General features: G+C 53.5%; 53 protein-coding genes, 1 tRNA gene and 6 pseudogenes (1 of these 60 running past the window's edge). 18 read left to right on the top strand and 42 right to left on the bottom strand.

The window, feature by feature from the left end; all coding sequences use genetic code 11:
• From JCM2850_RS18635 to JCM2850_RS10580, 7 genes and pseudogenes are all read right to left on the bottom strand, one after another.
• Positions 1-1376: pseudogene (locus tag JCM2850_RS18635) on the bottom strand (TonB-dependent siderophore receptor) (it extends 858 nt beyond the left edge of the window).
• A 319-nt stretch (positions 1377-1695) separates the two neighbouring features.
• Positions 1696-2409: a FecR domain-containing protein gene (locus JCM2850_RS18630; RefSeq protein ID WP_051525371.1), complete on the bottom strand. Its 714-nt coding sequence runs from the start codon at positions 2407-2409 to the stop codon at positions 1696-1698.
• Positions 2304-2684, bottom strand: a complete 381-nt coding sequence (locus tag JCM2850_RS22800) for a FecR/PupR family sigma factor regulator (RefSeq protein ID WP_234406203.1) — start codon at positions 2682-2684, stop codon at positions 2304-2306. The genes JCM2850_RS18630 and JCM2850_RS22800 overlap by 106 nt, the downstream gene beginning before the upstream one ends.
• Before the next feature lie 10 nt (positions 2685-2694).
• Entirely contained in the window at positions 2695-3240 is a 546-nt protein-coding gene (locus tag JCM2850_RS10595; RefSeq protein ID WP_051525370.1) for a sigma-70 family RNA polymerase sigma factor, read from the bottom strand.
• 69 nt (positions 3241-3309) lie between these two features.
• A complete protein-coding gene (locus JCM2850_RS10590) occupies positions 3310-6156 on the bottom strand; it encodes a bifunctional diguanylate cyclase/phosphodiesterase (RefSeq protein ID WP_081775030.1) in 2847 nt (948 codons plus the stop codon).
• An 86-nt stretch (positions 6157-6242) separates the two neighbouring features.
• A complete protein-coding gene (locus JCM2850_RS10585; RefSeq protein ID WP_025871745.1) occupies positions 6243-7646 on the bottom strand; it encodes an ATP-binding protein in 1404 nt (467 codons plus the stop codon).
• Positions 7546-8361, bottom strand: a complete 816-nt coding sequence (locus JCM2850_RS10580) for a response regulator (protein ID WP_025871743.1) — start codon at positions 8359-8361, stop codon at positions 7546-7548. Before JCM2850_RS10580 ends, JCM2850_RS10585 begins: the two co-directional genes overlap by 101 nt.
• Before the next feature lie 250 nt (positions 8362-8611).
• Between JCM2850_RS10580 and JCM2850_RS10575 the strand changes: the two genes are divergently transcribed.
• The 3 genes from JCM2850_RS10575 to JCM2850_RS10565 all read left to right on the top strand — a co-directional run bounded on the left by JCM2850_RS10575 (position 8612) and on the right by JCM2850_RS10565 (position 9800).
• Positions 8612-8944 (top strand): four-helix bundle copper-binding protein, encoded by a 333-nt coding sequence (locus tag JCM2850_RS10575; RefSeq protein ID WP_025871741.1) that lies wholly within the window; start codon positions 8612-8614, stop codon positions 8942-8944.
• A 46-nt stretch (positions 8945-8990) separates the two neighbouring features.
• On the top strand, positions 8991-9227 hold the full coding sequence (locus JCM2850_RS10570; protein ID WP_081775029.1) for a heavy-metal-associated domain-containing protein: 237 nt from the start codon (positions 8991-8993) through the stop codon (positions 9225-9227).
• A 324-nt stretch (positions 9228-9551) separates the two neighbouring features.
• Positions 9552-9800, top strand: coding sequence for a hypothetical protein (locus JCM2850_RS10565; RefSeq protein WP_025871737.1), 249 nt, complete (start codon positions 9552-9554; stop codon positions 9798-9800).
• A gap of 78 nt (positions 9801-9878) precedes the next feature.
• Here JCM2850_RS10565 and glmS read toward each other — a convergent pair whose 3' ends face one another.
• From glmS to mnmG, 15 genes and pseudogenes are all read right to left on the bottom strand, one after another.
• Positions 9879-11711: a glutamine--fructose-6-phosphate transaminase (isomerizing) gene (gene glmS / locus JCM2850_RS10560; protein ID WP_025871735.1), complete on the bottom strand. Its 1833-nt coding sequence runs from the start codon at positions 11709-11711 to the stop codon at positions 9879-9881.
• A gap of 1 nt (position 11712) precedes the next feature.
• Positions 11713-13074, bottom strand: a complete 1362-nt coding sequence (glmU, locus tag JCM2850_RS10555) for a bifunctional UDP-N-acetylglucosamine diphosphorylase/glucosamine-1-phosphate N-acetyltransferase GlmU (protein WP_025871733.1) — start codon at positions 13072-13074, stop codon at positions 11713-11715.
• 156 nt (positions 13075-13230) lie between these two features.
• A complete protein-coding gene (locus tag JCM2850_RS10550) occupies positions 13231-13656 on the bottom strand; it encodes a F0F1 ATP synthase subunit epsilon (RefSeq protein ID WP_025871732.1) in 426 nt (141 codons plus the stop codon).
• 75 nt (positions 13657-13731) lie between these two features.
• Positions 13732-15128 (bottom strand): annotated as a pseudogene (gene atpD / locus JCM2850_RS18625) (F0F1 ATP synthase subunit beta).
• A 62-nt stretch (positions 15129-15190) separates the two neighbouring features.
• A complete protein-coding gene (gene atpG / locus JCM2850_RS10540; RefSeq protein WP_025871730.1) occupies positions 15191-16066 on the bottom strand; it encodes a F0F1 ATP synthase subunit gamma in 876 nt (291 codons plus the stop codon).
• Between the two features lie 31 nt (positions 16067-16097).
• A complete protein-coding gene (gene atpA / locus JCM2850_RS10535) occupies positions 16098-17639 on the bottom strand; it encodes a F0F1 ATP synthase subunit alpha (protein ID WP_025871728.1) in 1542 nt (513 codons plus the stop codon).
• 9 nt (positions 17640-17648) lie between these two features.
• Positions 17649-18184 (bottom strand): annotated as a pseudogene (locus JCM2850_RS18620) (F0F1 ATP synthase subunit delta).
• Positions 18185-18203: 19 nt separating this feature from the next.
• Positions 18204-18674, bottom strand: a complete 471-nt coding sequence (locus JCM2850_RS10525; RefSeq protein ID WP_025871726.1) for a F0F1 ATP synthase subunit B — start codon at positions 18672-18674, stop codon at positions 18204-18206.
• Positions 18675-18741: 67 nt separating this feature from the next.
• On the bottom strand, positions 18742-19014 hold the full coding sequence (gene atpE / locus JCM2850_RS10520; protein WP_025871724.1) for a F0F1 ATP synthase subunit C: 273 nt from the start codon (positions 19012-19014) through the stop codon (positions 18742-18744).
• A gap of 42 nt (positions 19015-19056) precedes the next feature.
• Positions 19057-19863 carry a F0F1 ATP synthase subunit A gene (atpB, locus tag JCM2850_RS10515; protein WP_025871722.1) on the bottom strand — a complete coding sequence of 269 codons (807 nt, stop codon included), beginning with the start codon at positions 19861-19863 and terminating at the stop codon, positions 19057-19059.
• A gap of 11 nt (positions 19864-19874) precedes the next feature.
• The gene (locus tag JCM2850_RS10510) at positions 19875-20261 is read right to left on the bottom strand and encodes an ATP synthase subunit I (RefSeq protein WP_025871720.1); all 387 of its coding nucleotides are present in this window, start codon (positions 20259-20261) and stop codon (positions 19875-19877) included.
• Between the two features lie 115 nt (positions 20262-20376).
• Positions 20377-21231 carry a ParB/RepB/Spo0J family partition protein gene (locus JCM2850_RS10505; protein WP_025871719.1) on the bottom strand — a complete coding sequence of 285 codons (855 nt, stop codon included), beginning with the start codon at positions 21229-21231 and terminating at the stop codon, positions 20377-20379.
• An 8-nt stretch (positions 21232-21239) separates the two neighbouring features.
• A pseudogene (locus tag JCM2850_RS18615) lies at positions 21240-22027 on the bottom strand (ParA family protein).
• Between the two features lie 28 nt (positions 22028-22055).
• Entirely contained in the window at positions 22056-22682 is a 627-nt protein-coding gene (rsmG, locus tag JCM2850_RS10495; protein WP_025871717.1) for a 16S rRNA (guanine(527)-N(7))-methyltransferase RsmG, read from the bottom strand.
• Positions 22679-24573, bottom strand: a pseudogene (gene mnmG, locus JCM2850_RS18610) (tRNA uridine-5-carboxymethylaminomethyl(34) synthesis enzyme MnmG). The gene rsmG and the pseudogene mnmG overlap by 4 nt, the downstream one beginning before the upstream one ends.
• A gap of 303 nt (positions 24574-24876) precedes the next feature.
• On the opposite strand from mnmG, the gene JCM2850_RS18605 reads away from it, so the two are divergent.
• Positions 24877-25719, top strand: a complete 843-nt coding sequence (locus tag JCM2850_RS18605; RefSeq protein ID WP_088177755.1) for a choice-of-anchor A family protein — start codon at positions 24877-24879, stop codon at positions 25717-25719.
• A 41-nt stretch (positions 25720-25760) separates the two neighbouring features.
• Positions 25761-25898, top strand: coding sequence for an FxDxF family PEP-CTERM protein (locus JCM2850_RS23445; protein WP_088177754.1), 138 nt, complete (start codon positions 25761-25763; stop codon positions 25896-25898).
• An 81-nt stretch (positions 25899-25979) separates the two neighbouring features.
• On the opposite strand, the gene mnmE is transcribed toward JCM2850_RS23445, so the two are convergent.
• The 5 genes from mnmE to rpmH are packed head-to-tail and all read right to left on the bottom strand — an operon-like array spanning position 25980 to position 29841.
• A complete protein-coding gene (mnmE, locus tag JCM2850_RS10480; RefSeq protein WP_025871715.1) occupies positions 25980-27320 on the bottom strand; it encodes a tRNA uridine-5-carboxymethylaminomethyl(34) synthesis GTPase MnmE in 1341 nt (446 codons plus the stop codon).
• Positions 27307-28965, bottom strand: coding sequence for a membrane protein insertase YidC (gene yidC, locus JCM2850_RS10475; protein ID WP_025871713.1), 1659 nt, complete (start codon positions 28963-28965; stop codon positions 27307-27309). Before yidC ends, mnmE begins: the two co-directional genes overlap by 14 nt.
• 32 nt (positions 28966-28997) lie before the next feature.
• A complete protein-coding gene (yidD, locus tag JCM2850_RS21050; protein WP_081775028.1) occupies positions 28998-29216 on the bottom strand; it encodes a membrane protein insertion efficiency factor YidD in 219 nt (72 codons plus the stop codon).
• Positions 29213-29656 carry a ribonuclease P protein component gene (gene rnpA, locus JCM2850_RS18600; RefSeq protein ID WP_051525369.1) on the bottom strand — a complete coding sequence of 148 codons (444 nt, stop codon included), beginning with the start codon at positions 29654-29656 and terminating at the stop codon, positions 29213-29215. Before rnpA ends, yidD begins: the two co-directional genes overlap by 4 nt.
• Before the next feature lie 50 nt (positions 29657-29706).
• Complete coding sequence (rpmH, locus tag JCM2850_RS21045; protein WP_045751845.1) at positions 29707-29841, bottom strand: 50S ribosomal protein L34; 135 nt, start codon at positions 29839-29841, stop codon at positions 29707-29709.
• Positions 29842-30120: 279 nt separating this feature from the next.
• Between rpmH and dnaA the strand changes: the two are divergent.
• The 4 genes and pseudogenes from dnaA to JCM2850_RS20535 all read left to right on the top strand — a co-directional run bounded on the left by dnaA (position 30121) and on the right by JCM2850_RS20535 (position 36991).
• Positions 30121-31550: pseudogene (dnaA, locus tag JCM2850_RS18595) on the top strand (chromosomal replication initiator protein DnaA).
• Between the two features lie 266 nt (positions 31551-31816).
• Entirely contained in the window at positions 31817-32917 is a 1101-nt protein-coding gene (gene dnaN / locus JCM2850_RS10455; RefSeq protein ID WP_025871710.1) for a DNA polymerase III subunit beta, read from the top strand.
• 50 nt (positions 32918-32967) lie between these two features.
• Positions 32968-35364, top strand: a complete 2397-nt coding sequence (gene gyrB, locus JCM2850_RS10450) for a DNA topoisomerase (ATP-hydrolyzing) subunit B (RefSeq protein ID WP_025871708.1) — start codon at positions 32968-32970, stop codon at positions 35362-35364.
• A 226-nt stretch (positions 35365-35590) separates the two neighbouring features.
• A complete protein-coding gene (locus JCM2850_RS20535) occupies positions 35591-36991 on the top strand; it encodes a diguanylate cyclase domain-containing protein (RefSeq protein WP_159105156.1) in 1401 nt (466 codons plus the stop codon).
• Positions 36992-37066: 75 nt separating this feature from the next.
• Here the strand turns inward: JCM2850_RS20535 and JCM2850_RS20530 are convergent, their stop codons facing one another.
• The 4 genes from JCM2850_RS20530 to JCM2850_RS10425 form a co-directional block, all read right to left on the bottom strand.
• Positions 37067-37528, bottom strand: a complete 462-nt coding sequence (locus JCM2850_RS20530) for a hypothetical protein (protein ID WP_159105155.1) — start codon at positions 37526-37528, stop codon at positions 37067-37069.
• The gene (locus JCM2850_RS18585) at positions 37435-39297 is read right to left on the bottom strand and encodes a glycoside hydrolase family 2 protein (protein WP_051525367.1); all 1863 of its coding nucleotides are present in this window, start codon (positions 39295-39297) and stop codon (positions 37435-37437) included. The genes JCM2850_RS20530 and JCM2850_RS18585 overlap by 94 nt, the downstream gene beginning before the upstream one ends.
• 193 nt (positions 39298-39490) lie before the next feature.
• Positions 39491-39973: an SRPBCC family protein gene (locus tag JCM2850_RS10430; protein WP_025871704.1), complete on the bottom strand. Its 483-nt coding sequence runs from the start codon at positions 39971-39973 to the stop codon at positions 39491-39493.
• 251 nt (positions 39974-40224) lie between these two features.
• Positions 40225-40479 carry a DUF2798 domain-containing protein gene (locus JCM2850_RS10425; RefSeq protein WP_025871702.1) on the bottom strand — a complete coding sequence of 85 codons (255 nt, stop codon included), beginning with the start codon at positions 40477-40479 and terminating at the stop codon, positions 40225-40227.
• A 150-nt stretch (positions 40480-40629) separates the two neighbouring features.
• Between JCM2850_RS10425 and JCM2850_RS10420 the strand changes: the two genes are divergently transcribed.
• Positions 40630-41604 (top strand): LysR family transcriptional regulator, encoded by a 975-nt coding sequence (locus JCM2850_RS10420; RefSeq protein ID WP_025871701.1) that lies wholly within the window; start codon positions 40630-40632, stop codon positions 41602-41604.
• A 44-nt stretch (positions 41605-41648) separates the two neighbouring features.
• Here JCM2850_RS10420 and dinB read toward each other — a convergent pair whose 3' ends face one another.
• Positions 41649-42824 carry a DNA polymerase IV gene (gene dinB, locus JCM2850_RS10415; RefSeq protein ID WP_025871699.1) on the bottom strand — a complete coding sequence of 392 codons (1176 nt, stop codon included), beginning with the start codon at positions 42822-42824 and terminating at the stop codon, positions 41649-41651.
• Between the two features lie 241 nt (positions 42825-43065).
• On the opposite strand from dinB, the gene JCM2850_RS10410 reads away from it, so the two are divergent.
• Both JCM2850_RS10410 and JCM2850_RS10405 read left to right on the top strand, forming a co-directional pair.
• Positions 43066-43141: transfer RNA gene (locus JCM2850_RS10410), tRNA-Glu, on the top strand.
• Between the two features lie 50 nt (positions 43142-43191).
• Positions 43192-44112 carry an alpha/beta hydrolase family protein gene (locus JCM2850_RS10405; RefSeq protein WP_036265979.1) on the top strand — a complete coding sequence of 307 codons (921 nt, stop codon included), beginning with the start codon at positions 43192-43194 and terminating at the stop codon, positions 44110-44112.
• 81 nt (positions 44113-44193) lie between these two features.
• On the opposite strand, the gene JCM2850_RS10400 is transcribed toward JCM2850_RS10405, so the two are convergent.
• The 3 genes from JCM2850_RS10400 to JCM2850_RS21910 all read right to left on the bottom strand — a co-directional run bounded on the left by JCM2850_RS10400 (position 44194) and on the right by JCM2850_RS21910 (position 46108).
• Positions 44194-44502, bottom strand: a complete 309-nt coding sequence (locus JCM2850_RS10400) for a BON domain-containing protein (RefSeq protein ID WP_025871696.1) — start codon at positions 44500-44502, stop codon at positions 44194-44196.
• Positions 44503-44666: 164 nt separating this feature from the next.
• Positions 44667-45755 (bottom strand): MocR-like pyridoxine biosynthesis transcription factor PdxR, encoded by a 1089-nt coding sequence (pdxR, locus tag JCM2850_RS18580; RefSeq protein ID WP_234406201.1) that lies wholly within the window; start codon positions 45753-45755, stop codon positions 44667-44669.
• Entirely contained in the window at positions 45698-46108 is a 411-nt protein-coding gene (locus JCM2850_RS21910; protein ID WP_199898306.1) for a GntR family transcriptional regulator, read from the bottom strand. The genes pdxR and JCM2850_RS21910 overlap by 58 nt, the downstream gene beginning before the upstream one ends.
• An 85-nt stretch (positions 46109-46193) precedes the next feature.
• Between JCM2850_RS21910 and JCM2850_RS10390 the strand changes: the two genes are divergently transcribed.
• Complete coding sequence (locus JCM2850_RS10390) at positions 46194-46715, top strand: GNAT family N-acetyltransferase (RefSeq protein ID WP_159105154.1); 522 nt, start codon at positions 46194-46196, stop codon at positions 46713-46715.
• A gap of 103 nt (positions 46716-46818) precedes the next feature.
• Positions 46819-47493 (top strand): FMN-dependent NADH-azoreductase, encoded by a 675-nt coding sequence (locus JCM2850_RS10385; protein ID WP_025871692.1) that lies wholly within the window; start codon positions 46819-46821, stop codon positions 47491-47493.
• A 286-nt stretch (positions 47494-47779) separates the two neighbouring features.
• Here JCM2850_RS10385 and mqo read toward each other — a convergent pair whose 3' ends face one another.
• Genes mqo through msrB form a run of 3 tightly spaced genes read right to left on the bottom strand, consistent with a single transcriptional unit; the run spans position 47780 to position 50159 of the window.
• Entirely contained in the window at positions 47780-49333 is a 1554-nt protein-coding gene (mqo, locus tag JCM2850_RS10380; RefSeq protein ID WP_267879276.1) for a malate dehydrogenase (quinone), read from the bottom strand.
• Entirely contained in the window at positions 49334-49705 is a 372-nt protein-coding gene (locus tag JCM2850_RS10375) for a DUF4186 domain-containing protein (protein WP_025871687.1), read from the bottom strand.
• Between the two features lie 40 nt (positions 49706-49745).
• Positions 49746-50159: a peptide-methionine (R)-S-oxide reductase MsrB gene (gene msrB / locus JCM2850_RS10370; RefSeq protein WP_025871685.1), complete on the bottom strand. Its 414-nt coding sequence runs from the start codon at positions 50157-50159 to the stop codon at positions 49746-49748.
• Between the two features lie 73 nt (positions 50160-50232).
• On the opposite strand from msrB, the gene JCM2850_RS10365 reads away from it, so the two are divergent.
• Together JCM2850_RS10365 and JCM2850_RS20525 are read left to right on the top strand one after the other, a co-directional pair.
• Positions 50233-50598 carry a hypothetical protein gene (locus JCM2850_RS10365; protein WP_025871683.1) on the top strand — a complete coding sequence of 122 codons (366 nt, stop codon included), beginning with the start codon at positions 50233-50235 and terminating at the stop codon, positions 50596-50598.
• Positions 50588-51157, top strand: a complete 570-nt coding sequence (locus tag JCM2850_RS20525; protein ID WP_025871681.1) for a GNAT family N-acetyltransferase — start codon at positions 50588-50590, stop codon at positions 51155-51157. Before JCM2850_RS10365 ends, JCM2850_RS20525 begins: the two co-directional genes overlap by 11 nt.
• An 81-nt stretch (positions 51158-51238) precedes the next feature.
• Here JCM2850_RS20525 and JCM2850_RS10355 read toward each other — a convergent pair whose 3' ends face one another.
• Both JCM2850_RS10355 and JCM2850_RS21040 read right to left on the bottom strand, forming a co-directional pair.
• Positions 51239-51511, bottom strand: a complete 273-nt coding sequence (locus JCM2850_RS10355; protein ID WP_025871679.1) for an HU family DNA-binding protein — start codon at positions 51509-51511, stop codon at positions 51239-51241.
• A 232-nt stretch (positions 51512-51743) separates the two neighbouring features.
• Positions 51744-51890: a DUF3096 domain-containing protein gene (locus tag JCM2850_RS21040; RefSeq protein WP_081775024.1), complete on the bottom strand. Its 147-nt coding sequence runs from the start codon at positions 51888-51890 to the stop codon at positions 51744-51746.
• Positions 51891-52262: 372 nt separating this feature from the next.
• On the opposite strand from JCM2850_RS21040, the gene JCM2850_RS10345 reads away from it, so the two are divergent.
• Positions 52263-53555: a mechanosensitive ion channel family protein gene (locus JCM2850_RS10345; RefSeq protein ID WP_025871678.1), complete on the top strand. Its 1293-nt coding sequence runs from the start codon at positions 52263-52265 to the stop codon at positions 53553-53555.
• Here the strand turns inward: JCM2850_RS10345 and JCM2850_RS10340 are convergent.
• Positions 53552-54709 carry an HPP family protein gene (locus tag JCM2850_RS10340; RefSeq protein WP_025871676.1) on the bottom strand — a complete coding sequence of 386 codons (1158 nt, stop codon included), beginning with the start codon at positions 54707-54709 and terminating at the stop codon, positions 53552-53554. The genes JCM2850_RS10345 and JCM2850_RS10340 overlap by 4 nt on opposite strands.
• 188 nt (positions 54710-54897) lie before the next feature.
• On the opposite strand from JCM2850_RS10340, the gene JCM2850_RS10335 reads away from it, so the two are divergent.
• Positions 54898-55812 (top strand): LysR substrate-binding domain-containing protein, encoded by a 915-nt coding sequence (locus JCM2850_RS10335; RefSeq protein WP_025871675.1) that lies wholly within the window; start codon positions 54898-54900, stop codon positions 55810-55812.
• A 71-nt stretch (positions 55813-55883) separates the two neighbouring features.
• Here the strand turns inward: JCM2850_RS10335 and JCM2850_RS24350 are convergent, their stop codons facing one another.
• Positions 55884-55973 carry a hypothetical protein gene (locus tag JCM2850_RS24350; RefSeq protein WP_500778286.1) on the bottom strand — a complete coding sequence of 30 codons (90 nt, stop codon included), beginning with the start codon at positions 55971-55973 and terminating at the stop codon, positions 55884-55886.
• Between the last annotated feature and the right edge of the window lie 648 nt (positions 55974-56621).

Raw genomic sequence — 56621 nt, 5'->3', positions numbered from 1 at the left:
CCCAGTTGCCGTTCCATGAAATCATTATGGCCAGTCACCGGAATGTCAGGGTTTCTCACCGCACCATTCCAGTTGTAGTAATTGCTCACAGGAATGAAATCCCAGATGCGGTAGTTAGGTGCTTTGTAATCGGTGTATGAGTAATTCACGCCCACTACCAGCTCGTGCTCGCGCCCAGCAAAGGTGAATGGCCCCCTGGCAGAGATATCCACCGCATTCTGTACAGGCTTTGCCTGCCAGCGTCCACCCCACAAGGTCACGCCACTCCCGGTCACCGCATTGAGACTGCCAGAGCCCCCGGCACCTATCATGCTGTCGTAACGATTGCGTGAATGATTGAACTGGATTTTGCCGCGCCACTGGTTGGCAAAACTATGTTCCAGCGAGGTGAAGAACCCCAGCTTTTCGTTCTCGCTATAAGCCCATTCTGCTCCAGGGTTTTTGGAACGCTTCCACTGGGTGTGAGCACCATTGCTGAATACCAGCGGCAAGCCAGCTTCAGGCGAGTCATGGGTTTCATGGTTCTGGTATTCAAGCCCGGCGGTGAATAGGGTATCTGGCGAAATATCCGCTTCTACTATGCCGTACAGCATTTCGCGCTGCAGGCCAAAGCGTTCTATATAGGAGCCACTATCCTGCTTGACTGCAACCACACGGCCACGCACGCTGCCATCTTCATTGAGCGGGGTGGAGATATCCAGCATGCCGCGGTAGTTATCCCATGAGCCTAACTGGCCTGTCACCGAAGCCTGGAAATCACGCGTAGGCTTCTTGCGTACAAAGTTGATGCTACCCGCAGGCGAGCCTACACCCTGCATCAAGCCTGTGGCTCCGCGCACAATTTCCAGCCTGTCATAGAAGGACATATCCGAGGTCATCAGCTCAAAACCATTACGCATGGGCACACCATCCACCAGATAGTTGCTGATAGTGAAACCACGTGACTGGAAGGTGTTCCAGTTGGCCCCTACATAACCGCTTTGCACCACGCTGATGCCCACGGTTTGTTCCAGCACATCCTGCAACTGCGTGAGGTTTTGATCATCCATGCGGCTGCGCGTAATCACGCTCACCGATTGTGGTGTATGGCGCAGAGACAAAGGCAGCTTGGTGGCGGCCGCTGTGGCAGAGGTGGTGTAGGAACCCGTGTTTTCACTGGTGGCATCCTTGCTGGCCTTGACCGTGACTTCTTCCAGAGTCGATGAAGTGTGGCTGGGGTTAGCCGCCTTGCGCAGCAGGAAGCCGCCATTGGCTTGCTCTACTGCTTCCAGGCCTGTGCCTTGCAACAACTTGCCCAGGCCATCTTGCAGGCTGACATTGTCGTTGAGGCCGGGGCTGGTGAGGCCTGCGGTCAACTCGCTGGAAAACGAGATCATGACCTGGGCATCACGGCCAAACTGGTTAAGCGCCTGCTTCAGCGGGCCTGGGGCAATCTGGTAGGACTTGGTAGGGGTATCAGCCTGGGCTGGCGTGACGTAGAGCGCAGGCACCAGCAGCAATAAGGTGGAAAGTACTTGCGCAACCGCAATGCTGGATAACTTGCGTTGCAAGCTAGCCGGTAAAACAGGTGATGACATGAAGAATCCTTAAAGACATGAAAATAGTCTGCTATTTACAAAAATAGCGTTGCTATTTCCTATGCCACTCCAGCCGTCAAAACAGCTCAGCGCTGCATGCATTGAGCATGACGCAGGATCAGGCGTCGTGGGCTGGCATCAGCCTGACCCAGTAGCGCGTCAGGCTACGCACTTGCAACTGCAGGCTGTCACTCAGCATGGCAATGACTTTATCGGTGTCGTGCAGGGGGTAAGTACCTGTGACCTTGAGCTGGGCAATGCTTTCATGGCAGCCCAGGCTGCCAGGTCTATACCTTGCCAGCTCAGCGAGAAACTCGACCAGGGGCATGTCGTCTGCCACCAGCATGCCCTGCATCCAGGCATTGTCATTGGGGTTAAGGCGCTCTACCGGGGCCAGCATGCGCCGGGTGAAGGAAAGTTGCTCTCCTGCTTGCAGCCGGGTACGGGCTGCCAGTTCACTTGGGGCAATTTCCACCACGCCTTCAAGCAGGCTAACGCGTATGGGCGCGTCTTTTTCATCACTGAGCTGGCGCACGCCAAAGCGCGTACCCAAGGCATGAATGCTGCCTTGATCGGTTGCCACCAGAAAAGGCCGCCCCTGGCCTGCATGGCCAGTGCTGATGTGGATTTCACCATGCAGCAGCATGATGATGCGTTGCTGCTGGGTATACGCCACGCTGATGGCGCTGGAGGAATTGAGCGCGACTTCGGTGCCATCTTCCAGCGTTAGATTGCGTGATTCGCCCACGGCGGTGCTGTAATCGGCATTGAGACGCCACCAGGGCAATCTATCTTCCACCGCCATGGCACCACCGCCTGCAAACAGCAGCACGGCCAGGGTTTTGATGGCACGCCTGCGCTTGAAGGAGCACGTGGTGCCAGGGTGGCATGCGCCAGCGGCGAGGATAAGCCACCGAGCTTTTCACCCAGCAGCTCGATATGCTGCCAGGCGCGTTCATGATCGGGGTGGGCATCGCGCCAGGCTTGCCATTGCTGGCGCAGGGTTTCCGGTTGTTCGGCAGATTGCAGCTCTACCAGCCACTCGGCCGCGGCGCGGCTGATATCGGCAGGGATAGCAGCTTTAGGGCGTGACTGATTCAGCCTCATGACATCAACCTCATGCTGACTCCAGACCAAAACAGCATTGCTGGATGGCGCGCACGATATAGCGTTTGACCGTGGACACGGAGACTTTCAACTCAGCGGCAATCTCGGCCTGGCTCATGCCATCGAGTTGGGAATAAAGAAACGCCTGCCGCACTTGCAATGGCAGCCCATCAAGCAGGGCATCAATTTCCAGCAGGGTTTCCAGCACCAGGGCGCGGGCTTCAGGTGAGGGGGTGTAGTCAGCAGGCATATGCAGCAGGGCTTCTTCGTAAGCCTGCTCCAGCTTTTTGCGCCTGTAGAAATTAGATACCAGGCCGCTGGCCACGGTGGTGAGAAAAGCACGCGGTTCACGCAGATGCTCACTGTCGCCGCTCAACATGACGCGGATAAAGGTATCTTGCGCCAGGTCGGCGGCATCGGCATGGTTGCCCATTTTCTTGCGCAACCAGCCATTGAGCCAGCCATGATGATTCAGGTACAAAGCCTGTAAGGCATTGCCGGGGGAAGAAGAAAGCTTGGACACAGCAAGCTGCCCAGTAATGAGAATAAATCTCATTATATAGCATTACCCTCACTGAGACAAAGCGGCTGCCTTACTGCATCAAATCTTCACCGTCGGCAATAATCAGCTCCAGATGCTGAGCCGCATAGGCTTGCCAAAGAAATAGCCCTGCGCCATGGTGCAGCCCTGAATCTTGAGCAGATTGGCCTGCTGCTTGCTCTCCACCCCTTCGGCCACCAGCTCCAGGCGCAAGGCATGGGCGATACGGATAATGGCGGTGATCAGCTCCAGCTTGTCCTGCTTGATGGCGATATCACGCACAAAGGAGCGGTCTATCTTCACCTGGCTGATAGGGAATTGCCCCAGATAACTCATGGCGGAGTAACCCGTGCAGAAGTCGTCAATCGAGATGGTGATGCCCATCTGCTTGAAGGCGCTCAGCGTGGCAATAATCTCCTTGCTGTCTTCCAGCAACAGGCTTTCGGTGATTTCCAGCTTGAGCCATTCCGGCTTGCAGCCTGTCTCGGTCAGTATCTGCTGCACCGAGGCCAGCAAATCGTTATAGAGGAATTGGCGCGAAGACAGGTTAACCGCCATGCTCAGCGGCGCATCGGCTGGGGCCTTGGCATTGAGGCTGGCCACAGCAGCGCAGGCTTCACGCAGCACCCAATCGCCAATCTCGACAATGAGGCCGCTTTCTTCTGCCACCTTGATAAATCTATCCGGCATGACCACACCCAGCTGCGGGTTACGCCAGCGCAGCAAGGCTTCTGCGCCTATGATGCGGCCGCTCATCAGGTCTATCTGCGGCTGGTAGAACAACTCAAATTCACTGTTTTTCAGTGCCTGGCGTATGGATGCGCCCAGCAGGATATATTCCGAGGCCTTGGAGCCCAGCTCCTGCGAATAGAACTGGTAGTTGTTGCGGCCATAATTCTTGGCGTGATACATGGCCACGTCTGCGCTTTTGAACAGCTTGGCGCGGTCGCTGCCATCATTGGGGTAGATGGCAATGCCTATACTGGTGGAGATGAACAATTCCTTGTTCTGGATCAGGAAGGGCTTGGCAATCTCTTCATTGATTTTCTTGGCAATGGTGGCCAGGTCATCAGGGTTACGCAACTCGGGCAGCAAAATGGCGAATTCATCGCCAGACAGCCGCGCAATAGTGTCATAAGCCCGTACCGAGGATTGCAGGCGCTTGGCCACTGAGACCAGCAACTCATCCCCGGCGCCGTGGCCCAGGCTATCGTTAACTTCCTTGAAGCGGTCCAGATCCAGCATCATCAGACCAAACTGCTGCTGGTGCCAGCTGGCATCGGCCAGCACCTGGTTCACGCGGTCGGCAAACAAGGTACGGTTAGGGATGCCCGTCAGTGCATCGTAGTAGGCCAGATAGTGAATACGCTCGCGGTATTCCATAAGCTCGGTGATATCGCGCTCAACCGCCAGCACACCAGTCACCTCGCCGTGATCGCCAAATTCCGGCACAAAGCGCACATGGATAAACCAGGCGCTACCATCATCGTTCTCGCCGCGTAGCTCTAGGAAATCCGGTGCCACGCTGGCAATCACGCCTTTGATCTTGTCTTCATATTTGACATAGATTTCGCCACCGGGGAATTCCGAAGGTGTCTTGCCTATGATGGCGGAGGAGCGCAGGCCAAAGCGCTTCAATTGCGGTGTGTTGATATACAGGCGGCGCGCATCCCTGTCGTAGCGGATGATGGTATCTGGCGTGTTGTGAATCAGGGATTGCAGTTCGCGCTCGCGCTGTAACAGCTTTTCTTCATTGAGCTTGGCGTCGGTAATGTCGCGGGCAAAGCCCACGGTGCCGACCAGCTTGCCAGCCACCACCACCGGGGATTTATAGGTTTCTATCCAGCCGCGCTCACCATCATCCTTTTCAAACATATCAATCACAAAGCAGGATTCACCGCTTTGCAATACGCGCTTGTCGCTATCTACATAGGCCTGGGCCAGATCAGGCGGGAACAAATCAAAATCGGTTTTGCCTTCCAGCGCCTGCTTGCTTTCTACCTGGGCAAACTTGGCATAGGCGGTATTGGCAGCCAGCAAGCGGCTATTGGTATCCTTGAACCAGATGACAAAGGGGAAATTCTCAATCAAGGCGTTCTGGTATTCATCGCGTTGCTGCAACAGACGTTCGGCCCGACGTATCTCCGAGATATCGCGCGTGATGGAAAGTACGCCTATCACCTTGCCCTGCAAATCACGCTCAGGCACGGCGTGCACGGATTTGCAGATGACTTGTCCCTGCTCCTTCCAGCATAGCTCGATCTGGGCGGCCTGACCTGATGCCATGACCTCGCGCAACCTGGCTTCATAGTCATCTGGCTGCATGGCGGGCTTGCCCCAGGCTTCAGTGGGTTTTTTGCCTATGGCCTGCTCAACTGGCAGGCCAAACACGCGCTCATAATCATCGCTGACAAAGACGCGGCGGCAATCCTGGTCGTAACGGATAAAGATATCGGGGGAGTTTTTTACCAGCAGGCTGTATTGCAGCTCTTGCTCGCGCAATTGGTGATGCAGATGCAGGCGCGTGCTGATGTCGCAGGCCATGATGACATGATAGGGCTGGCCTTCCTGCTCTAGTGGGTGTGAGACCACCTCCACCGGAATCAGCTTGCCGGCTTTATTCAGCCATTGGGTCTCGCGCGTGGTTTTGTGCGCGTGGGCGCTCGTGGCGTTGAATCGGTCCGGGTGTGTGCTACTGAATTGCAGTAGTTGTATGCAATCCAGCCCAGGCTCCAGTGCCGGGAGGTACATTTGCAGCAAGGTCTGCTCGTCATAGCCCAGTAAATCGCTGCTGGCCTGGTTGGCAAAGCATATCCTGGCCTGCGCATCGCAGATCAGCACAGCTTCCTGGATATGGTTGATGGCGAAACCCAATATCTTGAGTCCAGATGACTCGCTCAGTCTAGGGTCCTTGATTTCTGCGCTGCTCATTCAGTTCACCACAAGCTATTTGTTTTTAGATTTCAATGGGATTAAACCATATACTTTCAGTAGATTATCAAGATCTGGCAAATATTTTACTTAGGGCTGGGTTCCTGAGGCTGTCTGGGCAGGTCTATCAACACTTCGAGGCCACCACTGGCCAGGTTACGCAAATGGATTTCTCCATCGTGCGCTTCAACAATGGTCTTGGCGATGCTGAGACCCAAACCTGAACCCCCGGTCTTGGTATTACGTGAGGTTTCCAGACGGTAGAAAGGTTCAAATACCTGCTTGAGCATATCTTCCGGTATGCCTGGGCCGTGATCGCGGATGGCAACGCGCAGGCGGCTGGGGCTGTCCATGACCTCGATATGCGCAGACTTGCCATAGCGTATGGCGTTTTCCAGAATGTTCTGCAAACAGCGCTTGAGACTGACTGCATAGCCATCGATAGGCACTGCCTCGCCATGCAATGACACTTCGGCCCCGGTTTCCTGCGCGTCTACCTGCAAGCCCTGCAGCATGGCGTTGATGTTGATGGGGTGGCGGTTCTCATGCACCTCAACGCCGCGCATAAAGTCTACGGTGGAGGAGATGAGGTTTTCCATATCCTCAAGATCGCGGCGGAATTTATCGCGCAGCACGGGCTGGTCTATCTGCTCGGTGCGCAGGCGCAAGCGCGTAATCGGTGAGCGCAGGTCATGCGAGATGGCGGCTAGAAAGCGCGTTTTCTCGGTGACGGTATCTATCAGACGCTGCTGCATGAGGTTGAAGGCCTTGGCTGAACGCCGCACCTCGGTGGGGCCATCGATATCCAGCGGAGGGCTGTAGATATTGCGCCCCAGGCGCTCGGCGGCGGCAGCCAAGCGGTTCAGTGGCCGCATGATCTGCCGTACCGCAAACAGGGCAATGCCTATGATGACGACGATGCGGATGAAATAGATGCGGAACAGGTAATCAAACAAATCCATCAGCGGTGCCATGCTCATGCCCGCCTGGCCTTCATAGGCATCCAGCCGCAGCCATTGCCCATTGGCTAGTTGCACGTACAGCGTGAAATGCGCGGAAGGGTAGTGCGCCTCGAATAAATCCAGCCAGCCCGCCTCCTGGCCGTGATCATCATGCAGTTCAATATCGGTGATATGGATGGGCAGCAGGCGGCCAAACTCCTGCTCGAATACATGCTTGAACAACAACTCCACCGCGCGGTCGCGGGTTTTGAGCGCATTGAGGCGCGGCAGGCCATCAACCTCGCTGAGCTTGTACTGGGGATTGCTGAGTTTCTTGATCAGCAGGCGCTCGTCTTCTATCTTGCTGATCTCGATCAGGCTGATGCTATCGGAGAGCTTGGCAGCCAGCACGCGGGTCGGGATTTCCAGCGCCTTGCCATAATTCATGTCATACCAGATAAACCCGGTAAGAACCTGTGCGGTCATGGTGCCTGCCACCAGGACGATGACTAGGCGGCCAAACAGCGAGGCAGGCCAGAGCCATTTCATTTTTCGTGTTTGACCTGGCTGGCGAGCATATACCGGCATTACGCACGGTGCGTATGATGGTGGGGTTACGGGTATCAGCCTCAATATGCTGACGCAAACGGCTGATGCAAACATCGATGGAGCGGTCAAACGCCTGGCTATCCTTGCCATAGACATGCTCAATCAGGAACTCGCGGCTCAAGGGGCGGTTAGGGTGCTCCAGCAGCGCACGCAAGACCATGTAATCAGAGCTACCCAGCGAGACAATCACGCCTTCAGGCGAAAACATCTGCCTGGCCTGGGTATCCAGACGCCAGCCTTCAAAACTGATATAGGCAAACTCATCAGCAGCGGGTTTATCGCTCACGCGTGCACGGCGCAATATCACCTTGATGCGTGCCAGCAACTCACGCGGATCAAACGGCTTGGGCAGGTAATCATCGGCGCCGACCTCCAGGCCTATGATGCGATCTATCAGCGTGCCTTTGGCAGTGAGCATTACCACAGGAATTTCATGCTGGGCGCGTAGCTCACGGCACAGGCTCAAGCCATCTTCTTCCGGCAGCATCAGATCAAGGACAATCAGGTCTACCTGCTCCTTATTGACCACGCGCCACATCTCGCGGCCATTGGCCGCTTCAGAAATCTTGAAACTCGCATCGCGCAGGTAGTCGGTAAGCAATTCGCGAATTTCGTGGTCATCATCCACGATCAGGATGTGATCTTGATGGTTCATGGCTGGGCGCTATAGAAAATGAAGGCGTGGTCATTATAAATGAGGAAAGTCTGGCGACAAGCTATGTCGCATAGCAGCCTCAGCCTCATGCCAGTTGTCAGTGGAAAAGCCGCATGTCAGTAGTCAGTTAAAAACCGGATAAGACGTTAATTTTTTCTGATAGCCGCATAGGACAGCATCTTATAAATCCACGGTTCAGCCCGGCCTAGAATGCTTAGTCGACCTGTGCATCAGCCCCTAAGGAGACCCCATGCAGTTAGAACGTTACCAGCCTTGCATTGAAGCCCTTAAAGCCTGTATTGCCGCCTGTGAGCACTGCGCCCAGGCCTGTAAGGAGGAAAACTCGCCCCTGCATATGCAACGCTGTATCCAGCTTGATACAGACTGTACCGACTACTGCAAACTGACCCTGAGCTTTGTCCAGCGTGAAAGCGCTTTCACCGAGCTGGTGCTGGAAGACTGTGCCGAAGTGTGCAAACTCTGCGCCGAGGCCTGCCTGGAACATGATGCAGAACATTGCCAGCAGTGCGCCCAGGCTTGCCAGGCATGTGTAGACGCCTGCCTGCTCGCTACCATACACTAGCAATGTAATCGACTTTTCTCAGCCCCACGCTTATTTAAAGGAGATCATGATGCAAACCGCACATTTCAAGGTGACTGGCATGAGTTGTGGTGCCTGTGCCAATACCGTCAAAGGCGTATTACTGGCACTGGATGGGGTGAAGAATGCCGAGGTGGCGCTGGATAGCGCGGAAACCACGGTAGATTACGATGAATTTCATGTCAGTCCTACAGATATGATCTCCGCTGTTACTCATGTGGGTTTCGGCATCTGTAGTGCAGCCACGATTGATATGGCTGACTAATTTCCCCTAGCTGCATCTTCACCATGTAAAAGGCGTGCCACTGTTGCTGGCACGCCTTTTAACGTCTGTAGATACTAGAGCAAATAATCTGGATGGAGCTGCTATGTGAGGCTGTGATGATAGGCAGCACTGGAATAGCATTTGCCCGTGCTTTTACTGACTTAGCAAAGCACCATAACGACAAGTATTGAAAATAGAGTTGTGGACAGCTAGCGCGAGCAGTAGACTTGCGCTGGCTAAAACGCCTGACTTTCGCTGCGCATTAAACAATACCTTTGGATTATGCTGCCGCAAAATTGATATTGAATTTGATGGAGATTGATAATGGAAGGCAGTTGGACTGACATGTTTCCATACTTTGCTGGCGCTTTTAAGCTGATTGTATTGGGTATTGGTGCCTATTTTGCAATCAAATGGCACTTCGATGAAGAGAGAAGGGTGAAGGAAGCAGCAGGCGTGGTATTCGTTGAACCAAGCTTCATGAAGAGGTTGGCACTGATGATAGCCCTCCCAGTTGTGCTAGTGAGTATCGCCGTGCTCGTGATCTATGTGACTAAATGGTTTTACGACTGACAGACTTTAGCGCTTAGCCCAGATTCAATATATAAAAAAGCTCGCCTATGCGAGCTTTTTTATATTGCGTCTTGCGGTTTATTCCACCGTCACCGACTTCGCCAGATTACGCGGCTTGTCCACATCCGTCCCCTTGAGCAGGGCAGCATGGTAGGCCAGTAGTTGTACCGGGATGGTGTGCAATATCGGTGACAGCACGCCTACATGGCGTGGGGTGCGTATCACATGCACATGCTCGCTCTCGGTAAAGTGACTGTCGGCATCGGCAAATACAAACAGCTCACCGCCGCGCGCGCTGACTTCCTGCATGTTGGACTTCACTTTTTCCAGCAAGGCGTCATTCGGCGCTATCACCACCACAGGCATATTGCGGTCTACCAGCGCCAGCGGGCCATGCTTGAGTTCGCCAGCGGGGTAAGCCTCGGCGTGGATGTAGGAGATTTCCTTGAGCTTGAGCGCACCTTCGAGCGCAATGGGGTAGTGCATGCCACGACCCAGGAACAGGGCGTGGAATTTATTGCTGAAGGCCTTGGCCCATTCACGTATCTGCGGCTCCAGGTTAAGCGCAAACTGCACGCTGCCTGGCAGGTGACGCAGGCCATCAATATATTGCTGCTCTTCTTCAGTGCTCAAGCGGCCATGCTGCTTGGCTAGCGTTGCCGCCAGGGTAAACAGGGCCACTAGTTGCGTGGTGAAGGCCTTGGTGGAGGCCACGCCTATCTCGGCACCCGCACGAGTGTAGAGCACCAGTTTGGAGGCACGGGGAATTGCGCTTTCCTGCACATTGCAAATCGCCAGGGTGAGGTTTTGCCCCAGCGATTTGGCGTGCTTGAGCGCCTCCATGGTGTCCAGGGTTTCGCCGGACTGGGAGATGGTGACGATCAGTTGTTTAGGGTTGGGTACGGATTTGCGATAGCGGTATTCGCTGGCAATTTCCACCGAGGTGGGCAACTGGGCGATGCTTTCCAGCCAGTATTTTGCGGTCAGCCCAGCGTAATAGCTGGTGCCTGCGGCCAGGATCAGCACGCTATCCACCTGCGCAAATACTTCTTCTGCCTCGCGACCAAACAAGGCCGGGCTGAAGGCGTTGTCATCAATGATGGCTTCCAGGGTATCAGTCAGGGCCTTGGGTTGCTCGTAGATTTCCTTTTGCATGAAGTGGGCATAAGGGCCCAGCTCCAGCGATGCCAGGGACAGATCGCTGCGGTGCACAGTGCGCTCAACCACGGCACCTGTGGCATCCATGATCACCACTTGTGATTGGCTGATATCGGCCACATCGCCATCTTCCAGATAAATCACATTGCGCGTCACGGATAACACTGCGGAGACATCCGAGGCAATGAAGTTTTCGCCTTCACCCAGGCCTATCAGCAATGGGCAGCCCTGGCGTGCGCATATCATCTGGCCGGGGTAATGTATGGAAACCACGCTAATGGCAAAGGCCCCGGTTAATTCCGTCACTGCGCCCTGAACCGCCTCAAGCAGGCTTTTGCCCTGGCTTTGGTGATGGTGGATCAAATGGGCAATGACTTCGGTGTCGGTCTGCGATTCAAAGACGTAACCCAGGGACTGCAAATGCTGGCGTTGCTGATCGTGGTTTTCAATGATGCCGTTGTGCACCACGGCAATTTCACCACGCGAGATATGCGGGTGGGCATTGGATTCGGTTACGCCGCCATGGGTGGCCCAGCGCGTATGGCCTATGCCAACTTCGCCTGTCAGTTGCTGGGCCTGGGCGCGTGTCTGCATTTCGGCAACCCGGCCAACTGCACGTACGCGCTCTATGCTGTTACCTGCCAGCACGGCAATGCCTGCAGAGTCATAGCCACGGTATTCCAGACGGCTCAAACCCTCGATCAGTACTGGGACGATATTGCGTGCGCCAACTGCGCCTACGATGCCACACATATTATTTCTTCACTTTCTCGGGGCGTTGCCAATTATCCAGGGTAAATTGCCTACCGCGCGACATGGTGAGCTTATCGGCGGGAGCATCTTGGGTCAGGGTAGTGCCTGCAGCCAAGGTGGCGCCTGCCTTGACCGTGACTGGGGCAATCAACTGTGTGTCTGAACCAATAAAGACATTATCTTCAATCACGGTACGCCATTTGTTAACGCCGTCGTAATTGCAGGTGATGGTGCCTGCCCCTATGTTGACCTTTTTGCCCACCGTGGCGTCACCAACATAGCTCAGATGGTTGATTTTGCTGCCACTATCCACCTGCGCGTTTTTCAGCTCGACAAAGTTACCCACATGAGCATGATCAGCCAACTGCGTGCCCGGACGTAGGCGTGCAAACGGGCCTATACGGCATTCTTCTGCCAGGCTGGCATCGTCTATATGGGTGTAGGCAGCCAGAGCTGTGCCTGCGCCTATGCTGGCGTTGCGAATCACGCAATACGGGCCTATGCGCACATTGTCGGCCAGGCTGACCTTGCCTTCAAAGATACAGCCGATATCGATCTCTACGTCACGGCCGACGGTGAGCTCACCACGTACATCAAGGCGCGCAGGGTCGGCCAGAGTCACACCCTGGGCCAATAGACGCGCAGCCTGGCGGTGTTGGTAAACCCGCTCCAGTGTTGCCAAATCCTGCTTGGAATTCACACCAGCGACTTGCCACTCGTCATTGCACTGCACAGCACTGACATATTGGCCATCCGCCACAGCCAGCGCCACGATATCGGTCAGGTAATATTCCTGCTGGGCGTTGTTATTGTCTAGACGTTGCAGCCATTGGCTCAGCCAGCGGTTATCAGCGGCCATGATGCCGGTATTGATCTCCTTGATGGTGCGCTGTGCCTCGTTGGCGTCCTTGTGTTCCACAATGGCCTGCACTGCATTTTGAACACGCACAATACGGCCATAGCCTGCTGGATTAGGCATGTTGACGGTCAGCAGTGCCAGCGGCGCAGGTTCCTTGAACAAGGCAACACAACTTGAGACTTCGAGCAGCGGCACATCGCCCACCAGTATCAGGGTGCGTGCATCGTCTTCCAGGTGGGGCAGGGCTTGCTGCATGGCATGCCCGGTGCCCAGCTGTTGTTCTTGCTTGACCCAGACGATGTCTGACTCCCCTATGGTCTCAGGGACTGTTTCGCCGCCAAAACCGTAAATCACAATAATCTTGCTCGGCTGCAGAGCACGTGCAGTCGCCAGCATATGCCGCAGTATGGGTTTGCCCGCGATGGGGTGCAACACTTTGGGTTTGCTGGAATGCATGCGGGTGCCTTTGCCCGCGGCAAGGATGACGATATTGAGCTTGGGCAAGGAGGATGTCGGGGAAGATGACAAGGTAAGATCCGGTCTGGCGCTATTCTGGAATATCCAGAAGTATAAATAAAAACGGCAGCCAGTTGGCTGCCGTTTTGCTTAAAACAGGTGACTCTGACACTCACCAGGCCTGGCTGTTATAACAGCGAGGTATTAGTGCGTAGTCTTGCGCAGCTGTTCTATGGTCTGCAGTTGAGCCAGGGCTTCGGAAAGCTCTGCCTGGGCACGCGCATAGTCAATACCAGAGGCATTGTTCTTCAGCGCTTCTTCGGCAGCACGCTTGGCTTCGATAGCCTTGGTCTCATCCAGGTCACGACCACGGATCGCAGTATCCGCCAATACAGTGATGATGCCAGGCTGCACTTCCAGCAAACCGCCGGAAATGTAGATAGCCTGTTCTTCACCGCTGTTGGCAACCTTGATACGCAGCACGCCTGGCTTGATGGTGGTGATCAAAGGCGCATGGTTGGGATAGATACCCACCTCGCCCAGCTTCGCAGGCGCAGCGACAAACTCTGCTTCGCCCGAGAAGAGGGACTCTTCTGCGCTGACCACGTCCAGGTGTATTGTTGATGCCATATCGTTCTATCCTTAACTTTGCCTAACTAGGACTTTGCCTAAATTAGGACTTGATAGGAATAAGTTGAGAATCGCTTAGTTAAGCGTCTTCGCCTTCTCAACCGCTTCTTCGATGGCACCTACCATGTAGAACGCCTGCTCTGGCAGATGATCGTACTCGCCAGCCACAATACCCTTGAAGCCCTTGATGGTGTCCTTCAGTGTCACATACTTGCCAGGTGCGCCTGTGAATACTTCAGCGACGTGGAAAGGCTGGGACAGGAAGCGTTGGATCTTACGCGCACGGGCCACAGCCAGCTTGTCTTCTGGGGACAGTTCGTCCATACCCAGAATCGCGATAATGTCACGCAGTTCCTTGTAGCGCTGCAGTGTGGACTGTACGGAACGTGCCACGTTGTAGTGCTCTTCGCCCACGATCAATGGATCCAGCTGACGTGAAGTGGAATCCAGTGGATCAACCGCAGGTAGATACCCAGGGATGCGATGTCACGGGACAGAACCACGGTGGAATCCAAGTGCAGGAAGGTGGTTGCTGGAGATGGATCGGTCAAGTCATCCGCAGGCACGTAAACGGCTTGGATGGACGTAATGGAACCAGTCTTGGTGGAGGTAATACGCTCTTGCAAGCGGCCCATTTCTTCAGCCAGGGTAGGTTGGTAACCCACAGCAGAAGGCATACGACCCAGCAGCGCGGATACTTCGGTACCAGCCAGTGTGTAACGGTAGATGTTATCGACGAAGAACAGAATGTCACGGCCTTCATCACGGAACTTCTCAGCCATGGTCAAACCGGACAGCGCAACGCGCAAACGGTTGCCTGGTGGTTCGTTCATCTGACCGAACACCATGCCTACCTTGTCCAGAACGTTGGAGTCCTTCATTTCGTGGTAGAAGTCGTTACCTTCACGTGTACGCTCACCTACACCAGCGAAAACAGACAAACCAGCGTGCTGCTTGGCGATGTTGTTGATCAGTTCCATCATGTTAACGGTCTTGCCTACACCCGCACCACCGAACAGACCAACCTTACCACCCTTGGCAAACGGACAGACCAAGTCAATCACCTTGATGCCGGTTTCCAGCAGGTCAACGGAAGGGGAGAGTTCTTCGAATGTTGGTGCCTTTTGGTGGATGGAGCGGTGCTCATCAGCCACGATAGGACCAGCTTCGTCGATAGGACGACCCAGTACATCCATGATGCGGCCCAGTGTGCCGTGGCCTACTGGAACCTGAATTTGCTTGCCGGTGCCCTTGACCTTCATGCCGCGGGACAGACCATCGCTGGAACCCATGGCAATTGCGCGCACTACACCGTCACCCAATTGTTGTTGCACTTCCAGGGTCAAGCCAGCTTCTACCGTGGATGTTTCTTCATCCAGGATCAGAGCGTCATATACCTTGGGCATCTGGTCACGTGGGAACTCGACGTCAACCACGGCACCAATACATTGAACAACCTTACCTTGACTCATCTTGGTATCCTCAATCTATACTTAAATTCTTTGAGCTTTTACTTAAGCTACATTCAGCACGACTAGACAGCCGCCGCGCCACCGACAATCTCTGAGATTTCCTTGGTAATTGCAGCCTGACGTGCCTTGTTGTACACCAGCTTCAATTCGCCAATCACCGTCTTTGCATTATCCGAAGCGGCCTTCATCGCGACCATACGGGCGCTTTGTTCGGACGCCATGTTTTCAGCAACGGCGTGGTAGATCATGGACTCAACATAGCGTGTCATCAGTTCGTCGATCACAACGCTAGCGTCAGGCTCATAGATGTAATCCCAATGGCCCTTGGCTGTGGTGGCTGTTGTATCCAGCTGCTCGCTGGACAATGGCAGCAGTTGCACCATCACCGGCTCCTGCTTCATCGTGTTGATGAAACGGGTGTAACCGATAAACAGTTGATCAATCTCACCTGCGATGTAGGCATCCAGCATGACCTTGATGGTACCGATCAGCTTTTCCAGATGCGGGGTATCGCCAAGACCGGTGACATGGGACTTCACATTGGCACCAATACGGTTCATATAGCCGAACCCCTTGTTGCCGATGGCGCTGACGGTAATCTGCTTACCTTCAGTTTCCCAGGTCTTCATCTGGTTCAGCGACATGCGCAATACGTTGGTGTTAAGACCACCGCACAAACCCTTGTCCGAACTCACCACGATCAAACCTACGTTTGATACCTTCTCGCGCTTGACGATAAAGGGGTGCTTGTATTCGGAATTGGCTTGCGACAAGTGGGCTGTCACATTGCGTATCTTTTCCGCATAGGGCCTGGCCATCCGCATCCGCTCCTGCGCCTTGCGCATTTTGGATGCAGCGACCATTTCCATCGCCTTGGTGATCTTGCGTGTGTTTTCCACACTCTTGATCTTGGTACGTATTTCTTTGCTACCGGCCATTGTCTAGTCTGCCTGTCTGTTCAACTTGAGCTTAGTAAGCGTTGGTTGCCTTGAAGTCTTGAATCGCGGCTTCCACTGCCTTCTCGTCATCACCGCCGAGGTCGTTGGTGCTGTCGATCTTGTCCAGCAAGTTCTTGTACTTGGACTTGAGGAAGGAGTGCAGGGCAGATTCAAATGCCAGTGCGCGAGCAACCGGAACGTCATCGAAGTAACCCTTGTTCGCTGCCAGCAGTGTCACCGCCATATCGGAGGTGGACAGAGGAGCGTATTGAGCTTGCTTCATCAGTTCAGTTACCAGACGACCACGATCCAACTGCTTGCGGGTCACTTCGTCCAGATCGGAAGCGAACTGCGCGAACGCAGCCAGTTCACGGTACTGAGCCAGTGCCAGACGAATACCGCCGCCCAGCTTCTTGATCACCTTGGTTTGCGCAGCGCCACCAACACGAGATACCGAAATACCAGCGTTGATCGCAGGACGGATACCAGCGTTGAACAGGTCGGTTTCCAGGAAGATCTGACCGTCGGTGATCGAAATCACGTTGGTCGGAACGAAGGCGGAAACGTCACCTGCAGCAGTTTCAATGATAGGCAGAGCGGTCAGAGAACCAGTCTTGCCCTTCACTTCACCGTTGGTGAACTTCTCAACGTACTCTTCGCTCACGCGAGCTGCACGCTCAAGCAAACGGGAGTGTATGTAGAACACGTCACCTGGGTAAGCTTCGCGGCCTGGTGGGCGGCGCAGCAGCAGGGAGATTTGACGATAAGCCCAAGCTTGCTTGGTCAAGTCATCGTAAATGATCAGTGCGTCTTGGCCACGGTCACGGAAGTATTCACCCATGGTGCAACCAGCGTAAGGAGCCAGGAATTGCAGCGCAGCAGGATCAGAAGCGGAAGCAGCAACCACGATGGTGTATTCCAGCGCGCCGTGCTCTTCCAGCTTGCGTACCACGTTGGCGATAGTCGAAGCCTTTTGGCCGATCGCAACGTAGATACAGGTCATGTTCTGACCCTTCTGATTGATGATGGTGTCAACCGCAACAGCAGTCTTACCAGTCTGACGGTCACCAATGATCAGTTCGCGCTGACCACGGCCAACTGGCACCATGGAGTCAATCGCCTTGATACCGGTTTGTACAGGCTGGGAAACAGACTTACGTGCGATAACGCCAGGCGCTACCTTTTCGATCTTGTCTGTCAGCTTGGCGTTGATCGGGCCCTTGCCATCGATAGGCTGACCCAGGGCATTGACCACACGGCCAACCAGCTCTGGACCTACTGGCACTTCCAGAATCTTGCCTGTGCACTTGCAAGTGTCACCTTCGGTGATCTTCTCGTAGTCACCCAGCACCACGGCACCCACGGAGTCACGCTCCAGGTTCAATGCCAGGCCATAAACATTGCCAGGGAACTCGATCATTTCACCAGCCATGACATTCGACAGCCCGTGAATACGCACAATACCATCAGTGACTGAGATCACGGTACCTTGAGTACGCGCTTCAGCACTGGTGGAGAAATTCTCTAATCTAGTCTTAATCAGTTCACTGATTTCTGATGTGGATAATTGCATTACTTTTTCCTAACCTTTCAGCGTGTAGGCCAACTCTTGCAATTGGCCACGGACTGAAGCGTCAATGACCGTATCGCCGACTACAATTTTGATCCCGCCAATAATTTCTGGATCCACCTTGACGCTAGCTTCAATCTTCTTGCCGAACCTGGTTTCCAAACGCTTCACGACAGCAGCAACATCTGCATCGCTAGGTTGGGCTGCCGCGGTGATCTCGGCTTCCAGGACACCTTCGTCCTGTGCTTGAGCTCTTCAAACGCCGCAGCAATTTCCGGCAAGATAGCCAGCCGACCGTATTCCACCAGCAGCTTGATCAGGTTCTGACCTGCATCATTCAGCTTGTCTCCGGCGATGGAGAGAAACACGCTCTCCAAATCGGCTGCGACAACCTTGGGGTTGTCGATAAAAGCCCGCATCTGCTCATCTGCCGCGATAGCCGCGGCCAGATTGAGCGTGTGTGACCAGTCCGCCAGTGCATTCTTTTCCTTAGCCAGGCGGTAAACCGCAACTGCATAAGGTCTTGCAATGGTGATCGCTTCAGCCATATCGTGCCCCTTATCCTTCCTAGAGCTCGTTTGCGATGCTGGTCAACAGGTCAGCGTGTGCCTTGGCATCGATTTCCTTGCGCAGGATCTTCTCTGCACCAGCAATCGCCAGCGTGGAAACCTGCTGACGCAAGCCTTCCTTAGCGCGATTGACTTCTTGATCGATCTCAGCCTTTGCACCGGTGATGATGCGATCACCCTCGGTCTTGGCATTTGCCTTGGCTTCTTCCACGATTTCGCTGGCACGCTTTTCAGCCTGCGCAATGATGGAAGTTGCTTTTTGTTTGGCATCGTTGACAACTTCAGCCGAACGCTGAGTTGCAACCTCAAGCTCCTGCTTACCGCGCTCAGCCGCAGCCAGGCCATCAGCGATGGTTTTCTGGCGAGTCTCAATCGCATTCAGGAGATATGGCCATACAAACTTTGTTGTAAACCAGATCAGAATGGCAAATGAGATAGCCTGCGCAATTAGTGTCAGGTTGATATTCATTTTTGCTCCCGAGCCGTTAATCTAGTCAGTTTTAAGCTTAAATACTTAAACTAAAACGCGACTTTACTTAAGCAACTACGCTCAGCAATGGGTTTGCAAATGCGAACATCATGGCCAGACCAACACCGATAATGAAGGAAGCATCGATCAGACCCAGCAGCAGGAATACCTTACCTTGCAGGGCAGGGATCATTTCTGGTTGACGAGCAGCGCCATCCAGGAAGCTTGCACACATGATACCGATACCGATACAGGCACCAGCTGCACCCAAACCGATGATCAAACCGATACCAACACCGGTGTAAGCTTGAATCATGGCCAACAATTGCAAATTCTCCATTTAATTTCCTTTCGGCTTTAGAGAGTTAACGATAAAAAGTGATTAGTGGCTTTCGTGCGCCATGGATATGTAGACAACCGTCAGCATCATGAAAATGAATGCCTGCAGACAGACGATCAAAATGTGGAAGATCGCCCAACCCGCACCCAGCAAAGCACCGAAAACAGTACCAGCCAGACCGGTCGCCGCCCACATACCGAGCAGCAAGAAAATGATTTCACCTGCGTACATATTGCCGAACAGACGCAGCGAGTGCGAAAGTGGCTTGGAGATGTACTCAATCAGGTTGAAGGCAAAGTTGGCAGGCCAAACCAGCGGGTTGCTGCCAAATGGAGAACAGAACAGCTCATGAATCCAGCCGCCCAGGCCCTTGACCTTGATGCTGAAGAAAATCATGAGGAACCACACCGCCAGCGCCAGCGCGAAGGTGGCGTTGATATCGGAAGTCGGGACACTACGCCAGGCATGCAGGCCCAGATTGGCGTAGACAAAGTTTGCCATGATGTCGATAGGCAGGAAGTCCATCGCATTCATCACCAGCACCCAGACAAATACAGTCAGCGCGAGTGGGGCAATAAACACATGACGGTTGCCGTGGAAAATGCTCTTGACCTGAGTGTCGATAAACTCGACCAACAGCTCAACAAAGGCTTGACGCTTGGTTGGCACACCAGCTGTAGCACCGCGTACCACCCACCACAGCAGGCCGAATACCACGATACCCAGCAGAGCGGACATCACCAGGGTGTCCACGTTCAGTACCCAGAAACCGCCTTCACCGACAACCTTTTGGTTGAAGGAGAGGTGGTGACCGATATATTCAGAAGGAGTTAAGTGACCTGTCGCCATAACATCAAACCCTAAGCGTTGTTTTTTTCGTTAATTGCAAAAATGGCTGCGCCCGACATGATGGCTGCTGCAGCCAAACCTGCAATCAGCGCAATCGGGATCAACTTCTCGTAACACTTGAACACCAGCAGCAGCGAAATACCAATCACTGCAATCTTGATGGCCTCGGCAATCAAAATATGGACCAATACGGAACCAGCCCCTACCACTGCTGTCTTATTTTGCAGCTTCCACTTGGCAGCCAGGCCGCCAAGGATGGCAGAACCGCCGCCTGCCAGGGCTGATAAAGCACCATGCAGACCAACGTTGTACCGGTTTAATACCAAGAAGGCGAGCACTGAAACTACTAGCGTGGCAAGCACTTGTCGCTTAATCATTTTCGCCAGTAATTCATCCATGCCGCGGTATTCCCTGATTCATAAATCCCGGGCAAAAGCGAACCGGGCAAAATTGCCCCACCCGTGAAAACCCGAGATTTTGTTGATAAATCAGGCTTAAGTCAAGCTGAAATTACTAGTTAGCGCCTTTGAATCGCTGGATAAGACCGTCAAGTTGATCAAGATTGGCATAATGAATCCTGACTTGACCCTTACCTTTACTCCCCGCACTGATCTCAACTTCCGCACCTAGCAGCTCTGACAGGTCTTCTTGCAGACGTAAAACATCCCTATCTACCACTTTGGCGGGCTTGGGCGCTTGCTCAGCACTCAATTGCTTGACCAGTTTTTCTGCTTCTCTCACAGAAAGTTGTTTTTGTACGATTTGTTCAGCAGCCAGAATTTGTTTTGCTTCAGGCAAGGCGAGCAGGGCACGAGCATGACCCATGTCTAGCTGTGACTGCATTAGCATATCCTGCACATTTTGATTCAAATTCTGTAATCTAAGCAGATTGGTAACCACGCTGCGTGAGCGGCCAACAGCATCGGCCGCAGCCTGGTGCGTCATATCAAATTCATTGATCAGGCGCTGTATACCCAAGGCCTCTTCCAGCGGGTTAAGGTTTTCACGCTGAATATTCTCAATCAAGGCCATGGCCAGCGCGGATTCATCAGGAATATCGCGTACCAGCACCGGCACTTCTTCCAGGCCCGCCAATTGCGAGGCACGCCAGCGACGTTCACCAGCAATAATTTCATAGCGCCCAGCTTCAACTTCACGCACTAGAATAGGCTGCATAATGCCCTGGGCGCGGATGGAATCCGCAAGGCTGGCCAGTGAAGCCTGGTCCATCTGGGTACGGGGCTGATACTTGCCCGGCTGTAGTTGGCTGACTTTTAATGTATTGGGTGTGTCATTGGCTGCCACACTTTCCACATCACCTGAGAGCAGCGCATCCAAGCCACGCCCCAATCCCTTCAACTTCACCATAGACACTCCTAGCTGGCAGCCACTTGCCGATTATTAATGATGTGGCGATTAATGATTTCCCCGGCTAGCGCCAGATACGCCTGCGCACCCTTAGATGCGCTGTCATGCAACAAGACAGGCACGCCATAGCTGGGCGCTTCTGCCAGACGGATATTGCGTGGGATAACGGTACGATAGACCTTGTCGCCAAAATGCTGGGCCAGCTCATTCGAGACTTGCTGCGCCAGGGTATTGCGATTATCAAACAGGGTGCGCAGCAGACCTTCTATCTCCAGACCGGGGTTGAGGTGCGCGCGTACCTTCTTGATGGTGTTGACCAGATCGGACAAACCTTCCAGTGCGTAATACTCGCACTGCATGGGAATCATGACCGCATGCGCGGCAGTGAGGGCATTCACCGTGGTGAGGTTGAGGGCAGGGGGGCAATCAATCAGCACATAGTCATAAGCTTCATCCAGCTCAGCCAGCGCCTGCTTCAAGCGTGTCTCACGCGCAAACTCATTCACCAGCTCCACCTCTGCACCAGCCAGCTCGCGATTAGCGGGAATAACATCAAACCGCCCTTGCTCTGAACGCTGCATCACCTCACGCAAGGATTTCTCACCCAGCAAGACGTGGTAGATCGTCAGCTTGAGGCTGGACTTGTCTATGCCACAGCCCGTGGTGGCATTGCCCTGAGGTCTAGGTCTATCAACAAGACTTTGCGCTTGGTCGCCGCCAGGCTGGCGGCAAGGTTGACGCAGGTGGTAGTCTTGCCGACGCCACCTTTTTGATTGGTAATTGCCAGAATCCTCATGATTTAAGCCACCCCACTTGTTTGATTTTCATTTGAGCTGCCCGGCTGGCAGAAACACCAGATGCCGCTCGGCATCTAGACCAGGCACCCGCAGTGTTTCTATGCGCGACGGCTGATAATCTATCTTCGCCAACTCATCCGCAGGATGCACACCCTTCATTGCCAGCCATACGCCATCTTCTGCAATCAGATGTTTGGTCAGCTTGATAAACAAGGCCAGCTCGGAAAATGCGCGCGAGATGACAATATCAAACGGCTGCTCAGGCTTGAGCTGTTCCACACGCCCGGACTGCACCTGCAAATTGGCGATTTGTAGCTCGGCCTTGGCCTGACGCATAAAACTGGCTTTTTTCTGCACCGCGTCTATGGTGGTCACTTGCAAATCCGGCCTGCAAATCGCCAGCACAATGCCGGGCAGGCCTGCACCACTGCCTACATCCAGCAGACGCTGCCCCTCTATATAAGGTAAGACTGCCAGGCTATCCAGCAGATGCAGCGTCACCATATTCTCGGGCTCACGGATCGCCGTGAGGTTGTGCACCTTGTTCCATTTAACAATCAAGGCCAGATAATCCAGCAACTTGGCCTGAACCTCAGCATTGATATCCAGCCCTAATTCGCGGACGCCTGCGTCCAGCTTCTGCTGCAAACTCATGCCACTTGATCCGTGGTCTTGCGTGACTTGCGCTTTAGGTGCACCAGCAGCAAAGAGATAGCCGCCGGGGTTACGCCGGAGATACGACCAGCCTGGCCTATGGTTTCCGGGCGTTGCTTGGCCAGCTTTTGCTGCACTTCAATCGATAAGCCATGCACTTCGCTATAGTCCAAGCTAGCGGGAAGAGGGTATTGCTCACTACCCTTGAGCTTCTCGATTTCATCCGCTTGCCTATCTATATAGCCCTGATACTTGGCAGCGATTTCCAGTTGTTGCCGCACTTGCGGATCGTCTTCACCCACCCCTGCATTCGGCAGGCTTAACAGCGCTTCGTAGCTGATTTCCGGACGGCGCAATAATTCAAACATGGAGTACTCGCGCTCCAGCACCTTGCCAAACACCTGCTGTAAGGTTTCGGCTGGCACTTGGCTGGGGTGCACAAAAGTTCGGCGCAAACGCTGCTGCTCACGCTCTATGGCTTCCTGCTTGCGCTGAAAAGCTTCCCAACGCACATCATCCACCAGACCCAGCTTGCGGCCAGCTTCGGTTAGGCGCATATCGGCATTGTCTTCACGCAGCATCAAACGGTATTCCGCGCGGCTGGTAAACATGCGATAAGGCTCGCTGACACCCTGGGTAATCAGGTCATCAACCAACACCCCCAGATAAGCCTGATCACGGCTGGGGCACCAGGATTCCTTCTCTTGTGCGTACAGCGCGGCATTGGCACCCGCAAGCAAACCTTGTGCAGCGGCTTCTTCATAGCCTGTAGTACCGTTGATCTGCCCAGCAAAGAATAAGCCTTGCACAGATTTGGTTTCCAGTGAGCTTTTCAATCCACGTGGATCATAGTAGTCATACTCAATGGCATAACCCGGCCTGAGGATATGGGCGTTTTCCAGACCCTTGATAGAGCGCACCAGGGCGTACTGGATATCAAACGGTAAACTGGTAGAGATGCCGTTAGGGTAAATCTCGTGGGTGGTCAGGCCTTCAGGCTCCAGAAATATCTGGTGCGAATCCTTATCGGCAAACCTGTGTATCTTGTCTTCAACAGAAGGGCAGTAGCGCGGGCCCACACCTTCAATCACCCCGGTATACATGGGCGATCTATCCAGGCCGCTGCGTATGATGTCGTGAGTTTTCTCGTTGGTGAAGGTGATCCAGCAGGGCAGCTGTGCAGGATGTTGCGCCGCATTGCCGAGGAAGGAAAACACGGGCACTGGCGTATCACCAGGCTGCTCAGTCATGACGCTATAGTCTATGCTGCGGCCATCAATACGCGGCGGCGTACCTGTCTTCAGCCTGCCAGCAGGCAAACCTATCTCGCGCAAGCGCGCAGCCAAGGAAACTGCAGGGGGGTCGCCAGCACGGCCAGCCTGGTAATTTGCCAAGCCCACATGCACCAAGCCTGCGAGGAAAGTCCCTGCCGTCAGCACCACCGCCTTGGCTTCAAACTTGAGCCCGATCTGGGTCACTACACCCGCGACGCGCTCACCATCCAACACAATGTCTTCCACCGCTTGCTGGAACAACCAGAGATTGGGCTGATTTTCCAGCCTATGGCGTATGGCCGCTTTATAGAGAATACGGTCAGCTGGGCGCGAGTCGCTCTTACCGCCGGGCCTTTGCTGGAATTGAGTATGCGGAATTGAATGCCACCTTCATCGGTGGCTGCGGCCATGGCACCACCCAGTGCATCCACTTCCTTTACCAAATGGCCTTTGCCTATGCCACCGATGGAGGGATTGCAGGACATCTGGCCCAAGGTTTCGATATTGTGGGTGAGCAAGAGGGTTTTTTGACCCATGCGAGCACTCGCTAACGCCGCTTCCGTTCCCGCATGGCCGCCGCCGACCACAATAACATCAAATTTATCTGGATATTGCATGAAAAACCGCTTCGTTTGAACAGATGAAATGATACTGCATTCAGTAGTTTCCTGTTAGCTTTAATCCATATGTTCCACGTGAAACAATGCAGTTTTTGGGCAAGATACCTGCGAATACCTAGCCCCATGTTTCACGTGAAACATGCTGTAGGACTACCCAAATGGACTATAGATTTAATTCATGATTATGCTATTTTACGATTGCAATTGACCCAGCATTTGAGTCAGTTGCCAAGCAATTAAAAGCTACAAGATGCTTAAGCACAGATTACGCACTACCTAACTTTACTTCGGGGATTTCAAATGATGATACGCAAATTTGCGCTGACTGCGATTGCGTCAGCTCTGTTATTCAGCGTCAATGCCCATGCCGGCTTGACCGCTAATCAAGCATTCCAGCAATTCAACGCCGTTGTTCTGACTGATATCAACTCTTCCTCACACCTGCATGGCCGTACCTGGGCAGGTGGCAACGTAGTGGGTGGCGAATATGTACACCGCACACTGCCAACTTCTGACTACGCTGGCTTGACAGCACTGGGCAGTATTTCCAACGCCAGAGTGTTGCAAAACGGTGCCGTGATCAAGGGCAGCCTGAGCCAGACTGAAATCAATGGTGGCAGCTCAGCTATTTTTGGCGCTGCTAGTAATACCAATTTCCAAGGCCCTACCTATGTAGCTGGCGCTACCAGCGGCATCAATTTCAACGGTGGCCGTGTACTGGATTACACTAGCAACGCTACTTTGCAAGCTAGCGTTGGCGCTTCTGAATCCACCAACTTTGCCAACCTGCTGTCGACCACTTCCAACTTCCTGAGCACACTGAGCAATACCAGCAGCGTCAGCATCAATGGTGGCAAGGCCACTTTCAATGCTACAGCTGATGCCAATGGCCTGGCTGTGTTCAATCTGAGCGATCTGGAAGCTGCAAACATTTTCAGCAAGGGTGAGTTTGATTTCAACCTGGGTAGCGCCACTACTGTCATCATCAATGCAGCACTGGTTGATATCGACATCAGCGCCAACTTCCTCGGCGGCTCTGCACAAAAGATTGCAGGTAATGTGATCTGGAATTTCTACAATGCTGAAACCGTAGATTTTGGTCGTCAGTTTGGTGGCAATGTTCTGGCATATAAAGCAACCTGACCAATTATGCAGATATCGAAGGTAGCGTATTTGTTAACAAGTTGACCCAACGTGGCCAGATTCACCAATTCGCTTTCCTTGGTGATATCCCTGTTGCTGCAGTTCCAGAACCTTCAAGCTATGCCATGCTGCTGGCTGGCCTGGCTCTGATGGGCTTTGTAGCTCGCCGCCGTAGCTAATCTCTAGCTAGCGCCCATAGAAAAAGCCCGGTAAAACCGGGCTTTTTCTTGCCTGTAGTGCTTGGATTTAAAGCTAAATCCTTATTTCCCTATGCAGAAGCGGCTGAAAATCTCACCCAGCAAATCATCGGCGGTAAATTCCCCGGTGATAGAACCCAGCGCCTCTTGCGCCAAACGTAATTCTTCTGCCAGCAATTCGGGTTGTAGCATTAATTCTGCTGCGGTGTGCAAATGCGTTTTCACAGCTTCCAGTGCATGCAGGTGTCGGGTTCTGGCCATGAATAAACCTTCACCACTGGGTTGCCAACCCGCAATTTCCAAAAGTTGTGCCGTGAGCAACTCCATGCCAGCACCCGTCTTAGCTGACAGATAAATATGGCAGTTGTTATCTATAAAATCGATTTTAGGGCTAATTCCCTCAACATCCACTTTATTGTGCACCCAGATTTTTGGCAAAAACGCTGGCAATCGCGCCAGAATCGATTTTTCTTCATTTCCAATACCGTGAGCTGCATCAACCAATAATAATGCAACACCGGCGGTTTCTAGAGCCCGCCATGTTCGGGCAATGCCATGCTGTTCTACTTCATCATCCGTCTCACGCAAACCCGCAGTGTCAATAATGTGCAAAGGTATGCCATTGATCTGGATGACATTTTTAATAGTGTCGCGCGTAGTACCAGCGATGGGGGTCACAATCGCCACTTCTTCACCCGCCAGTTGGTTCATGAGGCTGGATTTACCCACATTGGGCTGGCCCACCAACACCACTTGCATGCCTTCGCGCAACAAATTGCCCTGACGCGCATTATTGAACACCTGCTGCAATTCCGCGCTTACATCCGCCAGTTTATTGGCGATGCCACCCTGGGTAATAAAGTCTATGTCCTCTTCCGGAAAATCCAGACAGGCTTCTACATACAAGCGCAGGTTGATCAATTTGTGCAGCAAGGCCTGGATGCGTGCAGAGAATTCCCCGCTCAGGGATTTCACCGCGCTGCGCGCCGCCGCTTCGGTGGCGGCGTTGATCACATCGGCAACCGCTTCAGCCTGGGCTAAATCCAGTTTGTCGTTAAGGTAGGCGCGGCGTGTGAATTCGCCGGGATCGGCCTGGCGTGCACCCAGGGCCAGGCATTGCTTGAGCAAAATCTGCATGAGCGCAGGGCCACCATGGGCTTGCAGCTCAAGGACATTTTCACCAGTGTAGGAATGTGGAGCGGGGTAGTAGATGGCAATACCCTGATCGATCAGGGTATGCTCGGAATCACGGAAAGGCAGATAAGCAGCATGCCGCGGGGCAGGGCAGTGACCAAGTATGGACTCGGCCACCAGGCCCGCCAGCGGGCCAGAGACACGGACTACGCCTATGCCACCGGAACCAGGTGCGGTGGCAATGGCGGCTATCGTATCAACGGCGTGCATTTCCCTTCTTCTTGCTGGCAGCAGCTTTTTCTGTGCTGCGGTTGATATGCCATTGCTGTGCAATCGACAGGATGTTGTTCACCAACCAGTACAGCACCAGACCAGCAGGGAAGAAGAAGAAGAACACGCTGAAGACGATAGGCATGATGGTCATGACCTTGGCCTGGATAGGATCAGCAGGCTTGGGGTTCAGCTTGGTCTGGATGATCATGGTGGCGCCCATCAAGATAGGCAGCACGTAGTAAGGATCAACCGCGGACAAGTCCTGTATCCACAGCATGAAAGGCGCATGACGCATTTCCACACTGCCCAGCAGCACCCAGTACAGCGAAATGAATACCGGAATCTGCACCAGGATAGGCAAGCAGCCACCCATGGGGTTGATCTTCTCGGTCTTGTACATTTCCATCATGGCTTGATGCAGTTTTTGCCTGTCATCGCCATATTGTTCTTTCAGGCGCTGCAAGCGTGGTGCCAGCTCGCGCATATTGGCCATGGAGCGATAGCTGGCGGCAGACAGCGGGTAAAACGCCAGCTTGATCAGCACGGTCAGCAGAATAATCGCCACACCCCAGTTATGCACCAGCTTCTGGATAGAAGACAAAATCCAGAACAAAGGCGAGGCAATAATCGTCAGCCAGCCATAATCCACAGTCAGATCAAGGCCAGGAGCCACACTCTTGAGTTCATTCTGGTCTTGCGGGCCTGCGTACAGTCTGGCTTTCACATCCAATGTCTTGCCAGGTGCCACATTACCCAGATTGCTCAGGCTACCAATGGCAAAAATCTTGTCTGAAAGCTTGGAGGAATAGAACTTGCGGCTCAACCCATCCGCTGGCAGCCAGGCACTGACAAAGTAATGCTGCACCAGGCCTATCCAGCCATCACTGGTGGTTTTGGACAGATCAGATTTAGCCATATCAGAGAAGCTGAGCTTTTTGTACTTGTCGGCTTCAGAGTAATAAGCCGCGCCAGTGAAGGTAGGCATCATGCGCGAACCCTGGTGCGACTGGTTGTCATGCACGATCTGGTAGTAAACCGTAGGGCTAAGCTCGGTGCTGCCATTGTTGCGAATCTGGTAGCTGACATCGATGGCATAGCTGTCGCGGTGGAAGGTATAAATCTTGTCGACTTCTATGCCGCTGTCATCTTTCCAGGTCAGGCGCACTTCCAGCGAGTTGGCGCCAGGAGCCAATTGATATTGGCTGGCCTCACTGGTGTAAACAGCGTGATGGTTGGGCAGGTTTTTGTTGTTAAAACCAGTCTGCGCCACATAGAACATGGGCTTGGAAGCATCATCCATCAACAGATAGTTCTGCGTCTGATCTTCATCTTCCTTGTGCTCGCGCAACTCCAGACGGCGCAGATCACCACCCGTGGTATCAATGCTGGCCTTGTAAAGGTCAGTTTCAACCGCAATACGCTGACCAGTCTGCAGACGGAAGTTTTGATCAACAGGAGCGTTAGTGGTTGGAGCAGGGAGGGAAGGATCAGCAAGATCAGCCTGGGGCACACCAGTGTTTTCACTGGATTGAGCCACAGTCGCAGGGGCAGGAGCTGGTTTATGTTCGCGCTGCCACGAATCCCAAAGCATCAGAATGGAAAATGAGAAAACAACAAACAGAATCAGGCGTTTGGTATCCATAAATCTCTTATCAAATCATTAAGGCCATGCACTCATGGCACTGGATCGTGACCGCCCGCATGCCAAGGATGGCATTTGGACAAACGTCGTATTGTATACAAGCTTCCGCGCCATGCCCCGTGCTTTTTGATGGCTTCAACTGCATATTGCGAACAAGAGGGAGCAAAGCGGCAATGCTGACCCAGCATAGGACTTATCGTCCATTGGTAGACCTTGATCAGACCAAGCAAAAAATGCGAGACCCAATTCATGGCGCTGCTGCCACATTAAGCGGGTCTGGGGTCACAAGGTCTGGGCTTATATCACCACTGGCCAGCTTGCGCTGCAGTTCAGCATGCAGTTTATCGCCCAGCTTTTTTACCAGCCCGGCAAACTCCTGCTCGATTTCTGCGAACTGCGCATGGGAAAAACGCAGTTGCGGCCTGGCTACCAGGTCTAGGCCAGGCAATAAAGCCTGGCTGAGCCTGAACTGCTCACGCAATACGCGCTTCATATAGTTGCGGTCGACTGCGCGTTTGGCGACTTTCTTGCCCACCACCAAGCCCAATCTGGCATGTGCGAGATCAGTGTATTGGTAGTGCAGGACCAGATAGCGTCCTGAAATGCGCTTGCGGAAATTAAAAACGGATGAAAATTCATCCGTTTTTAACAATCTTGCCTCGCGCTTAAAACCATAGCTGGGCAAAACCATAGCTTTCTTGATGTCGCTTAGGGAATACTCCCTAGCAAGCGACAGGCTGATTACACAGCCAGGCGAGCACGGCCCTTGGCACGACGCGCAGCAATAACAGCGCGGCCACCACGGGTCTTCATACGCACCAGGAAACCGTGGGTGCGAGCGCGACGAACTTTCGAAGGCTGGTAGGTACGTTTCATGAGAATCTCCGGTTGACTTCTATGCGTTACTAATCAAAAGGGCGTAATTTAACCTGAAAACATAGGCCTATGTCAATGTTTATTTGGGAAAAGCACAGCTTGAAGAAAATGATTGTGCGTGGCCTGTGGATAAGTTGTGGCAAACAGGCTAAAATCAGCCATCCGGCCAAGGGCTAAGCGCTCTTCCATTCAGCACCAGTATTTCATAATAAACGCTGCCGGATCTTTCGCCTTCTTTAGTATTTATCAGTATTTACCTGTGGGAGTCCCGGGCAACCGATGGAAAATTTTTGGTCACAATGTCTCGGTCGCTTTGAAACAGAACTCTCAGCACAGCAATTCAACACCTGGATCAAACCCCTGCGTTTTGAAGCCAAAGACGGCGTGTTACGCCTGTTGGCGCCCAATCGCTTTGTGCAGCAATGGATCAAGGACAGGTTTCTGCAGAAGATAGAACACCTGGCGCAGGAAATCTTCACCGAACCCATGCAGATTGAACTGGCGCTTTACGACGCCAGCGATAAAAACTCCATCAGCAAACCCAGCAGCAGCGCCCATGTCAGCAAGCCTGTGGTCAGCACAGCACCAGCTGCAGCCAAGGTTGAGGCTGAAGTGGCCAAGGTGGTCAAACCCGTGGTCAGCACCAAATCTGCCAGCAATGTGGTGAAGAAAGCCAAGAGTGCGGTAGAAACCAGCGGCCTCAACCCCTCGTTTACCTTTGATAACTTTGTGACGGGTAAGGCCAACCAATTAGCACGTGCCGCTGCAATTCAAGTGGCAGAAAACCCAGGCACAGCTTACAACCCTTTGTTTATCTATGGCGGGGTAGGGCTGGGCAAGACCCATGTGCTGCAAGCCATAGGCAACCATCTGAAAAGCCAGCGCCCGGATGCCAAAATCCGCTACCTGCATGCAGAGCGCTATGTCTCTGACGTGGTCAAGGCTTATGAACACAAGGCATTTGATGAATTCAAGCGCCAGTATCACTCTCTTGATCTACTGCTGATCGACGATATTCAATTCTTTGCCAAAAAGAGCCGCACGCAGGAAGAGTTTTTCTATGCCTTCAACTCCCTGATTGAAGCCAAGAAGCAGATCATCATTACCTGTGATACCTACCCCAAGGAAATCGCTGACGTAGATGAACGCCTGCGCACCCGCTTCAGCTGGGGTTTGACCGTAGCAGTGGAACCGCCTGAACTGGAAATGCGCGTGGCCATTCTGTTGAAGAAGGCTGAAGCCGCGCGCGTGACACTAGATGAAGATGTGGCCTTCTTTATCGGCAAGCAGGTGCGCTCTAGCGTGCGTGAGCTGGAAGGCGCACTCAACCGTATTATTGCCATGGCCAATTTCACAGGTCATGCCATTGATGTCAGCCTGGCCAAAGAAGCCTCAAGGACTTGATCGCCGTGCGTGGCCGTCAGATCACGATTGAGAACATTCAAAAGACCGTGGCTGACTATTACAAGATCAAGGTTGCCGAGATGTACAGCAAGAAGCGCTCGCGCAACTTCGCCAGGCCCAGGCAAATCGCCATGGCCTTGGCACGTGAGCTCACCAATCATAGCTTCCCGGAAATAGGTGAAGCCTTTGGTAGCCGTCATCACACCACAGTGATGCATGCCTGTGATGAGATAGAGCAATTACGGCAGAATGATCCTAATGTAGGGCGCGATCTCTCGGTGTTGATACAGGTGATACGAGATTAAAGGCAATGGCTGAGGCTCATTTGCGATTGCATTTTGCGATACCATGCAAAGCTATGGATAGCTTGTGAATAGAAATGCGGTTTAGGCGCGATTTTTCCAGAGCTTGAAAATTGCCAACATTCTATCCACAGCAGAATCTTAAAATCTCAAGAATGCTGAGATTGAAGTAGTAGTCTGAATTTAAACGATAAAACTGAGTTATCAACAGAAGTTTCTGACATTATTGTTACTATCAATTTATATTTTTCTATTTAGGTTTTAAAGATATGAACATCAAAATCAATCGCGACACGCTGCTAAAACCTCTTTCCTCCGTGAGCAGTATTGTTGAAAGACGTCATACTTTGCCTATTCTTTCCAACCTGTTGTTGGAAGCGAAACAAGACAAGATCATACTCACCGCCACAGATCTGGAAATGCAGATCTCGCTCTCGGTACAGACGGCAGTGGGTGGTGAACTCTCCACTACGGTTTCTGCCAAGAAGTTGCTGGATATCTGTCGCTCTCTGCCAGAAAACGCCGATATCACCATGGCAACCCAGGAAAACCGCATACAGGTGAAAACTGGCAAAAGCCGTTTCAACCTGCAAACCCTGCCTGCCAACGATTATCCGGTGATGACCAAGGCCGCAAGTGCAGGCACGACGATACAAATTGGGCAAAAATCGCTAAAGCGTCTGTTCAAGCAAGTCGAATTCGCCATGGCACAGCAAGATATCCGCTATTACCTGAACGGCCTGTTGTTTGAAGTCAATGGCAATCGCCTCAATGTGGTGGGTACTGACGGTCACCGTCTCAGTTTCACCTCTACCGAACTCAGTACAAGTTATGAAAAACAGGAAATCATCCTGCCGCGCAAAACTGTCATCGAGTTGATAAAACTGTTGGACGAAAGCGAAGAAGAAGTCACAATAGAGCTTGCCAATGGTCAGGCAAATTTTGCGTTTGGTGATATCCGCTTGATTTCAAAGGTGATTGACGGAAAATTCCCCGATTACACCCGCGTTATCCCGGTAGGCCATCAGAACAGTTTCACTGTAGATCGCATGATGATTCTGCTCTCCATGCAACGCGCCTCGATTCTTTCCAATGAAAAATATCGCGGCATACGCATGGTGCTGTCTAACAACAGCTTGAAACTGATCAGCACCAATAGCGAGCAGGAAGAAGCGGAAGAAGAACTGGAAATCAACTATGCAGGCAGCAGCCTGGATATTGGTTTCAACGTCACCTACATGATCGATGTGCTCAACAATGTGGGCAGCGAAAATGTGGTGTTCTCCTTCGCCGATGCCAACAGCAGTTGCCTGGTGACCGTTGAAAATGACAGCGACTACAAGTACGTTGTTATGCCAATGCGCATTTAAGTAATTGATTTTGTAATAAAAAATATTGTTTCACGTGAAACCACAGGACTATGACTGATTACAATTCCGACAGTATTAAGATCCTCGAAGGCCTGGATGCCGTACGTAAACGCCCAGGGATGTACATAGGCGATACCTCTGACGGTAGTGGCCTGCACCACATGGTGTTCGAGGTTCTGGATAATGCAATTGATGAAGCCCTGGCTGGTCACTGTGATGACATCAAGGTGATTATTCATCCGGATAATTCCATCAGCGTTTCTGACAATGGTCGTGGCATTCCGACTGGCGTTAAGGAAGATGACAAGCACGAGCCCAAGCGCTCTGCCGCTGAAATTGTGATGACTGAATTGCATGCAGGCGGTAAGTTTGACCAGAACTCCTACAAGGTTTCTGGTGGTCTGCATGGTGTGGGTGTTTCCGTGGTTAATGCCTTGTCTGACTGGCTGCGTCTGCGTATATGCCGTAATGGCGAAGTGCATCAAATGGAATTCCGCCGTGGCGTGCCAGTGGCACCGTTGGGCGTGACTGGCACTACAGAGCGTAGAGGTACTGAAGTCCATTTCCTCGCTTCCATAGAAACCTTCGGCCTGGTCGAATTCCATTTTGAAATTCTGGCCAAGCGCATACGTGAGCTGTCTTTCCTCAACAATGGCGTCAAAATTGAGCTGATAGATCAGCGCAATGGCAAGAGTGAGAATTTTGCGCACTCCGGCGGCGTTAAGGGCTTTGTTGAGTACATGAACCGCAGCAAGAGCGTGCTGCACCCCAAGCCATTCTTCGCCATGGGCGAAAAAGACGGCATGACGGTGGAAGTTTCCATGCAATGGAACGACTCCTACAGCGAAACCGTGCAATGCTTCACCAATAACATTCCGCAGCGTGACGGTGGTACCCACCTCACAGGCCTGCGCTCTGCCATGACGCGTACGCTTAACAGCTACATAGAGCAGAACGAACTGGCGAAAAAAGCCAAGATAGACACCAGTGGCGACGATATGCGCGAAGGTCTGACCTGTGTACTCTCGGTCAAGGTGCCTGAGCCCAAGTTCTCCTCGCAAACCAAGGACAAACTGGTTTCCAGCGAAGTGCAGCCTGTGGTGCAGGAAGTAGTTTCCGCCAAGCTTGCCGAGTTTCTGCTGGAAAACCCCAACGAAGCCAAGATTATTTGCGGCAAGATTATCGAAGCCGCGCGTGCTCGCGATGCCGCACGTAAAGCCCGCGAAATGACACGCCGCAAGGGCGCCATGGACACCATGGGCCTGCCCGGTAAGCTGGCCGATTGCCAGGAAAAAGATCCTTCGCTGTGCGAGCTTTACCTGGTGGAGGGTGATTCTGCGGGTGGTTCAGCCAAGCAGGGCCGTGACCGTAAGTTCCAGGCCATTCTGCCGCTCAAGGGTAAAATCCTGAACGTGGAAAAAGCCCGCTTTGACAAGCTATTGTCCTCGCAGGAAATTGCCACGCTGATTACCGCCCTGGGTACCGGCATAGGCAAGGATGATTTCAGCGCTGAAAAGCTGCGTTATCACCGCATCATCATCATGACCGATGCGGACGTTGACGGTGCCCACATCCGTACCTTGTTGCTGACCTTCTTCTATCGCCAGATGGGTGATTTGGTTGAACGTGGTCATATCTACATTGCCCAGCCGCCTTTGTACAAGGTCAAGCAGGGCAGGGATGAGCGCTACCTCAAGGACGAGCAGGAAATGGATCAATACCTGCTGCAATCCGCGCTCAAGGGTGCGGAACTGCTCAAGCATACCGATGGCGAAAGCATTAGTGGCGATGCGCTTGCCGCCATTGCCAAGCAAATGGTGCTGACCGAAGCGATTATTCGCAGGCTGAGCCCGCTCTATGACGAAAGCATACTGCGCGCCTTGCTGGTACAGGGCAAGATTGCACTGGAAACCGAGGCGGATGCCAATGCTGCCGCAGAAAAACTACGCGTCTTGCTAGGCCATACTGGCAGTGAAGTCATCGTGGCGCACAATCAGGAAACCAATAGCTATCGCCTGGCGGTGAACAAATATGTCCACGGCAATCTGCAATCCTGCGTGCTGGATACCGATTTCCTCGCCAGTGGCGATTACCAGCAAATCCTGCAGACTTCCTTGGTATTGGAAGGCTTGGTAGGCCCAGGTGCCACTATCAAGCGTGGCGAGAAAGAACAGCCAGTTGCCAACTTCAAGGCTGCGCTGGACTGGTTGATGGGCGAAGCCAGACATGGTCTCAATATCCAGCGCTATAAAGGTCTGGGCGAGATGAACCCGGAACAGCTGTGGGAAACCACCATGGACCCCACCGTGCGCCGCTTGCTCAAGGTGCAGATTGATGACGCAATTGCTGCGGATGAAATCTTTACCACCTTGATGGGCGACCAGGTAGAGCCACGCCGTGCCTTTATTGAAGGCAATGCCTTGGGTGTGAATAACCTGGATGTTTAAGCAGGTTTAAGCAGCAGGCATCAAGAAAAAGGGGCTTACAGCTCCTTTTTTATTGGCAGAAACAGCATCAGCTATGCCTTATAACTGTATCGTTTTTATCATATATCAGGATTTTTTCGCTAATTGTGTCTGAATTAATGACAAACCTTGGTTACCTGCCTACACTAAACCCTGCTTGCGATTCAGAGCATAGACATTTGCTGATTGGGTTCCAGGGGTTATGGGTATGTACCAAAATGCTGGTGTAGGGCAAGGTTTACGATTTCAAAGTATCTTTGAGAACGCGTTCTACGCGATAGTGGGCGTGGATGCGGCCGGGCAGGTGATAGAGTGGAACCGCGAGGCTGAGCGCATGTTTGGCTATGCCAGGGCCGAAGCGCTGGGGCAGAAGCTTAGCGTGGTGGTGGGGTCTGATGAGGTGATGGCCTATTACCCTGATGCCTACGATAGCCTGGAACAGCACAGAGCCGAGATTACGGTAGCTGATCTGCATGGCAGGCAGTTCCCGGTGGAAATCACGGTGACGCAGATTTTGCAGGCAGGTGCGCGCGAACATTATGTGTTTTTCCACGATATTTCCGTACGTAAATCCTCAGAGCAACGCCTGCTGGAACTGGCTTCCACTGACCCCCTGACCGGATTGGCCAACCGCGCCGCCTTCAATAGCCGTTTACCCGAAGCCATGGCCAGATCCAGGCGCAGCCTGGAAAACATGGGCTTGATGTATCTGGATATAGATCACTTCAAAAGCATTAACGATCATCTGGGGCATGAAGCAGGCGATCAACTGCTCAAGGAATTTTCCGAATTACTGCGCGCTACCTTGCGCCAGACGGATTTTATCGCCCGTCTGGGCGGCGATGAGTTTGTGGTCATACTCGAAGGCATAGGCTTGTACGATAACGCCATCAAGCTTTCCAATTCATTGTTGCAGGCGGTGCGTAGCAATCGCTGGCTGAATGATGACAACAAGAAGATTACCCCTAGCATAGGCCTGGCGCTCTACAGCGGTGGCGAGCTGGAACCCAAGGCGCTGATCGCCCTGGCGGACAAGGCCATGTACAAGGCCAAGCATGCCGGGCGTAACACCTTCAAGATACTCAGCGATGAATCTCTGGAAGCAGAGCCTAGCGTTATCCCTGCCGATGGCGTTAGCGTGGCCAGAGAAATGCTGGGCATAGGCCAGCATCATGGCGGCGATTTTCTGCAACGCACGCTGGGGTCTATACGCCGCCACCTGGATATGGATGTGGCCTTTATCTCGCGTTTTCATGATGGGGTGCGCGAGTTTGAGGTGATAGACGCCAAGCACGAGCAAACGCCTATACAGGTAGGCGATAGCGGGCCGCTGGAGGAAAGTTATTGCCAGCGCGTGGTGGATGGACGTTTGCCAGAACTCATCGCCGATGCCTTTGAAAACGCAGAAGCCTTGACCTTGCCTGTCACCGTGGCGCTGCCCGTGCGTGCGCATATGAGTGTGCCCATACGTCTCAGCAATGGTGATGTCTATGGCACTTTCTGCTGTTTCAGCTATAGCGCGGATCAATCGCTGAACACACGCGATATTTCCATGATGCATGTGTTTGCCGAGCTGGTTTCCGATCATCTGGAAAAACAGCCGCGCTAGGCTTTGTTATCGTGCTTAGCAGCGCTTGAGCGCTGCGCACTGCTGAGGCATGTCTGAAAGCCTCAGCTTGCCTACTTATTTCACCGTAAAGCGATAGACATTCTTGCCCATGCTTTTGCCTGCGCTACTGACAATCTCGGCCTCTAGCGCGTAGCGCCCGGCTTGCAGCGCAGGTAGCGGGTAATCGCGCAGTTTATAGCCAGAGTCAGGCAGCATTTCCAAGGGCAGATCCAGCTTGTCGGTAGCCTTGCCTTCATGGCTGAGAGTAACTAAATAACGCGCATGCTCAAAGCCTTGCCAGGTGTCATTGATAGCCCATAGCCCTATGCGTGGGTTGGCACCTACTTTGTATTCATCCTGCTGCCATTCGAGGCTGGGTAATATAGGCTGGTAAGCCTGTTTCAAGGCGGCATATCCAGCCTTGGGCTCACGCCAGTAATCGACTATGCCCCAGTTGATGGATGGCCAGTTTTCCACAAACATAAACTGGAACACGGCTGAGCTAGGCTGGTAACGCTGGCGTCTGTAGTTTTCCACGGCAAATTGCAGCAGGCGTGCCTGGTAGTGCTGGGTGTTGGCGATAAATTCCTCGATATTTTCACCTTGCTTGATACCCGCCAGCTCAAAGCTCTCTCTGCGCTGGAAGTTGTGATATTCCCACAGCTGCCACTTGGCTTCAGTATCTGGCCATAGCTGATCGGCACTGAACATGCGGCGCAAGCTCTTGAGGGCGGGCAGGGCCTGTGCACCAAACTCGGTACTCCATGGGAAGGGTGCAGGCCGCGCAAAGGATTGCCAGTTGTCGAAATACCAGCCATCCATTCATGCTCCTTGGTGGCAGATTCCTTGCGCACTACGCGCAGGGTTTCCAGCTTGCTGATATCGGCATAGAGCAATTCATCCAGCTGGCGGTTGATATCAGGCTGATAGTCCGGGTACTTCTGCGCCATCCAGGGCGAATCCCAGGGTGGTTCGTTATGCAGGGTCCAGGAGATAATGGAAGGGTGCTGGTTTAAGGATGTGAGCATATCCTTGGCCTGGGCCCTGGCTTCAGCAATAAACTCCGGTGCATCGCTATACCCCCACAGCAGCGGGAAATCCTGTGTCACCAGCATGCCCATGCGGTCACAAGCCTCATAAAACTCCCTGCCCGTGACATGGGCGTGTACCCGTACCGCATTGATATTGGCCTGCTGCATCATGCGCAGGTCTTGCGCATAGCGTTGTGGGTTCATCTCCGCCAGCCATTGGCTGGCGATGTAATTGGTGCCGCGTAAGAACATGCGCTTGCCATTGATATGCCACTGCAAGCCAGCATTGACCTTGACCTCACGCACGCCAAACACCTGCTCGCGCTGCTCCAGCAGCTTGCCCTGACCATCCTTGATGCTTAATGCCAGGCGGTAAAGATTGGGCTTGCCGTATTCACGTGGCCACCAAAGCTCAGGGTCGCTCATGGGCAGGCTGAGTTTGAGTGCAGATTGATCCAGTTTCAATGGCTGGCTGAATTGCAGCGTTTTACCCTGGAAGTTTTCCGGGCGAATCGTGGCTTCCAGCTGTAGCGGTGTTTCATGTGAAACATCCTGGGCCACGGTGAGGGCAGCACTGGTTTCAATATTCCAGCGTGTAGGCTGGCCGGGTTTGCTCTCTTGCTTGAGCGGGGTGACCGCAAGTTCGCGCAGCGCCACGCGCTCGGAAAACTCCAGCTGCACTGGTGCCCAAATACCGCCCGTATTCTTTTCCTGCCCGCGCTTGGACCAGGCGCCGCCTGGCCTGGTGTCATGGTGACTGAATATGCCCTTGATCAGGCGCTTGTGCAAAGACCAGTCCTGTTCCGCCTCTAGCGGGCTGTTGACCAGTACGGTTAATACATTGCTGCCTGCGCGCAAATGCGGACTGACCTCGAATTCAAACGCCTGAAAATAGCCAGTGTGATGGCCGAGGTAATGTCCATTGAGCCAGACATCGGCCTCATAATCCACACCCTGAAATACCAAGTGCGCCATATGCTTTTCATGGGCCTTGGGCAGTACAAAATTGGTTTGATACCAGGCCTGTCCATGAATATCGTAGCCCTGGCGATACCAGTTATCCGGCACCTTGATATTGCGCCAGCCCTTGCTAGGGGCGCTCAGTTCAGGCCCAGGCTTGACCCCTGAAGTGGGTAGAAACTGCCAACTGCCATTGAGGGGGAAACGCATATCTTTGGCAGTGGCTGCATGCGCAAGCTGTGTCAGAGAGATCGCTAGGCTAGTGCATGCCAGCAGGGCAAGGCAAAGGTTGAACAAGGGCTTGATCAGGGGCATAGACATTCTCAAACAGTAGAAATAACAAAGCCGGGCAAGCCCGGCTTGGCGTCAACTTTCAACAGGCTTGGATTTTCTGTCGTGGTTGAGCAAATAGTTGGTGATGCGCTTGGCGATATAGCCAGCAATCAGGGTCTTGATCAATAGTCTCATGATGTTCTCCTATGATGACAATCATTGTAGAGGATAAAACCTAGTGGCGGCCGGGTTTGACCTGGTGGCTGCCTTGTTCCACCTCACCATTCCAGGTGCCAGTGGCTTGGCCACGGGATTCCAGAAATTCCTTGAAGCGTTCCAGATCACCCTTGACCCTGTGGCTAAGTAGACCCAAGGCATCGCCTGTGGTTTCAATAAAGCCATCGGGCTCGTAATCCATCTGCAGCATAATGCGGGAGGTGGATTGATCAATGTGATGGAAAGTTACCACACCCGCGTTTCTGGCACCGGAAATACTATGCCAGGCTATGCGTTTGTCGGGAATCTGCTCGGTAATCTCGGCATCCCATTCCTTTTGCTTGCCTGCCACTTCGGCACGCCAGTGCAGATGCGTATCGTCAAGCTGAGTCACTTGCTCAACACCTTCCATGAACTGAGGAAACTCCTCAAACTGCGTCCATTGCTGATATGCCACTGTGGCGGGGACATTCAATTGTATGGATTTCTCTATCAATGACATCGCGCCCTCCTATTGGGAAATAGATGTAGCTGAATAATTCTAGCTAATTGGATTTTTGATAAGTAGATCAGCAGGAATTGATATGCCAAAAATCTCAAGAGGATCTGGTATTCAAATCCCTGTGCCTAATTCATCATGCATGTCGCTACAGTGAAAATACTAGGCGGGCTCAGCGTTTAGAGAAATAAGCAGCCTTCCTATAAGGCTGTCGGACAAAGTAAATGCTGAGCAAAGCCCGCTAGGTGAGCGACTCAGCTGGGTTTTATACTCAGGGCTACCAACTTGATCACTATAGGCCGCACCAGCATGACGCAGACAAACGCCACAGGCATGGCCAGCTGGTAAGCGTGCAGCACCCGCTGTGCATAGCCCAGGCCCAGGCCACTATTCGCGGCAACAATCACCATGGACATCAGAAACGCCATGATGCCGGCCATGAAAAAGGCAAATACCACAGCGGTATAACGTTGTGGAATGCCCAGGTTGAAATGGGTAGGGGATGGCATAAACACGGCTCCTCATCTAAGCGTCATCAAAGTTCATGCAATGTACCTGCCCAGGCTGGCAGACACTAGCCAGCGCAAACTAAGCATATAATTAAGTAAAACTTACGAATCCAAATCATTATTCAATGGATTAACTATAGATATCGCATTATGGATACCCTAAAAGGCATCAGCAGTTTTGTGCGCGCGGTAGAGGAGGGCAGCATTGCGGCAGGCGCGCGCAGGCTGGGCATATCCGCGGCCGCGGCCAGCCAGAATATTGCCAGGCTGGAGCAGCAGCTAGGCAGCCGTTTGCTGTTGCGTACCACGCGGCGTTTGGCCCTCACCGAGCAGGGCCAGGCTTACTTTCAGCATGTGCAGGGCGTGGTACAGGCGCTGGCAGATGCGCACGATGCCCTGGCGCATGAGGGAGAGGCGCTGACGGGCAAGCTGCGTGTTGCCAGCTCGGCCGCGTTTGGCCGCCATGTGCTGGCCCCGAGGATAGCCGAGTTTGCGCAGCAGCATCCGCAACTGCGGCTGGAGTTGGTGCTGGCAGACCACAATGTCGATCATATACGCGAGGATATTGATCTCAGCATCCGTTTTCCGCAGCAACTGGAGCCAGGGCTGATTGCGCGCCGCATCGCCAGAGTGCCCTTGCGCTGCTGCGCTTCACCCGCCTATCTGGCGGCCCATGGTAGGCCGCAACAGCCTGAAGAGCTGGTGCATCATCAATGTCTGCTGTTCCGTGTGCCCAATGATGGCAGGCTGCTGGATTGGGTATTTATACGCGACGGCCTGCGCTTTGAGCCCAAGCTCAATGTCACCCTGGTCAGCAATGATATTGATAGCCTGGCCTTGATGGCGGCCGCTGGGGCGGGCATAGGGCGTATAGGCGCATTTGCGGCTGATCCGCTGATTGCCAGCGGGCAGTTGCAGGCTTTGTTTGAACCTGTAGATTTTGAAACCACAGGTTCTGAATCCACAATTCAAAAGGTAGCCGCGCAAGAACAGGCACAAAGCAATATAGAAATTGAACCACTGGATTTTTATGCCTGCTACCGCGACCGCCATGCCACCAGTGCCAAGCTCAGACGCTTGCTGGATTTTCTGGTGGCGAGTATTCCTGAGGAATGGAAAACCTAGTCTGGACGCTAGGTGATAACGTAGGGACAGGTCTTAAAGCCACGCTAGGATTCAAACAAGCGGCCTTGCTCAGGCACGCGGTCTGCGCTTTCTTCAGCAGAACTCAAGGCGCTGACGCGCACGCCCAGCAGGCGGAAGCGTTGATCCAGTGGCAGGCGTTTTAGGCAAGCCCCGGCAGCCTTGCGTATCAGCGCTGGGTCATTGGTGGGCTTGGGCAGCGAAAGATCACGTGTGGCAGTACGGAAATCGTGATATTTGATCTTGATGCCCACGGTGCGGCCTAGATAACCCTTGCGTTGCAGGTCGTCAGCCACGCGCTGGCATAAGTCGGTAAACACCGTGCTGAGCCTGGCCTTGTCCTGTTTGGCATGCATATCACGTTCAAATGTTGTCTCCCGGCTCATGGATTTAGGCGTGGAATGGGTGCTTAAAGGCCTGTCATCGCGGCCCTGGGCCACATCTTCTAGCCAGCGCGCATAACTGAGGCCAAAATGCTCTTGCAACAAGGTTTGCTCAGCGGCAGCGAGATCGGCAATGGTGTGTATACCCAATTGCTCCAGCTTGCGCGCGGCCTTGGGGCCTATGCCATTGACCTTGCGCGCCGCCAGGGGCCAGATGCGCGTTTCAAAATTATCCGCGTCTATGATGGAGATGCCATCAGGCTTGTCGAGATCAGAGGCAATCTTGGCCAACAGTTTATTGGCGGCAATGCCTATGGAGCAGGTGAGGCCAGTGGCTTCGAAGATGGCCGCCTTCAGTCGGCGTGCCAGGCTGAGGTTGTCTTCCTGGTGCGCACTGAGATCGATATAGATCTCATCTATGCCACGGTTTTCAATCACCGGAGTAATGCTGGCCACTGCCGCCTTGAACAAGCGAGAGTAATGCCGATAAGACTCGAAATCCGAGGGCAGCAGAATGGCGTCTGGGGCCAGCTGGGCTGATTTCATCAGCCCCATGGCAGAAAATACCCCAAGCGCTCTGGCCTCATAGGTGGAAGTGGTCACCACACCTCTGCCAGTATAGTCACGCAATCTGGCACATTTCAGGCTGCCATCAGGCTGGCGTTGCGGGGTGTGCACAGAGCGGCCTCCAACGACGATGGCCTCACCGCGCAATTCTGGATAGCGCAGCAACTCCACCCCGGCAAAGAACATATCCATGTCGAGGTGGGCAATACGGCGCTCGGGGAATTCGAGCTTGGTGAAAGCGGGCTTGGTCAAAATAGGCTTGGTAATAATGGGCTTGGTTAAATGGGCTTCGCCATGTAGTGATATAAAAATTGCCAGGTTTAAAACTGCTGGATTTGTAACTTGTAGGGGTCAAGCATGATCATTGGCGACATCCTACCATTCTGCCTGCCATTGCTCTGGAGTCGCGGAGATGAATTTATTTTGTAAATAAGCTGGCGCTGTGCCGGGTTTTTGTTTAGAATTCGCTCCCTCTGGAAACGTTAAGTTTCATGTCCCCATCGTCTAGAGGCCTAGGACATCGCCCTTTCACGGCGGTAACCGGGGTTCGAATCCCCGTGGGGACGCCAATACCAGCAAAAGCAGACCTTGTGTCTGCTTTTGTTTTTTCAGGGCTAGCATGACGCAAGGACACCCCATGTTTGTCGGTTCACGACAATTAACGCTGCACGATGCCGAGCTAGGCTTGCAGATGCCCTTGTTGTTACTGTATCCCACTCGGCAAGCTCCTCACCCTGTGGCTTTCGGCCCCTATGTCATGGATGTCAGTCCAGAGGCAGAGATTGCCACCGGACAGTTTCCACTGGTATTGATCTCGCATGGTAGTGGTGGTTCACATCTACTTTACCGCAGCATTGCCTTGCACCTGGCCGCTCATGGTTATATGGTGGCCATGCTGGAACACCCTGGCAACAACCGCCTGGACAATCAGTTCATGGGCAAGGCGGAAAACCTGCAATACCGTCCACGTCATCTGCAACTGGCCGCCGATACCCTGTTTGCCGATGCGCAACTGGCAGGGCACTTACAGCCGCAGCGTTTTGCGGTGATCGGGCATTCCATGGGTGGCTATAGTGCACTGGCGCTGGCCGGCGGTGAGCCATGGTATCCGCCAGAAGCGTTCAAGCCGGATGCTGATCCTGAGCTAGCCGCAAGCGCACACAAAGTGGCGGTGGTACACGATGCCAGACTGCAAGCGCTGGTATTGCTGGCACCCGCCACAGTATGGTTTCTGCCTGCAGGGGCCTTGGCCAAGGTGGATCTACCTATTCTCATGCTTAGCGCTGAACATGACCCTTACACGCCCGCCTGGCATAACCAGATTGTGCTGCAAGGCGTTGCCAACCCGGCGCGGGTACAAGCACGTGTGGTGGCCAATGCCGGGCATTTTTCCTTCTTAAGCCCATTTCCGCCCAAGATCAAAAGCGGGGGTTCCTTACCTACGCAAGACCCTGAGGGTTTTGACCGCGAAGCTTTTCATGAGCAGTTAAAGCAGGAAATACTGGTTTACCTCAATCTGCATTATCTGCACGCACAATAAACAACGGGGCTATTAGCCCCGTTGTTTATTTACTACGCACTGCCCAGCCGTTTAACGGCAAGCAGTGTTAGCCAGACTGGCTTAGTGAGCGACAGTGATGTCATCCTTAACGGCAGTCACACCCTTGATGCTCTTGGCCAGCTTGACGGCATGTTCTGCCTCAGCCTTGCTCTTGGCATGGCCGCTCAGTTGCACCAGACCATCGCTATCGGTTTCTACCTTGATATCGGTAGCACTAACCAGCTTATCCTTGGCAAATGCAGCCTTGACCTTGGTAGTGACCACAGAGTCACTCAGCTTGGTTTCAATCTTGTCGCCGTCGGCAGCAAAGGCAGCAACAGGCATCATCAGGGCACTGATCAGAAGAAGGCTTTTAAAATTGGTTTTCATGTGAGGCTCCTTTTTTTGAATTGGGGACTTGCTTAAGACGAGTCCATTCTATGTAGCCTCACGGATGTGCTACATCAGCTAGTCACTGAAAGCACTGTAGGAATCAACTTACCTAGCATTAGTGCCAGGGCTGGCTTTGATTTAGCCGGGCGGACTGGGAAAGCTCAGTCACGCAGATAAATCTCACACGCCTGATAAAGGCGCTGAGCCAAGGCCTGTGCCTCTGCGGCTGAGCGGATATTGGTATAGCCCATGATCAATCCCTGGCGCAGGATAGGGCCAGTGGCCCAGGCGGACAGCGCATGCACGGCCAGACCCTGTTGATTGAGGTGCAGAGCCAGCTCGCGGTCTTGTTGCTGCTGTAGTTCCAGCACCAGATGCAGGCCGCCCGCCTGCACCGTCAGCGAGGCATGATGGCCAAACTGCGCCTGCAAGGCGGCAGACAACCATAACCTGCGTTGCTGGTAGAGATTGCGCATTTTCTTCAGATGGCGCGTGAAATGGCCTTCACTGAGTAATTGCGCCACCAAGGCCTGCTCCAGCCAGGGCGTGCTGTTGTCAAAAGTCTTGCACAGCCCGCTGATCAGCGCTAACTGGGATTCTGGCACCACCATATAAGCCAGGCGCAAGGAAGGAATCAGGGTTTTGCTGAAGGTGCCGGTATAAAACACTCGTTGATCGTTATCCAGATGCTTGAGCGCAGGCAAGGGCCGGGTCAGGTAATGGAATTCGCCATCATAGTCATCCTCGACTATCCAGCTTTGCTGCGCACTGGCCCACTGCAGCAGTTGCTGTCGACGTGGCAGGCTAAGGGTGATGCCCAGCGGACTGTGATGGGAGGGCGTGACAATGGCCATTTTGGCTTTGGGGGCGAGTTGCAGGCCCAGTTCTACCTGCAGGCCTTGCTCATCCACCGCCAGCCCTATCACCTCTTGTCCTTGCGCCAGCATCAGGTCGCGCGCGGCAAAATACGCCGGGTTCTCCATCCACACCTGATCAAGCGGCTTGAGATAGGCGTAGCTGAGTAATTGCAGGCAGGCGCGGTAACCACTGGTAATAATGATCTGCTCTGGCCTGCACTGTACGCCACGCGCAACCAGCAGATAGCCTGCCAAGGCCTTGCGCAAACTCATTAAGCCTAGGGCATCGGGATAATTCATTTCGCCTGCCTGGGCGGATTTCAGCAAGCGGCTACCTAAACGCGACCAGAGCTTGCGCGGAAACGCATCCAGCGCAGGCAAGCCCGGCTGCATAGGCAAAGGTGCGGGCAGGGTAGATTGGGCATGTTACTCACCACGCTGGCGGTATCCACAGGCTGGGCTTGCTGATTCAGGCTCTGCACTTTCAATAGCGGCGCTACGATAGTGCCAGCCTGACCACGCGCGACAAAATAGCCCTCGCCACATAGCAGGTCGTAAGCTGCTTCCACCGTGCCACGGGCAAGTTTGAGTTCTGACGCCAGGCTGCGTATGGAAGGCACACGCTGGCCGGGCAGCAGCAAGCCCTGCGCCAGTGCTTCACGAAAGCGCTGATAAAGCTGCAAATACACCGGGACTGCACTGATTCTATCCAGCGCAATTTGAGACAGCGCAGCTTGCTTGTTCATGGCCTAGTCGTTTTGCTCAAATATGGATCTTTGTATTATGTCACCGCCGGCTTACATTGCCCACATGTCACCTTTAGCCCCCACTATGCTGCCACGCTCGACTGCAAATCCAGATGCGGTATTTGCCTCGGCAGTAAGTTTTGCCGTGGCAGATTCTGATCAGGCCATATTGGCCTGTCACAGCTTGATGCAGGCCTTGCGCCCCAGGCTGGCAGATGCACAGGCGTTTCTGGCCCAAGTCAGGCGTATGCAAACCCAGGCCTATGTGCTGATGGCAGCCTGGCGGCAGGAGGCAAAAGCGGGTGCAACCGCAGAACTGGCGCAGCAGCCACTGGCATTGGCAGCTTACCGCATCAGTGAAACCCTGCTTTATGGCCCATATCTTTACGTGGATGATCTGGTGACTAGCCCCGCCCTGCGCGGACAGGGGCTGGGGCATGCCTTGTTACAGCATATCTTTGCGCTGGCGCATGCCCAGGGCTTGAATCGGGTGGTGCTGGATACCCGGCTGGATAATCTGGCTGCCCAGCGCTTTTACCAGCGCGCAGGCATGCAGGCGCAGGCCATGCGCTTTAGTCTGAGTTTGCGGGCTGAACTCAAGGAATAAAGTCTAGGAATAAGTTCTAGCAATGTGATTTTGCAATGCGCTTGTGCAATCAATATTAGCCTGGCCATGGTCAACCAACCAATACCAAACATAGGAAAACGCGATGAAATTATTACATGTTGATGCCAGCGCCAAGCGCGCCACTTCCAACTCCAGAGCCTTAGCGCGGCAGTTTATTGCCTTGCTGCAGCAAGGCTTGCCGGATCTGGAAGTAGATTATCTGGATTTGACGGTGGATGTACCGTCGCATGTGACTGAGGAATTTGCGCGTGCGATTTACACGCCCAAGGACTTGAGAACGGTGGAGATGCATGACTTGTTGGCAGACTCAGATCGCATGGCCACGCAGCTGCTGGCGGCTGACTTGGTGGTGTTTGCCATGCCTATGTATAACTGGAGCATGCCTTCGGTGTTCAAGGCCTATATAGACAACATCATACGTGCAGGTTTGACCTATATCAGTGATGAGCAGGGGATCATCCATGGTCAACTCGACAAGCAGCGTATTCTTTTCCTCAGCACCAGAGGTGCCGACCTGGGGCCTGAATCACGCTATGCGGGTATGGACGCTTTGACGCCCGCCTTGCAGGCTGCTTTCAAGTTTATTGGTGCCCGGCATATGCATTTCGTCAATGCAGAGCCGCTTGAGTTTGCCCAGCCACAAGCGCGTGAAGCGGGCCTGGCTAAAGCAAAACTGGAACTGGCAGAGTTGGCGCAAACCTGGTTGCGCACTATAGCCGATACTGACTTTGCACCATCATTAGAGCATGCCATTTAACATGGTCTGAATGAGGCTGGGATTGCTCGATTAAATAATTGAAATGCATTATTCAAAGAAGAAACCCAGGAAAATAGGGCCAAACATCACAGTAACCAGCATCAGGTTCAAGAGCGCATTCATGATGACTTCCTTTTTTGATATTGAATGAAGGTGTAGCCAATATAGCGATGCGCTCGCCAGGGAAATATCTGTAATTTTCCGATATCTTTGTAGGACAAGGGGAAATCCATGGTACGGCTTGACTGAGAATCAAGCTCATGACTCTACAGGTAAATCTGCAAGGTCAGCCCAGCTTTAGCGTGCTTAAAGTGTGTTGTCTGATGCGGCGTAGCAAGTCGGCATCGTCAATCAAGGAGCTGCCGTAAGAGCCTATCATGGTCTTCATGCGCGCTTGCCATTCAGGGCTTTGCAATTGCGTGGCGAAGCAGCGTTTAAGGACTTCTATCATGGCATTGACCGAGGTTGAGGCCCCGGGTGATGCGCCCAGCAAGGCGGCCAGGCTGCCATCCGCTGCCGATACAATCTCGGTGCCAAACTCTAGCTTGCCACCTGATTGCGGGCAGGATTTGATGATTTGCACGCGTTGCCCGGCATTTAGTAGTGACCACTCACCGGCCTGGGCCTGAGGGTAGAAATGCTGCAAGGCCTGCACGCGTTGGGCATGGGTCTGGAACACTTCGCCTATCAGGTAGCGCGTCAGGTCTATATTGTGGCGGCCTGCTCCCAGCATAGAGGCCAGATTACCGGGCTTTACCGATTTAATCAGGTCCAGCAATGAGCCCTGCTTGAGAAAGCGGGTGGTAAATCCGGCAAATGGCCCAAACAGCAGCGCAGGTTTGCCCGCGATGATACGCGTATCCAGATGCGGTACCGACATGGGCGGAGCGCCTAGCGGTGCTTTGCCGTAGACCTTGGCACTATGTTGACGGATAACTTCAGGGTTGTGGCAGACCAGCCACTGGCCGCTGACCGGGAAGCCGCCATAGCCCTTAGCTTCCTTGATGCCGGATTTTTGCAGCAAGGGCAGGGCAGCGCCGCCAGCACCTAGGAAAACAAAGCCTGCTTCCAGCGTGCGGGTTTTGCCGCTACTGCTATCTTTGGCTTTCACCTGCCAATGTTGCTTGCCCACCTGCTTCAAGGCGGTCACCTGATGCTGGGTATGCAGGCTGAAGCCCACTTGCTGTTGCAGATGGCTGACCAGTTGCCGGGTTAAGGCACCAAAATCGACGTCACTGCCATAGGCCACCCGTGTTGCTGCCAGCGGCAGTTTGCTGTTACGCCCCTGCATGACCAAAGGCATCCACTGCTGCAGGGTGGCTTGATCCTCGCTGTATTCCATATCCGCAAACAGATGATGCGCGCTCAAGGCCTGATGGCGTTTTTTGAGAAAAGCGACATCCTGCTCACCCCAGACAAAACTCGCATGCGGCGTGGGGTTGATAAAGCTGGCAGGCGGCTGCAAAGCGCCTTGCTCCACCAGGCTGGCCCAGAACTGCAGCGATTCTTCAAACGCGGCATTGATGCTGAGGGCGCGCTGGATGGAGACTTCGCCATTGGCGGCCATGGGCGTGTAGTTGAGCTCGCAATAGCCTGCGTGCCCGGTGCCAGCGTTGTTCCAGCCATCGCTGCTTTCACTGGCCACCACTGCCTGCTGCTCCAGCATGGTGATGCTGAGGCTGGGATCAAGTTGCTTGAGCATGGTGCCCAGGGTGGCGCTCATGATGCCGCCACCTATCAGCAGGATATCGGTTTGTGTGGTCATGTCAGGCTGGCAATACGGTTGATGACGAGTGGGACGCCATGATAGGCATAACTGCTTAGCTTGTAAAACCCTGATTTAATGATCAATAGGCCGATTACTGCCAATATATTGCAACCAATGCGCCAGCACCGTGAGGATGTAATCCTGCTCTTGCGGGTTAAGGGCACGGCCAGGCGGAATCTGATGCCATTTCTGCAAACAGCCGCGACAGCAGCATGCCGTGGCATGCTGGGCCACAAACACGGGGTGGCCACGAAATGGTGTCTGCTTGCCATCATTGGGCAAGCTGGCTGGGGCCAGGCGTTTGGCGATAAAGTCACGCGCATGATCCAGCACCAGCGGCAGGCCCTTGGCCTGCAAATAAGCCTGATCCTTGACGTTGAGCTTGAAGCTGCTGCGGAAGCGTGAAGCACCCAGCGCTGTAAAGAGTGTGGGCAGGTCACGCATGATGATCAGACATGATGGTGATGAGGCAACAAGCGAGAATTCAAATCGGCTCGAAACGTAGCGAGGCGGAGTTGATGCAGTAACGTAGCCCGGTGGGCATGGGGCCATCCGGAAAGACATGGCCTAAATGCGCATCACAGACATTGCAGATCACTTCGGTACGTATCATGCCATGCGTGGTATCGGTTTCTTCGCGCACATTGGCGGGGTCCAGCGCCTGGAAATAGCTGGGCCAGCCACAACCGGAGTCAAATTTGGTATCAGACTCAAACAAAGGCGTATCGCAGCAGACACAATGATAAATGCCGTGTTCATAGTGATAGGCATAGATACCCGTTCCGGCGCGCTCGGTGGCAGCATGCCGCGTGACTTCATACTGCATGGGGCTGAGTTGCTCGCGCCACTCTTCATCGGTCTTTACTACCTTGTCATATGTCTTTACATCCTTGGCCATGACTTTCTCCTTCGCTAGGGGGTTTGTTCTACAATGACGCACTTCAGTCCACCACTATCATCAGGAAACAGCAGTGACGCAACACGGTAAAACCATCAACATTCAGGGCGTAGCCGCGCAGCTACTCGATATGGATTACTCAATATCCACAGCCGAAACAGCGACAAGCCCACATTTTAATATCAGATTCGATCTGGAGTTGCGTCAAATCCAGTATTCGCTGAGCTATGGCAAGGCTGTAGGCATAGATGAGCACTTCTGTGTCTCTGGCGATGACTACGAGCCTTTGCTGCGTGCGCTGGAAACAGACGCCGCTTTGACCGCGCAGAATCAGTATAGTGCTGCCACTGAGCAGGCTCTGCACGAGGCACTGTTACCCATCGCTGAATCAGTCTATGACGATGTGGCCTACCATTCTCCCGATCAGGATGAAGAATAAGCCTGAGCATGCCGCGCCTATCCGCATCAGCCTATGCCAGCCCAGCGACCCGCGCTGGCAGGCGCTGATGCTGGCGCTAGAACAAGAACTCAAGCAGCTTTACCCAGAGATGCCAGACCTGGCGGAGTTGGAGCAGGCGCAATTTTTATTGGCCCATGCAGATGAAGGTGAGCAGAGCACGGCATTGGGCTGTATTGCCATGCAGGTGCTGACTTTGCATGACGCTGAGATACTGGCCTTAGACACAAATGCTAAACAAATTAAGCCCACAGACATAAACCGCACGCCCAAGCTCGTGGAAATCAAGCGCCTGTTTGTACATCCCAGCATGCGCGGCCAGGGCTTGGCCAAGCGTTTGCTACAGGCACTGGAAGCCTTGGCCTTGCAACAGCAGGTTAGCGCCATTCGTCTGGAAACCGGGTATTTGCAGCACGCCGCCATGGCGCTATATCGTGGCCTGGGCTATCAGCCCATTTCTGCTTATGGCGTGTATATCGGGCAATCTTACAGCCGCTGTTTTGAGAAGCGCTTGAAGACCGCGCATTCTGGTGAAGGTTAGTACTGGTTTTTTGCCTGGGCTAGGCACAAATGAAAACGCCAGCACTCAGGCTGGCGTTGGAGCTTCTTGGGTACCGAACGCTTAGTTCAGTGCATCCTTAAGAGCCTTACCTGCCTTGAAGCTAGGAGCCTTGCGGGCAGCAATTTTGATTTCCTTGCCGGTTTGCGGGTTACGGCCAGTGCGAGCAGCACGCTCAGAAACACCAAATGTACCAAAGCCGATCAGAGTTACTGTATCGCCACCCTTCAGGGCTGTGGTTACGGATGCAGTGAATGCATCAACAGCTTTACCAGCAGCAGCCTTGGAGATACCAGCTTCCTTGGCGATTTCTTCGATCAGTTCTGTCTTGTTCATATGTAGGTCCAGTCCTTAATTTTGGGTTATCAAGCAATCATTGGTAAGGCGGAATCACGCCTCGTTACCAAGTTTATTAGTAACAGGGGAGAAAATAGCACAACCTGCGCTGGATGAAACCCCTTTCCGGCCGGATTAAGGCTTTTTTTTCGTCTCAAAGCCCGTCATGACGCCGTTTTGAGACAGTTTGGCCGAAAATTTCTGCATTTTTGACTATAAACCCGGCTCAGGCTCAACCGAGTTGGCCTCCGGTCAGGCCGAGGATGCCGATGATAATAAGATAGATTGCCACGATGTAGTTCAGCAGGCGCGGTATGGCCAAGATCAAAATTCCGGCAATCAGGGAAATGATGGGGGCAAGACTCAGATGCAGACTCATGATGTGGCTCCTTGCGCAAAATTTAGGCAGTAAAAAGGCCTGGCTGGGCCAGACCTCTCAGGTGAATTGGGAGCGGAACTGAATCGACTCCCAGACTTAAATCTAGACCTTGCTGGTGTAGGATTTAGCGATACGCTTCACTACATAGGTCAATACAGCGGCTTTGATGAGAAATTTCATGATGGTTCTCCTTCAAGATTGAGCCTCCATCATGCCGCTATTGTCGCGCTGGCTGCATAGGGAATAGACCGATAATCATGTAGGTCATATTTCTACAAGCCATGTCATTCAAGCTGAACCTCTGCGGCAGGCTGGGGACTAAGCAAGTTGCCGCGTTGCCCGTGGTGTTCAGTATTCAAAAGGAGGTGCAGTGTGAAACAGGATGTGTTGGAAGCCATCAACTGGTTGCAGGGTCATGAGGAAGTATTCAGCCTGCTCTGTGTGATAGGCCTGCTGCTGGCGGCCTGGATTGTGAACTGGCTGGTGCGGCATATCCTGTTACGTGGCTTGCACCGCATGTTACGTTCAGCCGTGATTGGCGATGCGGTGCGCCAGCGTCGTGGGGTGTCACGTCTCGCTGCCATCGTCCCGGCCCTGATGATTGCGGTGGGTATAGGCTGGATTCCCGGTTTGCCGCCTGCGCTGGTCACCGTGGTACAAAATGTCTCCCATGCCGTCATAGTGCTCAGCATTGCGCTGGCCATAGGCGCTACCCTCAATGTCTTCAATGATCTCTGGCAGCAGCGGCCAGATGCGCATATGCGGCCCATCAAGGGCTATGTGCAGGTGGTGAAGCTGGTGATTTATATCGTGGCGGTCATTCTCATGGTGGCCACGCTGATCGATAGATCGCCGCTGATATTGCTCTCAGGCATAGGCGCCATGGCGGCGGTGCTGATGCTGATTTTTCAGGATACGCTGCTATCGCTGGTGGCCAGCGTGCAGATTACTTCCAATGACATCATACGCGTTGGTGACTGGGTGGAAATGCCGCAGCTGCATGCCGATGGCTTTGTGATTGATATTGCCCTGCACACGGTGAAGGTGCAGAACTGGGACAAGACCATTACCACCATTCCCACCAAGCGCTTTATCAGCGATTCATTCAAGAACTGGCGCGGCATGTTTGAATCTGGCGGCCGCCGCATCAAACGCAGCATTTTTATTGACCAGAACAGCATTGCCTTCCTCAGTCCGCAAGAGTGTGAGCATCTGATGCAATTCAGCCTGTTGCATGATTATCTACAGGACAAGCAAAAGGAACTGGAAGAATGGAATCAGGCCCTGGCGCGCCAGGGGCATGAGGCCATCAACGCCAGACGCGTCACCAATATCGGCACTTTTCGCGCTTATGTGCAGCAGTATTTGAAACACCACCCCAAGGTTAACCAGGAGTTAAGCATGGTGGTGCGGCAGCAAAACCTCTCAGCAGAGGGGATACCGCTGGAAATCTGGTGCTTTACCAATACCACGGTCTGGGTGCAGTACGAGGCGATTCAAGCGGATATCTTCGATCACTTGCTCGCCATCCTGCCTGAGTTTGGCTTGCGCGTGTTCCAGAGCCCTAGCGGCGCTGATTTCAGGCATTTGAGCCTGCAGGCAGCTCAGTCTAGCGTCACCCAGGCAGAGATCGCAGCAGACACGCCTGCCAGCAAGCCGTCTTAAGCTTCTTCCAGACGGCCGCGATACAGCGCGGCTATCAGATCAGTTTGGGTAACAATGCCCACCAGTCTGCGCTCATGATCGAGCACAGGCACATGGTGGATACCATGTTCAGACAATATCGGCACCAGCTGCACGATATGGGTGTCGACGGTGGTGGTCAGTACCTTGCTGGTCATGATCTGGCCTACCACTTCCGGATGCTCGGTTTCCACGCGCAAGGTGCGGCGCACAAACTGGCGCAGCTTGTCCTCAAAGCCCTGGTACACCTCCAGATTGGCGTGCTTCATAAAATCAAAGCGCGTCAGTATGCCCACCACACGTCTGGCTCTATCCAGCACAGGCAGGGCCTTGATATGGTGTTTGAGCAACAGGGGCCAGGCTTCTTCCAGCAAAGTGCCATATTCCACGCTCACCACATCGCGCGACATAATGTCGCCGCAGGTAATCTCACCAAATCGGCGCTTGTAGGCCTGCATCTCGGTTTGCATGAACAAGGCTTCCAGATCATCCCGCGCCACATCCAGCACCTGGTTGTATTCCTTGAGTACCGCATCCAGATCGGCACGATTAAAGCCTACGCGATGGCCCGGGCTGAGATCGCGGGTTTTATGCAGATTGGGTTCGCCCAGGGCCTGATGCGGATAACGGCGTTTGCTGGCATTGTTGTATAGCAAACCCACCAGTAACAGCAGGCCAGAATTCAGCGCTACCAACAGCAGAAAATACGGCCAGTGCTGTAACGCCAAGCTGCCGGAGAGCACGGCAGTGAGGGCTACGGCCCCGCCCGGCGGGTGCAGGCAGCGCAGCAGAAACATGGCACCTATGGCGAGTGCCACCGCCAGCGCGGCTGCCAGTGCAATCTGATCTATCCAGTGCAGGCAGGCGATGCCGACCAGCGCGGAAACCACATTGCCACCCAATACAGACCAGGGTTGCGCCAATGGGCTGGCGGGGACGGCATAGACCAGCACGGCAGAGGCCCCCAGCGGTGCAATCAGAAAGGGCAGGCTTTCAGCACCTAGCAGCCAGGCACTCAGGCTGGCGCTGACAAAAATGCCGAGGAGTGCGCCCAGGCAGGCACGGAGTTTCTCTTGATGGTTGACGGGGCTTTGTTGTGGCTTGAAGCCCCTGAGCCAGTTGATAACAGCGGTCACGTGCAGGTTCCAGCGAAAACAAGTCAGCAAATCTAACATCAAACGCCGAGGTTTTGATATCAATTAGCCCAAGTTTATATATGGAATTTATCGATAATATATATCGCGGACTTATTAATTGATAAAATTCGATTTATATTGATTATCAATTGTTGCCAGTATGGCGGCAGCGTTTAAGTGGAATTTCCATGACCCTGAATGAACTGAAATTTATAGTAGCGGTGGCGCGTGAGCGCAATTTCCGCCGCGCGGCGGAAAAGAGTTTTGTCAGCCAGCCAGCCTTGAGCCTGGCAGTGAAAAAGCTGGAAGAAGAGCTGGGGGTGACCATTTTCGAGCGTAGTCACAAAGATGTCGCCATGACCCCCGTGGGCGAGCAGATTGTGGCCCAGGCCCTGCGTACTCTGGAAGAAGCTAATCGCGTCAAGGAGATTGCCCGCCTGGGCAATAACCAGCTGGCGGGGCCGTTCAAGCTGGGCGTGATCTATTCCACCGGGCCATATTTACTGCCTGAGATTATTCCTGCCTTACGCATTCTGGCGCCGGAAATGCCGCTGGAGGTGGAGGAAAACCTCACCGCCAATCTGGAAACGCAATTGCGCAACCGCGTGCTGGATGCTGCGATTATTGCCTTGCCGTTTGAGGTGCCAGGTGTGCAGCATGAGCTGCTATATGACGAAAGCTTTGTGGTGGCGGTGCCGGATATTCATCCCTGGGCGCAACGTCCCAGCATTCATGCCGAGGAGCTGGCAGATGAAAAAGTGCTGCTGCTCAATAGCGGCCATTGTTTCAGCAATCAGGTGGTGCTGGCTTGCCCTGAGTTATCGCGCCACGGCGAAGTGCTGCAGGGTAATTCACTGGAAACCATACGCAATATGGTGGCTTCCAATCTAGGCATCACGGTACTACCTTGCAGTGCCGCGGTGGAGCGCTACCAAAACCCACTGATCAGGATGATCCCATTTGCCGACCCGGTGCCCACCCGACGCATGGCATTGGCCTGGCGCAAGGGCTATAGCCGCCAGCAGGCGATTGATTGTCTGTTGCAGGCAATACGCGCGATTCAATCGCCCTGTTTGCAGACCTTGGCTGTAACGCCAGATTAAAACCGCTTGTGGTGTAGATGGGGGGCATGCGGCTATGCCCATGGCATGACCCGCAAGGGATTAATAAGTGATCAATAGGTCACGAAAACGCGATAACCCGAAACCGCGACATCGCTGGTGGAGAGTGACAGCTTGATCTGGATTTCTTCATTGGCAGGCAAGCCTGCCTCAATGTCAGATTCAGCCCGCAGATATTCCTTGGGCGTGAAGATACGCCGGAGCCTGGCTGATCATCATCATCGGTCAGCGTCAATTCCAGCAGAGGGTAAGCCTGGGTGTAGCTGGCGTTGTTGATCAGCGTGGTGGAGAGCTGAATCACTTCAGGGTGTTCCAGGTTTTCTTGCAGGTCAGAATCATCCAGCGCCAGCAACTCGGCATTGCGTGCCAGGGGCACGGTGCAGCCTAGCCAGGTGCAGGCAGAAACCAGCCACGGTTTGCTGGCGGGCCAATGACTGGCCAGCTCGGTACGGAAAATATAGCTGGATTGCGCCAGCGCACCCAGGCTGAGCAACACAGCCAATAGAATGCCCAGCCAGCGTGGCAGCAGAGGGGTACGCAAACGCTCTCTGTCGTCCAGGAAGCTGGTTTCTACGGCCTGGGGTTCAGGCTGCACGCGCGGCGGCTGCAGCAGTACTTCCAGTGTCTCGGTGCGCTGGTGCGGGATTGTCGATGCACTGGCGGTTATATGCTGAGTGTCAGCAGGTGGTGCGGGTTCATCAGTCACAGGGGAGGGGGTTTCCTCAGCCTGGGTTTCCTCAGCCTGGGTTTCCTCAGCCTGGGTTTCCTCAGCCTGGGTTTCCTCAGCCTGG

The sequence above is a fragment of the Methylobacillus glycogenes JCM 2850 genome (genome assembly GCF_000617925.1).
GTDB classification, from domain to species: domain Bacteria; phylum Pseudomonadota; class Gammaproteobacteria; order Burkholderiales; family Methylophilaceae; genus Methylobacillus; species Methylobacillus glycogenes.
The sequence above is the reverse complement of the archived record's forward strand: the minus strand, read 5'-3'. Positions and strand labels throughout refer to the sequence as shown.

What these genes read in the sequence shown, in the direction of transcription:
- JCM2850_RS20535 (WP_159105156.1), top strand. Translation starts at nt 35,591, where the DNA reads ATGTACCAAAATGCTGGTGTAGGGCAAGGTTTACGATTTCAAAGTATC.
- glmS (WP_025871735.1), bottom strand. Translation starts at nt 11,711, where the DNA reads ATGTGTGGCATCGTAGGCGCAGTTGGCGCACGCAATATCGTCCCAGTA.
- JCM2850_RS10400 (WP_025871696.1), bottom strand. Translation starts at nt 44,502, where the DNA reads ATGAAAACCAATTTTAAAAGCCTTCTTCTGATCAGTGCCCTGATGATG.
- JCM2850_RS21910 (WP_199898306.1), bottom strand. Translation starts at nt 46,108, where the DNA reads ATGAACAAGCAAGCTGCGCTGTCTCAAATTGCGCTGGATAGAATCAGT.
- mnmE (WP_025871715.1), bottom strand. Translation starts at nt 27,320, where the DNA reads ATGCACGCCGTTGATACGATAGCCGCCATTGCCACCGCACCTGGTTCC.
- gyrB (WP_025871708.1), top strand. Translation starts at nt 32,968, where the DNA reads ATGACTGATTACAATTCCGACAGTATTAAGATCCTCGAAGGCCTGGAT.
- JCM2850_RS22800 (WP_234406203.1), bottom strand. Translation starts at nt 2,684, where the DNA reads ATGAGGCTGAATCAGTCACGCCCTAAAGCTGCTATCCCTGCCGATATC.
- atpA (WP_025871728.1), bottom strand. Translation starts at nt 17,639, where the DNA reads ATGCAATTATCCACATCAGAAATCAGTGAACTGATTAAGACTAGATTA.
- JCM2850_RS10590 (WP_081775030.1), bottom strand. Translation starts at nt 6,156, where the DNA reads ATGAGCAGCGCAGAAATCAAGGACCCTAGACTGAGCGAGTCATCTGGA.
- JCM2850_RS10375 (WP_025871687.1), bottom strand. Translation starts at nt 49,705, where the DNA reads ATGCGTGACCTGCCCACACTCTTTACAGCGCTGGGTGCTTCACGCTTC.
- JCM2850_RS10585 (WP_025871745.1), bottom strand. Translation starts at nt 7,646, where the DNA reads ATGAAATGGCTCTGGCCTGCCTCGCTGTTTGGCCGCCTAGTCATCGTC.
- JCM2850_RS18585 (WP_051525367.1), bottom strand. Translation starts at nt 39,297, where the DNA reads ATGCCCCTGATCAAGCCCTTGTTCAACCTTTGCCTTGCCCTGCTGGCA.
- JCM2850_RS10570 (WP_081775029.1), top strand. Translation starts at nt 8,991, where the DNA reads ATGATGCAAACCGCACATTTCAAGGTGACTGGCATGAGTTGTGGTGCC.
- JCM2850_RS10430 (WP_025871704.1), bottom strand. Translation starts at nt 39,973, where the DNA reads ATGTCATTGATAGAGAAATCCATACAATTGAATGTCCCCGCCACAGTG.
- atpB (WP_025871722.1), bottom strand. Translation starts at nt 19,863, where the DNA reads ATGGCGACAGGTCACTTAACTCCTTCTGAATATATCGGTCACCACCTC.
- JCM2850_RS10425 (WP_025871702.1), bottom strand. Translation starts at nt 40,479, where the DNA reads ATGCCATCCCCTACCCATTTCAACCTGGGCATTCCACAACGTTATACC.
- JCM2850_RS10525 (WP_025871726.1), bottom strand. Translation starts at nt 18,674, where the DNA reads ATGAATATCAACCTGACACTAATTGCGCAGGCTATCTCATTTGCCATT.
- JCM2850_RS18605 (WP_088177755.1), top strand. Translation starts at nt 24,877, where the DNA reads ATGATGATACGCAAATTTGCGCTGACTGCGATTGCGTCAGCTCTGTTA.
- JCM2850_RS10595 (WP_051525370.1), bottom strand. Translation starts at nt 3,240, where the DNA reads ATGAGATTTATTCTCATTACTGGGCAGCTTGCTGTGTCCAAGCTTTCT.
- JCM2850_RS10510 (WP_025871720.1), bottom strand. Translation starts at nt 20,261, where the DNA reads ATGGATGAATTACTGGCGAAAATGATTAAGCGACAAGTGCTTGCCACG.
- JCM2850_RS20525 (WP_025871681.1), top strand. Translation starts at nt 50,588, where the DNA reads ATGAAGAATAAGCCTGAGCATGCCGCGCCTATCCGCATCAGCCTATGC.
- msrB (WP_025871685.1), bottom strand. Translation starts at nt 50,159, where the DNA reads ATGGCCAAGGATGTAAAGACATATGACAAGGTAGTAAAGACCGATGAA.
- JCM2850_RS10575 (WP_025871741.1), top strand. Translation starts at nt 8,612, where the DNA reads ATGCAGTTAGAACGTTACCAGCCTTGCATTGAAGCCCTTAAAGCCTGT.
- JCM2850_RS10550 (WP_025871732.1), bottom strand. Translation starts at nt 13,656, where the DNA reads ATGGCATCAACAATACACCTGGACGTGGTCAGCGCAGAAGAGTCCCTC.
- JCM2850_RS10505 (WP_025871719.1), bottom strand. Translation starts at nt 21,231, where the DNA reads ATGGTGAAGTTGAAGGGATTGGGGCGTGGCTTGGATGCGCTGCTCTCA.
- JCM2850_RS10565 (WP_025871737.1), top strand. Translation starts at nt 9,552, where the DNA reads ATGGAAGGCAGTTGGACTGACATGTTTCCATACTTTGCTGGCGCTTTT.
- dnaN (WP_025871710.1), top strand. Translation starts at nt 31,817, where the DNA reads ATGAACATCAAAATCAATCGCGACACGCTGCTAAAACCTCTTTCCTCC.
- atpG (WP_025871730.1), bottom strand. Translation starts at nt 16,066, where the DNA reads ATGGCCGGTAGCAAAGAAATACGTACCAAGATCAAGAGTGTGGAAAAC.
- rnpA (WP_051525369.1), bottom strand. Translation starts at nt 29,656, where the DNA reads ATGGTTTTGCCCAGCTATGGTTTTAAGCGCGAGGCAAGATTGTTAAAA.
- yidC (WP_025871713.1), bottom strand. Translation starts at nt 28,965, where the DNA reads ATGGATACCAAACGCCTGATTCTGTTTGTTGTTTTCTCATTTTCCATT.
- JCM2850_RS10385 (WP_025871692.1), top strand. Translation starts at nt 46,819, where the DNA reads ATGAAATTATTACATGTTGATGCCAGCGCCAAGCGCGCCACTTCCAAC.
- yidD (WP_081775028.1), bottom strand. Translation starts at nt 29,216, where the DNA reads ATGAATTGGGTCTCGCATTTTTTGCTTGGTCTGATCAAGGTCTACCAA.
- rpmH (WP_045751845.1), bottom strand. Translation starts at nt 29,841, where the DNA reads ATGAAACGTACCTACCAGCCTTCGAAAGTTCGTCGCGCTCGCACCCAC.
- rsmG (WP_025871717.1), bottom strand. Translation starts at nt 22,682, where the DNA reads ATGAGTTTGCAGCAGAAGCTGGACGCAGGCGTCCGCGAATTAGGGCTG.
- JCM2850_RS21040 (WP_081775024.1), bottom strand. Translation starts at nt 51,890, where the DNA reads ATGAGTCTGCATCTGAGTCTTGCCCCCATCATTTCCCTGATTGCCGGA.
- atpE (WP_025871724.1), bottom strand. Translation starts at nt 19,014, where the DNA reads ATGGAGAATTTGCAATTGTTGGCCATGATTCAAGCTTACACCGGTGTT.
- JCM2850_RS10580 (WP_025871743.1), bottom strand. Translation starts at nt 8,361, where the DNA reads ATGAACCATCAAGATCACATCCTGATCGTGGATGATGACCACGAAATT.
- pdxR (WP_234406201.1), bottom strand. Translation starts at nt 45,755, where the DNA reads ATGCAGCCGGGCTTGCCTGCGCTGGATGCGTTTCCGCGCAAGCTCTGG.
- JCM2850_RS10420 (WP_025871701.1), top strand. Translation starts at nt 40,630, where the DNA reads ATGGATACCCTAAAAGGCATCAGCAGTTTTGTGCGCGCGGTAGAGGAG.
- JCM2850_RS10405 (WP_036265979.1), top strand. Translation starts at nt 43,192, where the DNA reads ATGACGCAAGGACACCCCATGTTTGTCGGTTCACGACAATTAACGCTG.
- JCM2850_RS10390 (WP_159105154.1), top strand. Translation starts at nt 46,194, where the DNA reads ATGCTGCCACGCTCGACTGCAAATCCAGATGCGGTATTTGCCTCGGCA.
- JCM2850_RS10335 (WP_025871675.1), top strand. Translation starts at nt 54,898, where the DNA reads ATGACCCTGAATGAACTGAAATTTATAGTAGCGGTGGCGCGTGAGCGC.
- JCM2850_RS10355 (WP_025871679.1), bottom strand. Translation starts at nt 51,511, where the DNA reads ATGAACAAGACAGAACTGATCGAAGAAATCGCCAAGGAAGCTGGTATC.